Origin of the sequence: Paracoccus bogoriensis, from assembly GCF_019431455.1 — a bacterium.
GTDB lineage: Bacteria > Pseudomonadota > Alphaproteobacteria > Rhodobacterales > Rhodobacteraceae > Paracoccus > Paracoccus bogoriensis.
In genome coordinates, this window is the sequence record NZ_JAHYSR010000010.1 from 1 (window position 1) to 54,883 (window position 54,883).

Annotated in this window: 55 protein-coding genes and 2 tRNA genes (1 of these 57 cut by a window edge); 30 read left to right on the forward strand and 27 right to left on the reverse strand. The window is 66.5% G+C overall.

Annotated elements, in window-relative coordinates:
• Positions 1 to 152 precede the first annotated feature (152 nt).
• Genes KY389_RS06480 through KY389_RS06495 form a run of 4 tightly spaced genes read right to left on the reverse strand, consistent with a single transcriptional unit; the run spans position 153 to position 3,763 of the window.
• The gene (locus KY389_RS06480; RefSeq protein ID WP_219830048.1) at positions 153 to 947 is read right to left on the reverse strand and encodes an ABC transporter permease; all 795 of its coding nucleotides are present in this window, start codon (positions 945 to 947) and stop codon (positions 153 to 155) included.
• A complete protein-coding gene (locus tag KY389_RS06485; RefSeq protein ID WP_219830049.1) occupies positions 944 to 1,663 on the reverse strand; it encodes an ABC transporter ATP-binding protein in 720 nt (239 codons plus the stop codon). Before KY389_RS06485 ends, KY389_RS06480 begins: the two co-directional genes overlap by 4 nt.
• Positions 1,663 to 2,637, reverse strand: a complete 975-nt coding sequence (locus KY389_RS06490) for a PQQ-dependent catabolism-associated beta-propeller protein (protein ID WP_485020557.1) — start codon at positions 2,635 to 2,637, stop codon at positions 1,663 to 1,665. Before KY389_RS06490 ends, KY389_RS06485 begins: the two co-directional genes overlap by 1 nt.
• Positions 2,638 to 2,650: 13 nt before the next feature.
• Positions 2,651 to 3,763 carry an ABC transporter substrate-binding protein gene (locus KY389_RS06495; RefSeq protein ID WP_343222916.1) on the reverse strand — a complete coding sequence of 371 codons (1,113 nt, stop codon included), beginning with the start codon at positions 3,761 to 3,763 and terminating at the stop codon, positions 2,651 to 2,653.
• A 188-nt stretch (positions 3,764 to 3,951) separates the two neighbouring features.
• Between KY389_RS06495 and KY389_RS06500 the strand changes: the two genes are divergently transcribed.
• The 5 genes from KY389_RS06500 to KY389_RS06520 all read left to right on the forward strand — a co-directional run bounded on the left by KY389_RS06500 (position 3,952) and on the right by KY389_RS06520 (position 6,857).
• Positions 3,952 to 4,389 carry a cupredoxin domain-containing protein gene (locus KY389_RS06500; RefSeq protein WP_219830051.1) on the forward strand — a complete coding sequence of 146 codons (438 nt, stop codon included), beginning with the start codon at positions 3,952 to 3,954 and terminating at the stop codon, positions 4,387 to 4,389.
• An 80-nt stretch (positions 4,390 to 4,469) separates the two neighbouring features.
• A complete protein-coding gene (gene pedF / locus KY389_RS06505) occupies positions 4,470 to 5,180 on the forward strand; it encodes a cytochrome c-550 PedF (protein ID WP_219830052.1) in 711 nt (236 codons plus the stop codon).
• A gap of 22 nt (positions 5,181 to 5,202) precedes the next feature.
• The gene (locus KY389_RS06510; protein ID WP_219830053.1) at positions 5,203 to 6,093 is read left to right on the forward strand and encodes a transporter substrate-binding domain-containing protein; all 891 of its coding nucleotides are present in this window, start codon (positions 5,203 to 5,205) and stop codon (positions 6,091 to 6,093) included.
• Between the two features lie 70 nt (positions 6,094 to 6,163).
• Positions 6,164 to 6,240: transfer RNA gene (locus KY389_RS06515), tRNA-Arg, on the forward strand.
• A 149-nt stretch (positions 6,241 to 6,389) separates the two neighbouring features.
• Positions 6,390 to 6,857, forward strand: a complete 468-nt coding sequence (locus tag KY389_RS06520; protein WP_219830054.1) for a hypothetical protein — start codon at positions 6,390 to 6,392, stop codon at positions 6,855 to 6,857.
• A 35-nt stretch (positions 6,858 to 6,892) separates the two neighbouring features.
• Here the strand turns inward: KY389_RS06520 and KY389_RS06525 are convergent.
• A tRNA-Thr gene (locus KY389_RS06525) sits at positions 6,893 to 6,967 on the reverse strand.
• Positions 6,968 to 7,107: 140 nt separating this feature from the next.
• On the opposite strand from KY389_RS06525, the gene KY389_RS06530 reads away from it, so the two are divergent.
• From KY389_RS06530 to KY389_RS06555, 6 genes are all read left to right on the forward strand, one after another.
• Complete coding sequence (locus KY389_RS06530) at positions 7,108 to 7,299, forward strand: hypothetical protein (protein ID WP_219830055.1); 192 nt, start codon at positions 7,108 to 7,110, stop codon at positions 7,297 to 7,299.
• Entirely contained in the window at positions 7,299 to 8,570 is a 1,272-nt protein-coding gene (gene murA / locus KY389_RS06535; protein WP_219830056.1) for a UDP-N-acetylglucosamine 1-carboxyvinyltransferase, read from the forward strand. Before KY389_RS06530 ends, murA begins: the two co-directional genes overlap by 1 nt.
• Before the next feature lie 3 nt (positions 8,571 to 8,573).
• Positions 8,574 to 9,050, forward strand: coding sequence for a DUF2948 family protein (locus KY389_RS06540; protein ID WP_219830057.1), 477 nt, complete (start codon positions 8,574 to 8,576; stop codon positions 9,048 to 9,050).
• Positions 9,051 to 9,158: 108 nt separating this feature from the next.
• Complete coding sequence (gene hisD / locus KY389_RS06545; protein WP_219830058.1) at positions 9,159 to 10,472, forward strand: histidinol dehydrogenase; 1,314 nt, start codon at positions 9,159 to 9,161, stop codon at positions 10,470 to 10,472.
• Positions 10,469 to 10,948, forward strand: coding sequence for a UPF0262 family protein (locus KY389_RS06550; RefSeq protein WP_219830059.1), 480 nt, complete (start codon positions 10,469 to 10,471; stop codon positions 10,946 to 10,948). Before hisD ends, KY389_RS06550 begins: the two co-directional genes overlap by 4 nt.
• Positions 10,949 to 10,952: 4 nt before the next feature.
• Positions 10,953 to 11,423 (forward strand): arsenate-mycothiol transferase ArsC, encoded by a 471-nt coding sequence (locus tag KY389_RS06555; RefSeq protein WP_219830060.1) that lies wholly within the window; start codon positions 10,953 to 10,955, stop codon positions 11,421 to 11,423.
• Here KY389_RS06555 and KY389_RS06560 read toward each other — a convergent pair.
• Positions 11,420 to 11,650, reverse strand: a complete 231-nt coding sequence (locus KY389_RS06560; protein WP_246587997.1) for a DUF1127 domain-containing protein — start codon at positions 11,648 to 11,650, stop codon at positions 11,420 to 11,422. The genes KY389_RS06555 and KY389_RS06560 overlap by 4 nt on opposite strands.
• Before the next feature lie 145 nt (positions 11,651 to 11,795).
• Here KY389_RS06560 and KY389_RS06565 point away from each other — a divergent pair, with 145 nt between their 5' ends.
• The 3 genes from KY389_RS06565 to KY389_RS06575 all read left to right on the forward strand — a co-directional run bounded on the left by KY389_RS06565 (position 11,796) and on the right by KY389_RS06575 (position 14,009).
• A complete protein-coding gene (locus KY389_RS06565; protein ID WP_219830061.1) occupies positions 11,796 to 12,662 on the forward strand; it encodes a LysR family transcriptional regulator in 867 nt (288 codons plus the stop codon).
• A gap of 120 nt (positions 12,663 to 12,782) precedes the next feature.
• Positions 12,783 to 13,133 carry a class I SAM-dependent methyltransferase gene (locus KY389_RS06570; protein WP_219830062.1) on the forward strand — a complete coding sequence of 117 codons (351 nt, stop codon included), beginning with the start codon at positions 12,783 to 12,785 and terminating at the stop codon, positions 13,131 to 13,133.
• 27 nt (positions 13,134 to 13,160) lie between these two features.
• Positions 13,161 to 14,009, forward strand: a complete 849-nt coding sequence (locus KY389_RS06575) for a hypothetical protein (RefSeq protein ID WP_219830063.1) — start codon at positions 13,161 to 13,163, stop codon at positions 14,007 to 14,009.
• Positions 14,010 to 14,271: 262 nt separating this feature from the next.
• On the opposite strand, the gene edd is transcribed toward KY389_RS06575, so the two are convergent.
• Positions 14,272 to 16,074, reverse strand: a complete 1,803-nt coding sequence (gene edd, locus KY389_RS06580) for a phosphogluconate dehydratase (RefSeq protein WP_219830064.1) — start codon at positions 16,072 to 16,074, stop codon at positions 14,272 to 14,274.
• 187 nt (positions 16,075 to 16,261) lie between these two features.
• Here edd and KY389_RS06585 point away from each other — a divergent pair, with 187 nt between their 5' ends.
• From KY389_RS06585 to ftsY, 6 genes are all read left to right on the forward strand, one after another.
• Positions 16,262 to 17,455: an RSP_2647 family RNA methyltransferase gene (locus KY389_RS06585; RefSeq protein WP_219830065.1), complete on the forward strand. Its 1,194-nt coding sequence runs from the start codon at positions 16,262 to 16,264 to the stop codon at positions 17,453 to 17,455.
• On the forward strand, positions 17,455 to 18,003 hold the full coding sequence (locus KY389_RS06590; protein WP_219830066.1) for an RSP_2648 family PIN domain-containing protein: 549 nt from the start codon (positions 17,455 to 17,457) through the stop codon (positions 18,001 to 18,003). Before KY389_RS06585 ends, KY389_RS06590 begins: the two co-directional genes overlap by 1 nt.
• Positions 18,004 to 18,053: 50 nt before the next feature.
• Positions 18,054 to 19,499 (forward strand): glucose-6-phosphate dehydrogenase, encoded by a 1,446-nt coding sequence (zwf, locus tag KY389_RS06595; RefSeq protein ID WP_219830067.1) that lies wholly within the window; start codon positions 18,054 to 18,056, stop codon positions 19,497 to 19,499.
• A 2-nt stretch (positions 19,500 to 19,501) separates the two neighbouring features.
• Entirely contained in the window at positions 19,502 to 20,173 is a 672-nt protein-coding gene (gene pgl, locus KY389_RS06600; RefSeq protein WP_219830173.1) for a 6-phosphogluconolactonase, read from the forward strand.
• 8 nt (positions 20,174 to 20,181) lie between these two features.
• Entirely contained in the window at positions 20,182 to 21,792 is a 1,611-nt protein-coding gene (gene pgi / locus KY389_RS06605) for a glucose-6-phosphate isomerase (RefSeq protein ID WP_219830068.1), read from the forward strand.
• A 146-nt stretch (positions 21,793 to 21,938) separates the two neighbouring features.
• Positions 21,939 to 22,940 (forward strand): signal recognition particle-docking protein FtsY, encoded by a 1,002-nt coding sequence (ftsY, locus tag KY389_RS06610; protein ID WP_219830069.1) that lies wholly within the window; start codon positions 21,939 to 21,941, stop codon positions 22,938 to 22,940.
• Here ftsY and KY389_RS06615 read toward each other — a convergent pair.
• The gene (locus KY389_RS06615; protein WP_219830070.1) at positions 22,937 to 24,112 is read right to left on the reverse strand and encodes a Hint domain-containing protein; all 1,176 of its coding nucleotides are present in this window, start codon (positions 24,110 to 24,112) and stop codon (positions 22,937 to 22,939) included. The genes ftsY and KY389_RS06615 overlap by 4 nt on opposite strands.
• A 60-nt stretch (positions 24,113 to 24,172) precedes the next feature.
• Positions 24,173 to 25,204: a GlxA family transcriptional regulator gene (locus KY389_RS06620; RefSeq protein WP_219830071.1), complete on the reverse strand. Its 1,032-nt coding sequence runs from the start codon at positions 25,202 to 25,204 to the stop codon at positions 24,173 to 24,175.
• Positions 25,205 to 25,372: 168 nt separating this feature from the next.
• Between KY389_RS06620 and KY389_RS06625 the strand changes: the two genes are divergently transcribed.
• Positions 25,373 to 26,782: a class II 3-deoxy-7-phosphoheptulonate synthase gene (locus tag KY389_RS06625; protein WP_219830072.1), complete on the forward strand. Its 1,410-nt coding sequence runs from the start codon at positions 25,373 to 25,375 to the stop codon at positions 26,780 to 26,782.
• Positions 26,783 to 26,842: 60 nt separating this feature from the next.
• Here KY389_RS06625 and KY389_RS06630 read toward each other — a convergent pair whose 3' ends face one another.
• The 7 genes from KY389_RS06630 to KY389_RS06660 form a co-directional block, all read right to left on the reverse strand.
• On the reverse strand, positions 26,843 to 27,712 hold the full coding sequence (locus KY389_RS06630) for a lysophospholipid acyltransferase family protein (protein ID WP_219830073.1): 870 nt from the start codon (positions 27,710 to 27,712) through the stop codon (positions 26,843 to 26,845).
• Positions 27,709 to 28,599 carry a DMT family transporter gene (locus KY389_RS06635; protein ID WP_246587998.1) on the reverse strand — a complete coding sequence of 297 codons (891 nt, stop codon included), beginning with the start codon at positions 28,597 to 28,599 and terminating at the stop codon, positions 27,709 to 27,711. The genes KY389_RS06630 and KY389_RS06635 overlap by 4 nt, the downstream gene beginning before the upstream one ends.
• Positions 28,600 to 28,707: 108 nt before the next feature.
• Positions 28,708 to 30,726, reverse strand: a complete 2,019-nt coding sequence (gene tkt, locus KY389_RS06640; protein ID WP_219830075.1) for a transketolase — start codon at positions 30,724 to 30,726, stop codon at positions 28,708 to 28,710.
• 70 nt (positions 30,727 to 30,796) lie between these two features.
• On the reverse strand, positions 30,797 to 32,125 hold the full coding sequence (locus KY389_RS06645; protein ID WP_219830076.1) for an HlyC/CorC family transporter: 1,329 nt from the start codon (positions 32,123 to 32,125) through the stop codon (positions 30,797 to 30,799).
• Positions 32,126 to 32,140: 15 nt separating this feature from the next.
• Positions 32,141 to 33,094 carry a tyrosine recombinase gene (locus tag KY389_RS06650; protein WP_219830077.1) on the reverse strand — a complete coding sequence of 318 codons (954 nt, stop codon included), beginning with the start codon at positions 33,092 to 33,094 and terminating at the stop codon, positions 32,141 to 32,143.
• Positions 33,091 to 34,572 (reverse strand): hypothetical protein, encoded by a 1,482-nt coding sequence (locus KY389_RS06655; protein WP_219830078.1) that lies wholly within the window; start codon positions 34,570 to 34,572, stop codon positions 33,091 to 33,093. The genes KY389_RS06650 and KY389_RS06655 overlap by 4 nt, the downstream gene beginning before the upstream one ends.
• The gene (locus KY389_RS06660; protein ID WP_219830079.1) at positions 34,565 to 34,702 is read right to left on the reverse strand and encodes a hypothetical protein; all 138 of its coding nucleotides are present in this window, start codon (positions 34,700 to 34,702) and stop codon (positions 34,565 to 34,567) included. Before KY389_RS06660 ends, KY389_RS06655 begins: the two co-directional genes overlap by 8 nt.
• A 134-nt stretch (positions 34,703 to 34,836) precedes the next feature.
• On the opposite strand from KY389_RS06660, the gene KY389_RS06665 reads away from it, so the two are divergent.
• Both KY389_RS06665 and aroB read left to right on the forward strand, forming a co-directional pair.
• Positions 34,837 to 35,403: a shikimate kinase gene (locus tag KY389_RS06665; RefSeq protein WP_219830080.1), complete on the forward strand. Its 567-nt coding sequence runs from the start codon at positions 34,837 to 34,839 to the stop codon at positions 35,401 to 35,403.
• Positions 35,400 to 36,506: a 3-dehydroquinate synthase gene (gene aroB / locus KY389_RS06670; RefSeq protein WP_219830081.1), complete on the forward strand. Its 1,107-nt coding sequence runs from the start codon at positions 35,400 to 35,402 to the stop codon at positions 36,504 to 36,506. Before KY389_RS06665 ends, aroB begins: the two co-directional genes overlap by 4 nt.
• Before the next feature lie 81 nt (positions 36,507 to 36,587).
• On the opposite strand, the gene KY389_RS06675 is transcribed toward aroB, so the two are convergent.
• Positions 36,588 to 37,634, reverse strand: coding sequence for a Leu/Phe/Val dehydrogenase (locus KY389_RS06675; protein WP_219830082.1), 1,047 nt, complete (start codon positions 37,632 to 37,634; stop codon positions 36,588 to 36,590).
• Between the two features lie 218 nt (positions 37,635 to 37,852).
• Positions 37,853 to 38,353, reverse strand: coding sequence for a single-stranded DNA-binding protein (gene ssb, locus KY389_RS06680; protein ID WP_219830083.1), 501 nt, complete (start codon positions 38,351 to 38,353; stop codon positions 37,853 to 37,855).
• A gap of 205 nt (positions 38,354 to 38,558) precedes the next feature.
• Between ssb and KY389_RS06685 the strand changes: the two genes are divergently transcribed.
• On the forward strand, positions 38,559 to 39,182 hold the full coding sequence (locus KY389_RS06685) for a lytic transglycosylase domain-containing protein (protein ID WP_219830084.1): 624 nt from the start codon (positions 38,559 to 38,561) through the stop codon (positions 39,180 to 39,182).
• Positions 39,183 to 39,194: 12 nt separating this feature from the next.
• Here the strand turns inward: KY389_RS06685 and KY389_RS06690 are convergent, their stop codons facing one another.
• The 9 genes from KY389_RS06690 to mdh all read right to left on the reverse strand — a co-directional run bounded on the left by KY389_RS06690 (position 39,195) and on the right by mdh (position 50,260).
• A complete protein-coding gene (locus tag KY389_RS06690) occupies positions 39,195 to 39,737 on the reverse strand; it encodes a transglycosylase SLT domain-containing protein (RefSeq protein ID WP_219830085.1) in 543 nt (180 codons plus the stop codon).
• A gap of 7 nt (positions 39,738 to 39,744) precedes the next feature.
• A complete protein-coding gene (lpdA, locus tag KY389_RS06695) occupies positions 39,745 to 41,133 on the reverse strand; it encodes a dihydrolipoyl dehydrogenase (protein WP_219830086.1) in 1,389 nt (462 codons plus the stop codon).
• 78 nt (positions 41,134 to 41,211) lie between these two features.
• Positions 41,212 to 41,607, reverse strand: coding sequence for an MAPEG family protein (locus KY389_RS06700; protein ID WP_219830175.1), 396 nt, complete (start codon positions 41,605 to 41,607; stop codon positions 41,212 to 41,214).
• Between the two features lie 202 nt (positions 41,608 to 41,809).
• Entirely contained in the window at positions 41,810 to 43,354 is a 1,545-nt protein-coding gene (odhB, locus tag KY389_RS06705; protein WP_219830087.1) for a 2-oxoglutarate dehydrogenase complex dihydrolipoyllysine-residue succinyltransferase, read from the reverse strand.
• 4 nt (positions 43,355 to 43,358) lie between these two features.
• Positions 43,359 to 46,325 carry a 2-oxoglutarate dehydrogenase E1 component gene (locus KY389_RS06710; protein ID WP_219830088.1) on the reverse strand — a complete coding sequence of 989 codons (2,967 nt, stop codon included), beginning with the start codon at positions 46,323 to 46,325 and terminating at the stop codon, positions 43,359 to 43,361.
• A gap of 33 nt (positions 46,326 to 46,358) precedes the next feature.
• Positions 46,359 to 46,748: a hypothetical protein gene (locus tag KY389_RS06715; protein WP_219830089.1), complete on the reverse strand. Its 390-nt coding sequence runs from the start codon at positions 46,746 to 46,748 to the stop codon at positions 46,359 to 46,361.
• A 62-nt stretch (positions 46,749 to 46,810) separates the two neighbouring features.
• Positions 46,811 to 47,695: a succinate--CoA ligase subunit alpha gene (sucD, locus tag KY389_RS06720; protein ID WP_219830090.1), complete on the reverse strand. Its 885-nt coding sequence runs from the start codon at positions 47,693 to 47,695 to the stop codon at positions 46,811 to 46,813.
• A gap of 78 nt (positions 47,696 to 47,773) precedes the next feature.
• Complete coding sequence (gene sucC / locus KY389_RS06725) at positions 47,774 to 48,967, reverse strand: ADP-forming succinate--CoA ligase subunit beta (RefSeq protein ID WP_219830091.1); 1,194 nt, start codon at positions 48,965 to 48,967, stop codon at positions 47,774 to 47,776.
• Positions 48,968 to 49,297: 330 nt separating this feature from the next.
• Positions 49,298 to 50,260 (reverse strand): malate dehydrogenase, encoded by a 963-nt coding sequence (gene mdh / locus KY389_RS06730; RefSeq protein WP_219830092.1) that lies wholly within the window; start codon positions 50,258 to 50,260, stop codon positions 49,298 to 49,300.
• 306 nt (positions 50,261 to 50,566) lie between these two features.
• Here mdh and KY389_RS06735 point away from each other — a divergent pair, with 306 nt between their 5' ends.
• From KY389_RS06735 to sdhA, 6 genes are all read left to right on the forward strand, one after another.
• Complete coding sequence (locus tag KY389_RS06735; RefSeq protein WP_219830093.1) at positions 50,567 to 51,451, forward strand: HpcH/HpaI aldolase/citrate lyase family protein; 885 nt, start codon at positions 50,567 to 50,569, stop codon at positions 51,449 to 51,451.
• Positions 51,448 to 52,002, forward strand: a complete 555-nt coding sequence (locus tag KY389_RS06740) for an NnrU family protein (RefSeq protein ID WP_219830094.1) — start codon at positions 51,448 to 51,450, stop codon at positions 52,000 to 52,002. Before KY389_RS06735 ends, KY389_RS06740 begins: the two co-directional genes overlap by 4 nt.
• Positions 52,002 to 52,208 (forward strand): DUF1737 domain-containing protein, encoded by a 207-nt coding sequence (locus tag KY389_RS06745; RefSeq protein WP_219830095.1) that lies wholly within the window; start codon positions 52,002 to 52,004, stop codon positions 52,206 to 52,208. Before KY389_RS06740 ends, KY389_RS06745 begins: the two co-directional genes overlap by 1 nt.
• Positions 52,209 to 52,486: 278 nt before the next feature.
• Positions 52,487 to 52,876 carry a succinate dehydrogenase, cytochrome b556 subunit gene (gene sdhC / locus KY389_RS06750; RefSeq protein ID WP_219830096.1) on the forward strand — a complete coding sequence of 130 codons (390 nt, stop codon included), beginning with the start codon at positions 52,487 to 52,489 and terminating at the stop codon, positions 52,874 to 52,876.
• Positions 52,877 to 52,892: 16 nt separating this feature from the next.
• Entirely contained in the window at positions 52,893 to 53,279 is a 387-nt protein-coding gene (locus tag KY389_RS06755) for a succinate dehydrogenase, hydrophobic membrane anchor protein (RefSeq protein WP_219830097.1), read from the forward strand.
• A 7-nt stretch (positions 53,280 to 53,286) separates the two neighbouring features.
• A protein-coding gene (sdhA, locus tag KY389_RS06760) for a succinate dehydrogenase flavoprotein subunit (protein WP_219830098.1) crosses the window boundary here: on the forward strand, positions 53,287 to 54,883 show its 5' portion. 206 nt of this gene lie beyond the right edge of the window; 1,597 of the gene's 1,803 nt are visible here — the first part of the coding sequence; it begins with the start codon at positions 53,287 to 53,289; its stop codon lies beyond the right edge, outside the window.

Below are 54,883 nucleotides of genomic sequence, written 5' to 3' on the forward strand. Positions count from 1 at the left end.
CACACCGCAGCGGCCGCCTAACCATGAGCCCGGCAACGCTGCCCCGACCCGATTTCAACATTCATCGGGACATCCCCCATTTACCAATGAATTCAGGATAGACCACTCCCCCTTGCTTCAGGATAGGATCGGGCGCGGGGAAATGGCTGATCTCAGCGGCCCTTTCGTGCCATGATCCCGCGCGCGGGATCAAAGCCCCAGAGCGCAAGCCCCAGAAACAGCATGAAGGTCAGCGCAACCCAGCCAAGGCTTTCCAGGTTCAGCCGAAGGTAAAGCGCAAAGCGGATCAGTTCGACCGCGTGGGTAAAGGGGTTCCAGGCGCAGATGTCGCGCAAAATGCGCGAGGACTCGGCCATGCGCCATAGCGGGTAAAGCGCCGTGGACAGGAAGAAGACCGGGAAGATCACAAAGTTCATCACCGCTGCGAAGTTTTCAAGCTGCCGGATGGTCGAGGCCAGGAACAGCCCCACCGCACCCAGCATCAGCCCCGAGACGACCAGAGCCGGCAGCACCGCCAGATAGCCGAGCGGCGGCAGCCGGACGCCGAAGGCCCAGGCGATGACCAGGAAGGAACAGGCCTGCAGGATCGAGACCAGCACCCCTGCCATGAGCTTGCACAGCAACAGCCACCAGCGCGGCATGGGCGCGGTCAGCAGAAGCCGCATCGAGCCCATCTCGCGGTCATGAACAAGGCTCAGGGCGGATTGCATCGCGTTGAACAGCTGGATCATCGCGACAAGGCCCGGCAGGATGTAGATTTCGTAGGTGATATAGGTTTGATAGGGCGGCGTGATCGACAAGCCAAGCGCCGCACGAAAACCCGCCGCAAAGACCAGAAGCCAGATCAGCGGGCGCACCAATGCGGCCAGGAAGCGGTCGCGCTGCGTCAGGAAGCGCAAGGCTTCGCGCGACATGATCGCGGTCATGACGCGCAGGGCGGATCTCATGCGGCATCCTCTGTCAGGGCCAGGAAATGCGCGGCCAGCCCGCCCGGCGGCGCCAGCGCGTCGGCACGCCCCGCTTGCAGGATTGCGCCGCGATGCAGGATGATCGCGGTGTCGGCGGGGGCGATTTCATCGACCAGATGCGTCGCCCAGAGGACCGCGATACCATCCTCGCGCGCCAGGGCATGGACATGGGCGGTGATCGCGGCGCGAGACCGGGCGTCCAGGCCCACGGTCGGTTCGTCCAGCAGCAGCAGGCGCGGGCGGTGCATCAGGGCGCGCGCGATCTCGAGCCGCCGCCGATGGCCGCCATTCAGGTCGCGGGCGCGTTCGCGGGCGCGTTCGGCCATGTCCAGCCGTTCCAGAGCCTCGGATGCGCGCATTGCGGATTGCCGGGCGGACATGCCGTGCAGCGCCCCGAAATAGGCCAGATTGCGCGCCACGCTGAGATCCAGATCCAAGGTCATCTGCTGGAAGACGACCCCCATCCGCGCCAGCGCCGCGCGGGGATGGGTCTGCAAGTCCTGCCCCATCACCGAAATCCGCCCCTGCCGGGCCACGAAAAGCCGCGTCAGCAGCGCGAAGAGCGTCGATTTTCCCGCCCCGTTCGGCCCCAGAAGCGCGCAGAATTCCCCCGCGCGCACATTGAAAGAGACGCCTTTCAACGCCTCTTTCCGTCCATAGCGGAAGGCCAGGTCCAGAACCTCGAGCGCGTGCATCAACTGCCTGCGGGTCGATAGGCCGCGCCCCAGGGAAAGCGGCCGACCTTGATCGTCTTGACCGGCTCGCCGCGCACAAGGTCGATGACCGTCACATCGCCCGAGACTCCGTTTGTCGTGAACAGCTTCGTCTCGTCATCAGACATGGCCATGTGCCAGACACGCCGCCCGACAAGGTGGTATTCCAGCACCTCGTAGTTCTGCATGTCCACCACGGCAACGCGGTTCGCGGGACCAAGCGCGACATAGGCGCGGGTCATGTCATCGGTCAGGCGAAAGCCCACGGGCTGGATGTCGTGGGCGTGCACGTCGGGAATTTCGAAGCGGATTTCAGCCAATTCCTCGAAGGTCTCGGTGTCGAAGACATGCAGGCCGCCGCCAATCTCGGCGCTGACGACCAGGCGCTTGTCGTCGCTGGTGAATTCGGCATGGCGCGGGCGCGATCCGACCAGCGAGTTGTGAAAGATCTCGTGCGTGGTCGTGTCGATCCAATGCGCCATGTTTGTCGTTTCCGATGTGGTGATGGCGATGGTGCCGGCATGGTTGATGGCCTTGCCCTCGGGTTCGACCCCGACCGGGATCTGTGCCACGATCCGGCGGTCCACGACATCGAGGACCGAGGTGATGTTGTCATCCTCGTTCGAGATGTAGATGTGGCGGTTGTCGGGATGCAGGGCAAAGGTCTCGGGGTTCTCGCCCGAGGGCAGGTTGTGCAGGATCTCGCGCGTGGCCGTGTCGATTACCTGGATCGTGCTGTCATCCGAGGCGCAGAGATAGGCGACCTTGTAATCGTGGCTGAACATCAACCCGCGCGGGCGGGCGCCGACCTGGATCGTCTCGATCACCTCCAGCGACGGCACGTCGATGATGCTGATCGTGTTGTCGCGTTCGTTGGACACCCATACCTCCTGCGCGACAGCGGGCGCGGTCATCAGGGCGGTCAGGGCAATCGCGGATACGGTGCGGGCAAGCATGGGCATTGTCCTTTCAGTCGAAGGCAGTGCATTCGGTTTCGGGGCGGTCGCGCCCCATCGTGTCGAGCGTGCTGACCTGATGCAGAAAGCCCGGCATCGGCGCCATGGCGACCAGCGCGGTGCGGGTGGCGATGGGGATGGGCTGGCGCATCTGGCCGTTCCAGCCGCGATAGGTGATGGCGGCGCCCTTGAAGGCGGCCAGCTCGAATTCGTCCCCCAGGATGTAGTCCCGCAGATCGGCGGGATCGGCGGTGCCGGTGCGGGTCACGGCCTCGCCCACGCTGCGGACCGCTGCCCATGCCGCGTAATCGACCGCGCCCATCGGCCTGTCGGCCAGCCGCTTGAAGCGCAGTTGCAGCTGCGCGGCCCCATAGGCCTCGACCCGGTCCGACCAGGCGTCAGGGCGCGCGCCCGCCGATCCGGCGACGGGGCGGGGCTCCCATGCGTGAAATTCCAGATAGGGGGCGAAATCGTTCGTCTCGTCCGCGGCCAGCATCACGTGATGGCTGGGAAAGTCCTGCGTGAACAATGGAAATTCCTGCCCGATATTGCGCCGCATGTCCGAGGACATGTCCCATTCCTTTTCGGCCCGGATACGCGCGCCGAACTTTGTGGCCGCGTCGCGCAAGGCCTGGGCAAAGGCGCGGTCCGGGTCGCGCTGGCCGGTGATCATCACCAGATCGGTCCAGCGGCGCGACACAAGAAACTGCATCAGCGCATCGGCGCGCATCGCGTAGCTGGGCATCGTGTGCAGCAGGTTTGCCCGGCAATCCGCCTCGCGCAGGGTCTCGTCCTCGGCGCTGGCGTTGAAGATCAGCGCGCCTTGCGCCTCGGGCAGATCGGCCAGGGTCAGGATCGCCTTGGCAGGAGCGTTCACGACCAGGATGCGGCTTTCGGCCAGAACCGCGCGGGCTGCCTCTGACCAGTCGCCCTCCGCCGGCACCACGGTTTCCGTCAGGCTGTAGTCGTGCCCCATGAAGCCGCCGGTTGTCGCATTGTCCGCCAGCCCCAGCACCGCGCCCATGCGGCCCAGATCATCGGGGATCGGGTCAAGGTTCGTCAGGACCGGCGGGCGTTCGACCTGCAATTCCAGATAGGCGATCGCCACGTTGATCGGCTCGGCCACGGCCGCGGCGGCCAATGCGGCAAGGCAGACGGGTAGCGCATGGATGCAGCGGATGGCTTGCCCCCTCCCAAAGGCTGCGTCGAGGCTATCGCGGGGGTTGGGACGATGGAAACTTCTACCATGGTCGTATTTCGTCCCGTCCCGCGCCTTTGTTTCCTTGGGTTCGACCAAGCCGGAGGAGAAATCGCATGACCCGCAGCACCGCTTTCGCGGCCTTGACCGCCATGACGGCCGCCATCGCCCCGCTGACCGCCCATGCCATCGGCGGCGATCTGGCCACCCAGCCCATCGCGCTGGAGGCGCTGGAGATCGGGCAGGGCGACAACGGGTTCGGCGTCAGCGTGGCCGAATACCGGTTGCAGACCGGACAGGCCTACAGCCTGCAGATCAACGCGGTGGGCTGGCACGAATGCAACTGGCAGGCGCCGTCGTTCTTTCGCAACGCCTGGCTGCGCAAGATCGAGGCCGGCGGGATGGAGATCAAGGTTCCATCCCTGAACGAGCTGGAGATGACTTCGGATGGCGAGGCCGAACTGTTTTTCGTGCCGATCCGTCCCGGCACCTATGACTGGGGCTGCCGTGGGCTGGAGGATCGGGGTCTCGCGGGGGTGTTCATCGTCCAATAGTCGTATGGCTTTTGGTCGAATGGCGCCGCCGCCATGCCCTCGATAGCCTGCGACGGAACAGACGGACCAGGAGGAGTGACATGTCCGACAGCCTGAAGAAACTGCCGCTGGCCGTGTTGGCCCTGTGCCTCTCGGCCGGTCTGGCGCTGTCGCATGGCGATGTGGCGCCGCAGCCCGTGAATACCGAGGGGTTGCCCGAACTGGGCGAGGATTTTGCGCTGGAGAATCCGTTCCGCGATCCTTCGGGCGAATACTGGGACCGCGCGGTCCGCATCGGGGACAGCGCCTATAATCAGAACTGCGCGCGCTGCCACGGGCTCGAGGCAATCTCGGGCGGGCTGGCGCCGGATCTGCGCTTTCTTGCCGCCGAGGAACTGGACGACGAATGGTATCTGGAACGGTTGCGCAACGGCGCCGGAGACAGGATGCCTGCCTTCGATGGCGTGATGAACCAGCAGGCCATGTGGGCGATCCGCACCTATATCGAGACGCGCCCCGACCCGGACGGGATTGCCGAATACATGCCACGCCTGCGCGAGATTCGCGACGGTCTGCGCGCCAAGCAGGAAGCGATCGCCGCAGGCACGGCCAGCATGGACGATTATGCCGATGAACTCGCCGCGCTCGAGGCCGAGCTGACCCAGATCGCCGAAGCCGTGCCGACCCTGTCCGGCGCGCCCAAGGCCGACAGCATCGCCCGCCGCGCCGCGATCATCCTTGCGACCAAGGCTGACACGTCCTTGCGTGGCGCCGACGAAACCCTGACCGTCGGGCTGTCGGTTGCGCGCTGAGCGCCTGCCGCAAGGAGACGCGATGCGACATATCTCCCGGATCGCCGCATTCATCGCCGCCATCGTCCTGACCCTTGCCGGGGCGGGGCTTTGGGCGCGGGAATACCCCTCGGACGATTCGGGTCGTGACCGGGTGGGCATCGACATCGACGAAATCCGCGAACGGGGCTTCATCGAGATCGGGGTCTATGAAGATTTTCCCCCCTATTCCTGGCGCGACGAGAAGGGCACGCTGATCGGGGTGGATGTCGATCTGGCCAAGCTCATCGCCCAGGATCTGGGGGTCGAGCTGCGTCTTGTTGACCTGCCCGCCGACGAGGATGTGGACAAGGACTTGCGCAACTACATCTGGCGCGGTCATTACATGGGCCGGCGCATCGTCAATGTGCTGATGCGCGTGCCCTACAACCGCGAGCTGGATCACCGCAACGAACTGGCCGCGCTGACAGGCCGCTATGCGCAGGAACGCCTGTCGATCGCCTATCGGGTTTCGGCCTTTCCCGACGAGCCGCCCTTTCCGGGCAGCTTCCGCATCCATCCGGTCGGCGTCGAGGATCATCGTCTGGCCGATTTCTACCTGACCGGCCTGCCCGGCGTGCTGCCCAACATCACGCGCCGCCGCTCTCTGGACGAGCTTTTCGCCTTGCTGCGCAATGGCGAGGTGGTCGCGGTGATGGGCCTTCGCGCCCAGCTTGAACATCATGTCGGCAGCGATCCCGATCTGGCGGTGGAATCCGGTCCCTTGCCCGGTCTCGGAATCGGCACCTGGCCCATCGGCATCGCCACGGCCTTCTACACCGCGCGGATGCTCGGCTACGAGGTGGACGACATCCTGACCGCCGCAGTCGCCGATGGCCGGGTCCAGGCGATTTATGAGGCCCATGGCCTGACCTGGGAGCCTCCCGGCCGCTGAGGCGCGTCAGTGCCGGAATGCGCCAAACACCCTTGCCGCCCGCGCCGCTGCGCCCTAAGACGAAAAGGGCGGCCCCGTGGCTCAACTGGATAGAGCAGCCCCCTCCTAAGGGGCAGGTTACAGGTTCGAATCCTGTCGGGGTCACCAGAAATTTCTGGATTTTACGTTTATTCGTGGGCTTTCTTTCCGGTTCGTCGAACCGGCTCCGGCTCCGAAAGCTCCGGCGCATCGGCTGCACCGCACCGATATTTCCGCGAGAATCGAGCATCGGTTGATCCTGTGGCCGCCGGATCGGTATGGCCGAGACACTGCGCGATGTCCTCCATCGGCCGCCTCGGCAGGAGCCGATCCGCTGTCCTGCGCTGGTCGTGCAGAGTGCCGTGCTCGATTCCTGCGCGCTTCACCGTCGCGTTGAGGCCAGTCGTGATCAAGCCGACGCGGCCTTCTTATTCGATCGCATTGCGCGAGAGGGCCGCAGCCTGACCGGATCAAAGCGCAGACCCCAGGGTGATGTTGATCGGCGCCTTGGCGCGGCTGTTGCGCGACCCGATGTTGCTGGTCGCCAGTTCGATCAGGCCACCCGTCTGACCGAATGGATGCGTCACGTCAATTCCGCGCTGCAGGAATGTTGCAACAACATCCTGCTGATTGCGAAGATGTGCGGCGCCGTCAGCACGGCCCGCGCGTTAGGCGCCGGGCCAGCACGTCAATATGGGCAAAGGCGTCGGCGCCTGGCCGAAACGACGGAAGGCGGGCCGGGCTAGCCTGTCCGATAAATGCCTGACGCTGAGATGATTTATGGTGCTGCCGGAGAGATTTGAACTCTCGACCTCTCCCTTACCAAGGGAGTGCTCTACCCCTGAGCTACGGCAGCTTTTGTGTAGCGGCGTTTAGCCCCTGCATCAGACCAGTGCAAGGGGGGGGTGTGCGATTTCTGGCATAAAATATGGGCCTTCATTCCGGCGTCGCGTTGCCTTGCTGGACTGTCACGCCAAGCGGCGCTAAGGGCGAGGCATGAGCAAGCGATCCGGAAACGGCACCCCGGCAAGAAGCCGCGACGAGAGACTGCGCGAGGCACTGCGGGCGAATCTGCTGCGGCGCAAGGCGCAGGCGCGCGCGCGAGCGACGGCGGATGACATATCGGACATCACGGGCACGGCCGCAGCACCGGCGGCCGAAGCGGAAACAGGCAGGGACGAAAGCTGATGGATCAGATCATCGTGCGGGGCAATGGCCCTTTGAAGGGTGAAATCCCCATTGCAGGCGCCAAGAATGCCTGTCTGACGCTGATGCCCGCGACGCTTCTGACCGACCAGCCGCTGACGCTGACCAATGCGCCGCGCCTGTCGGACATCCGCACCATGACCGCGTTGCTGCAATCCCTTGGTGCCGAGGTGGCGGGGCTGCAGGAAGGCCAGGTTCTGGCTCTGTCCAGCCATGCGCTGACCAGCCACCGCGCCGATTACGACATCGTGCGCAAGATGCGCGCCTCGATTCTGGTTCTGGGGCCGATGCTGGCGCGGGACGGCGTGGCCGAGGTCTCGCTGCCCGGCGGTTGCGCGATCGGGGCGCGGCCGGTGGACCTGCATCTGCGTGCGCTCGAGGCGATGGGCGCCTCGCTGGACCTGCGCGACGGCTATGTCCATGCCCGCGCGCCGCATGGCGGCCTGCGCGGCGCGGTCTTTGAATTCCCGCTGGTCTCGGTGGGCGCGACCGAAAACGCGCTGATGGCCGCGACCCTGGCGCGCGGCACGACCGTCCTGAAGAACGTCGCGCGCGAGCCCGAGATCGTCGATCTGGCCCGCTGCCTGCGCGCGATGGGCGCCCGGATCGAGGGCGAGGGGACCGGCACGCTGACCATCGAGGGCGTCGATGCCCTGCATGGTGCGACCCATCCCGTCGTCACCGACCGGATCGAGCTGGGCACCTACATGCTGGCGCCGGCCATGTGCGGTGGTGAGGTCGAATGTATCGGCGGACGGATCGAGTTGCTGGAGGCATTCTGCGAAAAGCTGGACGAGGCCGGGCTTGTCGTCGAGGAAACGGCGCGCGGCATCAAGGTCTCGCGCCCCAATGGCCGGGTGCGGGCGGTGAACGTCACGACCGCGCCCTTCCCCGGTTTTCCGACCGATCTTCAGGCGCAGTTCATGGCGCTGATGTGTCTGGCCGACGGCACCAGCATCCTTGAGGAAACGATCTTCGAGAACCGCTTCATGCACGCCCCCGAACTGGCCCGGATGGGCGCAAGGATCGAGGTCCAGGGCGGTCATGCCACCGTCCACGGGGTCGAGACGCTGCGCGGCGCGCCGGTCATGGCCACCGATCTGCGCGCCTCGGTCAGTCTGATTCTGGCCGGAATGGCCGCCGAGGGTCAGACCACGGTGAGCCGCGTCTATCATCTGGATCGCGGCTACGAACATGTCGTGCGCAAGCTCCGCGCCGTCGGAGCTCATATCGAACGTGTCAAGGAGGACTAGCCCATGACCCGCGACGCCCGTTTTGCCGATGCAGACCCGCGCCCCCTGGCCCTGAAGGCCGAGGATGAGGTCGATCTGCGCATCCTGTCCGCGCTGGTGCAGGATGCGGTTCTGGTGGGTTCCGACATCGCCCATGACCCGCGTCGCCGCTGCCTGTCGATGCTGCTGACGCGCTTTCGGTGGGAGGATGCCGAGGCCGCCGAGGCCGAGGGACGTTCCTTCGAGCGCGTCCGCTCGGTGCTGGCGATCGGGGATGTGATGCGCGTTCTCAGCGATGGTGTGGTGCGCGACGCGGATACGGTTCTGGCGCTTCTGGCGATCCGCTGGCAACCGGGCGAGGACGGGACCGGGCGGCTGGTGCTGGATTTCGCGGGCGATGGCACGATAATGGCCGAGGTGGAGTGCATCAACCTGGACTTGCGCGATGTCACCCGCCCGCATCTGGCGCAGTCGCGCCAGGCGCCCAGCCATCCTGATTGAGGCTGGCGGGCAGGGTCGCCGCGTCACCCTGTCCGATGGAAAGTGCTGCGCAAGGCGGGGATGACGTGCCGGGTCGGAGATGCCCGGTTTTCGGCAAGGAGAAAGACGATGCCTGTCTGGCTGAACATGGCGGATGCCGATTTCGAGGCGGGCTTTGGCCGGATGTTGTCGGCCAAGCGCGAGGACTCGACCGATGTAAGCGACGCGGTGGCTGCGATCATCGCCGATGTGCGCGCGCGCGGCGATCTGGCGCTTTGCGAGCTGACGGCGCGTTTCGACCGGCTGTCGCTGACGCCCGCCACACTGCGCTTCACGCCCCAGGAAATCGAGGCTCATATCGCCCGTGTCACGCCCGAGGATCGCGCCGCCCTGGCCCTGGCGGCCGAACGCATCCGTGCCTATCACGCCCGGCAGATGCCCGAGAATGCCAGCTGGACCGATCCCGAGGGCGCGACGCTTGGCTGGCGCTGGTCGGCTGTGTCTGCGGCAGGTCTCTATGTGCCGGGCGGGCAGGCGGCCTATCCCTCCAGTGTGCTGATGAACGCGATCCCGGCGCGGGTGGCGGGGGTCGAACGGCTGGTCATCTGCGTGCCGACGCCGGATGGGGTCGTCAACCCGCTGGTCCTGCTGGCGGCCCAGTTGTCGGGCGTGGACGAGGTCTATCGCATCGGCGGCGCGCAGGCGGTGGCGGCGATGGCCTATGGCACCGACACCATCGCGCCGGTGGACAAGATCACCGGGCCGGGCAATGCCTATGTCGCGGCGGCCAAGCGGCAGGTCTTTGGCCGCGTGGGCATCGACATGATCGCGGGTCCGTCCGAGGTGCTGGTGATCGCGGATGGCGATCAGAACCCTGAATGGCTTGCCTGGGATCTGCTGGCGCAGGCCGAACATGATGCCGATGCGCAATCAATCCTGATCACCACCGATGCGGGCCTGGCCCGCGCCGTGGCCGAGGCGGTGGACCGGATCATCCCGACCTTGGACCGCGCGGCCATCGCGGGCGCAAGCTGGCGCGATTACGGCACGCTGATCGTCGTGGACGACCTCGACCAGGCCGCCGCCCTGTCGAACCGCATCGCGCCCGAGCATCTGGAACTCTGCGTGGCCGACCCCGAGGCCCTGGCCGCGAAATGCGTCCATGCCGGCGCGATCTTTCTGGGCGCCCATACGCCCGAGGCGGTCGGCGATTACGTCAGCGGGCCGAATCACGTCCTGCCTACGGCCCGGTCTGCCCGGTTCAGTTCGGGCCTTTCGGTGATGGATTTCCTCAAGCGCACGACGCTGGCGCGGCTGACACCGGGTGCTTTGGCAGCCATCGGCCCCGCCGCGGTGCGGCTGGCCGCATCCGAGGGCTTGCAGGCGCATGGCGCTTCGGTTCAGGCTCGGCTGGGGACGCTGAACGAAAGGCCTGCCGGATGAGCCGTCTGATCAGGATCGAGATAGACGACAGCGCGGCACCGCCCGCGACCCCCGAGATGGAGCAGGAACGCCGCGTGGCGATCTTCGACCTGATCGAGGAAAACAGCTTCGCCATTCCCGGCCGTGACGGTCAATCCGCCCCCGACGGCCCCTTCGTGCTGGAATTGTGCATCCGCGAAGGTCGTCTTGTTTTCGACGTTCAGCAGGAAAACGGTGGCAAGGTCGCGGAATTCCATCTGTCGCTCGGGCCGTTCCGGCAGGTGGTCAAGGATTATTTCCAGATCTGCCAGAGCTATTTCGACGCCGTCCGCCGCCTGCCTCCGGCCCAGATCGAGGCGATCGACATGGCGCGGCGCGGCATCCACAATGAGGGGGCGCGCACGCTTCAGGAACGTCTGGAAGGCAAGGCTGTTCTGGATGTCTATACGGCCCGGCGCCTGTTCACGCTGATCTGCGCGCTGATTCCGCAGGCGTGACGCGATGGCCCAGGACAAGATCCCCTCGTCGATCCTGTTCTGCTGCGATCACAATGCCATCCGTTCCCCCATGGCCGAGGGGATGATGAAGAAGTTCTACGGCCGTGCCGCCTATGTGCAGTCGGCAGGCGTCAAGAGCGACATGGAGGTGGACGGCTTCGCCATTGCCGTCTGCGACGAAATCGGCGTGTCGCTGGCCCATCATCGCAGCCGCAGCTTTGAAGAGATGCAGGATTGGGGCGATGATCTGGGTCAGTTCGACCTGATCGTGGCCCTGTCGCCTGCCAGCCAGCGCATGGCGCTGGAAATGACGCGCCATGCCCATATCGAAGTCGAATACTGGCCGATCATGGATCCTTCGGGTCTGGCCGAGAGCCGGGACGCGAAGCTGGCGCTCTATCGTCAGGTGCGCGACCAGATCGAGACGCGGATGCGCGAGCGCTTCGGCGCGCCCCGCCCGGCAGAGAACGATTAGCGCCGCCGCCAGTTGGCCGGCACATCCCAGATCGGGCGGTCGATCTCGGCCTCGACCTCTTCGCGAGTCAGGCCGATATCGCGCAGCATCGCATCATCCAGTCGCGACAGGTCGATCCGTGTGCGCCGGACATCGAACATGGTCAGCAGGCGTTCCAGCAGGCGCGGGCGGGGGATCACGCCTTGGCCGGTGACGACGCGCAGCATGGCATTGGGTCGGGTGGTCATGGTTCAACTCCGCTGATTACTATCATCACAATAGATTATTTGCACCATTTCGATATTTCTTATTGATGAATAGACCTGCCAGTGATATTTGTGAAACGAATGATTTTGATCTGTTCCATCAGGGATTCTGAAGGATAAGGCAGGGATGCGAAATCTGGACATAGCCACGCTGCGATCGCTGCAGGCGGTGGCCGAATACGGTGCCGTGACGCGCGCGGCCGAAGCGCTGAACATGACCCAGAGCGCATTGTCGATGCAGATGAAGCGGCTGGAGGAGGTCTTTGGCCGCCCGATGCTGGAACGCTCGGGCCGCGGCGTCGTCCTGTCGGATTTCGCGCAGGATCTCTTGGGCGAAAGCCGCAAGCTGGTGGCGCTGAACGATGCGATCCTGTCCCGCTTCACCGGCGCCCGCCCCGAGATGCGGCTGCGCGTGGGGCTGACCAGCGACTGGCTGTTCGACCGGGTGGCGCAGGCCGTGCGCGCCTTTCGCCGCGAGAACGGGCAGGTCGAACTGATCATCAACGATGCCCGCAGCAAGGATCTGCGCGCGCAGATGAAGCGGGGCGAACATGACGTGATCCTGACCACGGAATTCGACGCGCCCGCCGGCGCGACCCATCTGGCCAAGGTCGATCTGGCCTGGTTCGGCGCGCAACGCGGCAGTGCCTGGCGCGAAAGGCCGGTCCCCATCGCGAATTCCCCCCATTGCGCGTATTACCCGGTGGGCATGGCCGCGCTGGAGGATGCGGGCATCGAGTGGGTCCAGGTCGTGGGCGATGGCGGCAGCGACACCTGGCGGGTGCTGGCGGCGGCCGATCTGGGCATCACGATCCTGCCACGGGGGATCTCGGCCCCAGGACTGGAGGTGGTCGAACATGGCGGCGCCCTGCCGCCTTTGCCGCCGACCTGGCTGAACGTCTATGTCGCCGACGGCCCCGCGAGGCTGGTTGCCTCTGATTTTACGGGCTATCTGCGCCGTGCCGTCTGCGAGGTGGCCGCTGCCGCGGCCTGAGACCGTGTCAAGCGAATCGCGCAAGAGCATCCTGCAGGCGTGTTTTTGAGTTTTCATCGTCGGTCCGCCCACGCGCGGGTGATCATTCACGGCATCGACAAATTCAGAACGTAAGGTTACGTGCCCGTCCATCATGCGCTGCTGGAAGATCGGCGCGACAGGCCGCTGGAGATGCTCGAGCGCGGTATCAGCGGCTATGAAAGCCCGGATGCGGACAGCGAGTCGCTGGCGATGTGGCGCGACGATCTGCCCCAGGCCCATATCGTCGGGCTGGATATTGCGCCCAAGCAGCTTGACCTGGGGCCGCGCGTGACGATGATTCAGGGGAGCCAGATCGACCCGGCGGCGATCGCGCACCTGATCGCGGAACACGGCCCCTTCGACGTGCTGGACGATGGCAGCCATCACAATGCTCATCTCTGGCAGAGCCTTATATTGCTGTTCCCGGCGCTCAGGTGCAGCAGGCTGTAACTGGCCGAGGATATGCAGGCGGCCTTCATGCCGGCTCTTGGCGGCGCGGTCACGATGACGCTGCCAAATACGATCGGCAGTTTCGGCGGGCTGGCGCTGGACCTTGGGCATCGTGACGCCAGGATGCCCAAGGGGCCTCTCATCTCGCGCATTGACCGGATTTACAACATCATCGCTGTTATCGCCGCCGAGGATGGCGCCGTCCCCGAGGCGATGCCTCTGACGCCGGGCGGGGCGGCGCTGGCTGTCGGGCGTGCGGCGCTTTGGGGAATGGACCTGACCGCGCCGCGCGACGAACAGGGCGATTCTGCCCTGTGGGAGGATCATCTGGCCCTGCGAAACCGCCTCGGCCGGATGGCCGATGGCGAGGCACTGGCCATCCCCGGCAGGCCCGCCGCAACCGCGCCGATCCTGAACCTGTTCCAGCAGATCGACCTGATCGAGCAAGCGCGGGTTTTCCCGCATGTCCAGCCGATCGAGACCGCGCCCCTGATCATCAGGATGTCGGCCTTTCGCGATGGGGTGCTGTTGGTCAAGGGGCCGAATGATTACCCGTCGAACGACTGGTTCCATTGCGCATCGAAACGCGCGCGCAGGGCATTCCAGTGGTATTATGACGTGCTTCTGGAGGCCGGGCAGCAGAGCGTCCCGCAGCTGCCGCAATTCGATCGGTTGCTTGAAGTGCTGCACCAGGCGCATCGCCATGCCGTCGCGCCGTCCCCGTTGCGCCGTCTGGTCCAGCAGGATCGCGCCGACAGCACGATTGCCGCGCTGGCGCGATCGCGGCAGCGCGTGCCGGGTGCTGGCACGAGGCCGCCGCTGTCGCCCAGCCTGCGATCCGCAATGGTGGCGATCCGTTGCTGGGCGCGCTGCTGAGCTGGAGCCTGAGGAAGGTCGAGACACATCGCGAGGACGCGCGCGACGTGCTGGGCCTTGATCCAAAGACCGACGACGACATGCTGAACGCAACCCATCCTGGCGCGTTGCGACGCGGCCAGGCCGCCCGAGGGCGTGATGGCCACCGCGATTGCCTATCTGCGCCACGATCTGGGCGCGGGGCCCTCTCTGGTGCAGATCGGCTGAGGCCGGAACGGGGTGCGGCGGGCGCGTCCCGCTCCGGGAATTGGTGCGGGTTGTGTCAGACGACCACGCCCGCGCCCTGATCGGCGGGGCCCGCCACGGCGCGGAAGGCCGCGAAAAGCTCGCGCCCCAAGCCCTCGGAACTGTGGCTGGCATCGTGGATCGCGGCTTCGCGCGCGTCGAAATCGGCCTCCAGGCAATCCAGGGTTCCCGCAACCGCGTCCAGCCGCACCAGATCACCGTCACGCAGCCGCGCCAAGGGGCCGCCGCCCGCCGCCTCGGGGGCAACATGGATCGCCGCCGGCACCTTGCCCGAGGCGCCCGACATCCGCCCGTCCGTCACCAGCGCGACCTTGAGGCCGCGATCCTGCAACACGGCCAGCGTGGGCGTCAGCGAATGAAGCTCGGGCATTCCGTTGGCGCGCGGACCCTGGAAGCGGACGACGACCACGGTATCCTGGGTAAATTCCCCGGCCTTGAAGGCCGTCTTAACCGATTCCTGATCCTCGAAGACGCGGGCGCGAGCCTCGATGATGCGGCGTTCGGGGGCGACGGCGCTGATCTTGATGACGCCGCGGCCCAGATTGCCGGAAAGCTGCTTCAGCCCGCCGGTCCGCGCGAAGGGGGCGCTGATCGGGCGCACGATCCGGTCGTTCAGGCTTTCACGGGCGCCTTCCTCCCACCGGATGCCGGACCCGTCCAGCTTGGGCTCGACGATGTAACCGTCAAGCCCCGTGCCGTTGACGGTCTTGACATCCGCGTGCAGCAGCCCGGCTTCCAGAAGCTGGCGGATCACGAAGCCAAGCCCGCCCGCCGCGTGGAAATGGTTCACATCCGCCAGGCCGTTGGGATAGACCCGCGCCAGAAGCGGCACGGCCTCGGACAGGTCGTTGAAATCCTCGATGTCCAGGATCACGCCCGAGGCGCGCGCCATCGCCGGCAGATGCAGGACAAGGTTGGTCGATCCACCTGTCGCCATCAACCCGACGATTCCGTTGACGAAGGCACGTTCGTCCAGCACTTCGCCTGCGGGCAGGTATTCGTTGCCCAGATTGGTCAGTTGCGCGGCGCGCTGCACGGCGGCGACGGTCAGCGCCTCGCGCAGTGGCGTGCCCGGATTGACGAAGCTGGAGCCGGGCAGGTGCAGGCCCATGAACTCCATCAGCATCTGGTTCGTATTCGCCGTGCCGTAAAAGGTGCAGGTGCCCGCGCTGTGATAGCTGGCCATCTCGGCGGCCATCAACGCCTCGCGTCCGACCTCGCCCGTGGCGAATTGCTGGCGCACCTTGGCCTTTTCGTCATTGGGCAGGCCCGAGGGCATGGGGCCTGCCGGCACGAAAACCGCCGGGATATGGCCGAACGTGCCGGCCGCGATGATCAGCCCCGGCACGATCTTGTCGCAGACCCCCAGATAAAGCGCGGCGTCGAAGCAGTCATGCGACAGCGCCACCCCCGCCGCCAGCGCGATCACGTCGCGCGAAAAGAGCGACAGCTCCATCCCCGGGCGGCCCTGCGTGACGCCGTCGCACATTGCCGGAACGCCGCCCGCGACCTGCACGGTGGCCCCCGCCGCACGGCCTGCGCGCCGGATGATGTCGGGATAGCGCTCATAGGGCTGGTGCGCCGAGAGCATGTCGTTATAGGCGGTCACGATCCCGATATTGGGCTTGCGCGAATTGGCCAGATCGGCCTTGTCCGCCATCGCGGCATAGGCATGGGCCTGATTGCCGCAGGACAGATGGGCGCGCGCCGGACCGTCCTGGGCTGCGCGTGCGATCTTGGCCAGATAGGCGCTGCGCGCCTTGTGCGAGCGTTCGCGGATGCGGTCTGTCACCCGGTCAAGCGTGGCGTGAAGGGTCATCTGGGGCTCCTCTGGCTGTGAAGACGATATACAGCGTTAGCGGTAACGGTTCAACCGGGCTGCCGCCTGGCCGCGGTAAAGGGCCGGGATTTGCCGCCCGCAGGACGGCCATATCCGGGCCTGGCTGCGGCTGCGGCTTGTCTGACGCGGCGGCGCGTGTCAGATCGGCCGGGAAAGGAATCCCGTCATGTCCGACCTGCCCGTCATCCGCCTGCGTCCGAAATCCAAGCCCCAGGCCATCCGCCACGGCTTTCCTTGGGTCTATGCCGACGAGGCGGTGCTGGACCGGCGCACGCGCGGCCTTGCGCCCGGCGCGCTGGCCGTGCTGGAGGATGCCGAGAGGCGTCCCTTGGCGCTGGTGACGGTCAATCCCAACTCGAAGATCGTGGCGCGGGTGATGGACGCCGATCCCGGGGCGCGCATCGACGCGGCTTGGCTGGAGTCGCGCCTGTCGCGCGCGCTGGCCCTGCGCGAGCGACTGCATGATGCGCCCTTCTACCGGCTGGTCCATGCCGAGGCTGACGGGCTGCCCGGTCTGGTCATCGACCGTTTCGGCGATCATGCCGTGATCCAGCCCAACGCCGCTTGGGCGGACGGGATGGCCGATGCCATCGCGGATGCGCTGATCGCCGTCACGGGCGTCAAGACGGTGATCCTGAACGGGCAGGGGCGGGCGCGCGGGCTTGAGGGGCTGGACGAGCGGATGGAGGTTCTGCGTGGCGCTGCCCCCGAACGGCCGGTTCCGGTGACGATGAACGGCGCCGTCTATATGGCCGATCTGATGGGCGGGCAGAAGACCGGGCTGTTCTACGACCAGCGGCCGAACCATGCCTTTGCGCAGCGGCTGGCGGGAGGCGGCGCGGTTCTGGACGTGTTCAGCCATGTCGGCGGCTTCGGGCTGGCGATGCTGGCGGGCGGGGCCTCCAGCGCGCTGTGCGTCGATGGCAGCGCGGCCGCGCTGGAACTGGCGCAGCAGGGCGCGCAGGCCATGGGCGCCGGAGACCGGCTGGAGATCATGCGCGCCGATGCCTTCCATGCGCTTGAGGCGCTGGCCGCCGAGGATCGGCGATTCGAGGTGGTAATCTGCGATCCGCCCGCCTTCGCGCCCTCGAAACCCGCGCTGAATGCGGGCCTTCGCGCCTATGAGCGGGTGGCGAAGCTGGCTGCGCCTCTGGTCGCGCCGGGCGGCTATCTGGGCCTGTGCAGTTGCAGCCACGCCGCCGACCTGACCGCGTTCCGCAATGTCAGCGCGCGCGGGATCGGGCGTGGTGGGCGGCGTGGCGTGCTGATTCATACCGGGCAGGCCGGGCCGGATCATCCGACCCTGCCGCAGCTGGCCGAGACGGGCTATCTCAAGGCCCTGTTCTTCCGGCTGGACTGATGCGCGCCCTGTTGGACGCCAACGTGCTTTACCCCACCATCCTGCGCGAGATCCTGTCGGATCTGGCTTGGGCGGGGCTGTTCCAGCCTTTGTGGTCGGCGCGCATCCTCGCGGAATGGCGCCATGCCGCCGCGCGCCTGGGTGACGAGGCCGCTGCGGTGGCCGGGGCCGAGATCGCGCTGTTGCGGCTGCGGTTTGCGCAGGCGGAATGCGACGGGCAGGGCATTGCCGCGATTGATCTGGATTTTCCCGACCCCTCCGACCGCCATGTGGTCGAGGCCGCGTTGGCAGGTCGCGCCGATCTGATCGTGACCGCCAATCTGCGCGATTTCCCGCCCCGGATCATGGCCGGGCTGGGGCTGCGGGCCATCCATCCCGACGCGTTCCTGCTGGAGCTGCATCGTCGCAATCCGGTTGCCGTGCGCGCCGCGCTGGAGGCCGCGCGCGCACGGGTCTCTGCCCTTGGGGGCGGCATGGACATGGCCGAAATGCTCAAACGCTGCCGCCTGCCGCGGTTGGCGCGTGCCGTGAAGATTGAACCCGGTTGATGTTAACGCTAACAAAAGATAAGGCGAAGCCGATCCACAAGGAGGACAGCATGGTCTCGCGCGTCATTCCGGTCGATGATTTCGATCTGGTGATCTTCGGTGCCACGGGCGATCTGGCCCACCGCAAGATTCTGCCGGGCCTGTTCCGGCGCTTCAAGGCCGGGCAGATCCCGGCGACCAGTCGCATCATCGGCGCCGCCCGCACAGCCCAGGACGACGATGCCTTTCGGGCCGAGGCCGCGGGCGCGATCCGCGAATTCGGCGGCGTGACCGGCGAGGATCCGCAACTGGCCGAATTCCTGTCGCTGCTGGGCTATGTCGCCATCGACGCGCGGGGCGAGGGTGGCTGGCAGGAACTGAAAGCCCGGATGCGCCCCGGCGCGGTCCATGCCTTCTACTTCTCGGTCGCGCCGGCGCTGTTTGGCGATATTGCAGAGCGGCTGGCCGGGCACGGGATCGCGGATGATGACAGCCGTATCGTGGTCGAAAAGCCCTTTGGCCGCGATCTGGCCAGCGCAAGGGCACTGAATGCGACGCTGGCGCAGCATTTCCACGAGCATCAGATTTATCGGATCGACCATTATCTGGGCAAGGAAACCGTCCAGAACCTGATGGCCGTCCGCTTCGCCAACGTGCTGTTTGAGCCGCTGTGGAACGCGCAATTCATCGACCATGTGCAGATCACCGTGGCCGAAACCGTCGGCGTGGCCGGGCGTGGCAGCTATTACGACAAGTCCGGGGCGATCCGCGACATGGTGCAGAATCATCTGATGCAGCTGCTCTGCCTGATCGCGATGGAGCCGCCCTATCATTTCGACCCCGACGCCGTGCGTGATGAAAAGCTCAAGGTGATCCGCGCGCTTGAGGCCGTGCCGCCCCAGGATATCGTGCGCGGTCAGTATCGCGGCCATGATGACGATTACCTCAAGGATGCCGAAAACCCCGAATCGCGCACCGAAAGCTATGTGGCGATGAAGGTCCGCATCGCGAACTGGCGCTGGCAGGGCACGCCTTTCTACCTGCGCACCGGCAAGAAGCTGCGCGCGCGCACCTCGGAAATCGCCATCATCTTCAAGGAACCGCCGCATTCGATCTTTGACGATAGCGGCCAGCCCAAGGCCAACGAGCTTGTCATTCGCCTGCAACCGAATGAGGGCATGAACCTCAAGGTGATGATCAAGGAGCCGGGGCCGGGGGGGATGCGGCTTGTGCAGGTGCCGTTGGACATGTCCTTCGCCGATGCGCTTGGCCCCGACGGGGCGGACATGCCCGATGCCTATGAGCGGCTGATCATGGATGTGATCCGGGGCAACCAGACCCTGTTCATGCGCGGCGACGAGGTCGAGGCTGCCTGGGCCTGGACCGATCCGATCATCAACGCCTGGGAGGACAGCAAGCGCCGCCCCGAACCCTATGACCCCGGATCCTCGGGCCCCGACGAAGCGTTGCGCCTGATGCATCGCGACAATCGCCGCTGGAGGGAGATCAGGTCATGAGCATGGAATTCCGAAACTATCCCGACCGCGAGATGCTGGCCCTGTCGCTGGCGGATTGCATCGCCTCGCAACTGGCGCAGCATCTGCGCAGCAACGAACGCGCCACGCTCTGCGTGCCGGGCGGAACCTCGCCCGCGCCGGTCTTCGAGACGCTGTCGGGCACCGATCTGGACTGGGACCGCGTGACGGTCGTGCTGGGCGATGAACGCTGGGTGGATGGCGATCACAAGCGGTCGAATTCGCGCCTGCTGCGGCGGCATCTGCTGAAGGACAAGGCGGCCGCGGCGCATTACATCGACCTTTACACAGGCGATGCCTCGCCCGATCCGGCGACCGAGGCGCTGGCCGCGCGGCTGGCGCCGCATCTGCCGCTGACGGTGGTGCTGCTGGGCATGGGCAACGACATGCACACCGCAAGCCTCTTTCCCGGCGCCGATCAGCTGGCGGCCGCGATGGCTCTCGACGCGCCCCCGGTCATGGCGATCCGTGCCGAGGGCGCGGAAGAGCCGCGCATCACCCTGACGCGCCCCGTTCTGGCCGAGGCGCTGAACATTCATGTGCTCATCATGGGGCCCGAAAAGCGCGAGGCGCTGGAGCGCGCGCAGAAGCTCGATCCGATCGAGGCGCCGATCCGCGCCTTCCTTGACCAGGCCATCGTCCACTGGGCCGAATGAGGACCGCCATGTCAGATCTCTGGAACCGTCTGCAATCCTATCGTCGGGCGCAGGGAGATAGGCGCATCGAGTCGCTGTTCGCCGCCGATCCTGCCCGCGCCGAGGTGTTTTCGGCCAGCGCCGACGGGCTGGTGCTCGATTATTCCAAGACCACGATCGACGCGGGGGCGCGCGACCTGCTGCTGACGCTGGCGCGCGATGCGGCGGTCGAGGCGCGGCGCGAGGCGATGTTCTCGGGCGAGAAGATCAACGAGACCGAGGGCCGCGCCGTCCTGCACACCGCGTTGCGCAACCTGTCGGGCCGCGTGGTCGTGGATGGTCAGGACGTGATGCCCGCTGTGCGCGAGACCCATGCGCGCATGTCGGCCTTTGCCCGCGCGGTCCGCGAGGGCGGCTTTGCGGGGCAAGGCGGGCGGATCACCGATGTCGTCAATATCGGCATCGGCGGCTCGGATCTGGGGCCGGCCATGGCCGCGCTGGCGCTGGCGCCCTGGCATGACGGGCCGCGCACGCATTTCGTCAGCAACGTGGACGGCGCGGATATCGCCGACACGCTGAAGGGGCTGGACCCGGCCACCACGCTGGTCATCGTTGCCTCGAAGACCTTCACCACGATCGAGACGATGACGAATGCGCAGACCGCCCGGGACTGGATGGCGGCTTCGGTCTCTGACCCTGCCGCGCAATTCGTGGCGCTGTCCTCGGCCACCGCCAGGGCCGCCGATTTCGGCATCCCGGCCGAGCGGGTCTTTGGGTTCGAGGATTGGGTCGGCGGCCGTTATTCGATCTGGGGGCCGATCGGTTTGTCGCTGATGCTGGCCGTAGGGCCAGAGCGGTTCGACGAATTCCTTGCGGGCGGCGCCGCGATGGATGCGCATTTCCGTGCCGCCCCGCTGGAGGCGAACCTGCCGGTTCTGCTGGCGCTGGTGGGCATCTGGCACCATCAGATCTGCGGCTATCCGACCCGTGCGGTTCTGCCCTATGACAACCGCCTGATGCGCCTGCCCGCCTATTTGCAGCAGCTCGAGATGGAATCGAACGGCAAGCGCGTGGCGATGGATGGCAGCGATCTGCCGGTCGTCTCGGGGCCGGTCGTCTGGGGCGAGCCGGGCACGAACGGACAGCACGCCTTCTATCAACTGATTCATCAGGGCACGACGCCCGTGCCTTGCGAATTCATCCTGGCCGCGCGCGGGCATGAGCCTGATCTGGCGCATCATCATATCCTGCTGGCCGCGAATTGCCTGGCGCAGTCCGAGGCGCTGATGCGCGGGCGCAGCCTGGACGAGGCGCGCGCGCTGATGGCGGCCAAGGGGCTTGAAGGCGCCGAGCTTGAACGCCAGGCCCGCCACCGGGTCTTTCCGGGCAACCGGCCTTCGACCACGCTTCTCATCGACCAACTGACACCCCACACGCTTGGGCAGATCGTGGCGCTTTACGAGCATCGCGTCTTTGTCGAGGGCGTGATCCTGGGGATCAACAGTTTTGACCAATGGGGTGTGGAACTGGGCAAGGAGCTGGCGCTGAAGGTCGAACCCTTGCTGAAGGGCCAAGGCGAGCCTGGGCACGATGCCTCGACCCTGCGGCTGGCCGGTCTGATCCGGCGGCTACGCGGCTGAGGCACCCGAAGGTAGGCTGCGGGCTGGGGGCGCTTCCCCCCGTCCTGCGGACTTTCCCAGGGGTATTTGGCCCAAGGCAAAAGCCTGGCGGCTTTTCCTTTGCGCGTGTCCGCGCTAGGGTCCGGGCGCTAGCGAAAGGACTTGATATGGCGTTCTTCTCGAAGTTGCGAGAGCGGCTGACTCGATCCTCCTCGAAGATCGGGGCGGGGCTGGACGAGATCGTGGGCGAGGCCGAGGCCGCGCCGGCCAAAGCCTCCGCGTCTGCGGGTCTGGTGGGGCGGCTGTTCGGGCGGAGCGATGGCGAGACCGCGCCGCGCCGGGTGCTGGACGACGCGATGCTGGAAGAGCTGGAGGACATGCTGGTGCAGGCCGATCTGGGCGTCGAGACCGCCCTGCGCGTCACCGCCAACATCGCCGAGGGGCGGATGGGGCGGCGGCTGTCCTCGGCCGAGTTGCGCGGGCTTCTGGCCGATGAGATCGCCCGGATCATGGCGCCGGTTGCCCGGCCTCTGCCGATCTATGCCAAACGCCCTCAGGTCGTGCTGGTCGTGGGCGTGAACGGCGCGGGCAAGACCACCACCATCGGCAAGCTGGCCAGTCAGTTCCGCGCCGCGGGCAAGTCGGTCGTCATCGCGGCGGGAGACACGTTCCGGGCAGCCGCGGTCGAGCAGCTGCAGGTCTGGGGGCAGCGCGCCGGGGTGCCGGTGATGGTCGCGCCCCAGGGCAGCGACCCGGCCAGCCTGGCCTATGATGCGATGGTGCGGGCCGAGGCCGAGGGCGCCGACCTGCTGATGATCGACACGGCCGGGCGGTTGCAGAATCGCCAGGATCTGATGGCGGAATTGGCCAAGATCGTCCGGGTGATCCGCAAGAAGGATCCAGAGGCGCCGCACAACACCTTGCTGGTCCTGGACGCCACAACTGGCCAGAACGCACTGAGCCAGGTCGAGACCTTCCGCAAGCTGGCCGATGTTTCCGGACTGGTCATGACCAAGTTGGACGGCACCGCGAAAGGCGGGGTTCTGGTCGCCCTTGCCGACCGCTTCGGCCTGCCGATTCATGCCATCGGCGTGGGTGAGCAGATTGACGACCTGGATGCATTCGATGCTCAGGAATTCGCCCGTGCTCTGGTCGGGCTGGACAGCTAGGGAACGGTCTGCGGCGTCGGTTCGACCAGAGCGCGGGCCGGATTGGCAATGTGGCGCTGCACCAGCCGCCGCGTTGCATGACCCGCAGGCACGTGGCGCGCGGGGATCGGCGCGGCGACCAGGGTCGGGGCCTGATCGCGGATCGTCGAGGCCATGCGGGGGCCAAAGGCGCGCAAGGCCTGTGGGCCGGGCAGCAGGCTTTCGGTCCAGGCGCCTTCGGTCAACAGGATCTGGTGTCGCTGCATCAGCAGATGCCAGTATGTGACGGCAGGGGTGCGGCGATCGACAAGGATACCGGGCAGGCCAAGCAGATGGCGCGCCGGGGCCATGATTTCGGCCCTGCCGAACATCCGTTCCGCGATGCGCGAGCGCAACAGGATCCGGTGCTGGGGCGACACGACCAGAGCGCGGGCGGGCTGCCCGGGGCCGAGCGCGCCCGGCTCGATCCGGATCGGTCGGTGCTGCGGAGAAAGGTCCAGCGCAGGCGCATCCAGATGGCGGCTGCCGGTCCAGATCAGGCTCTGCCAGCCGTGATCCAGCGTCATCAACTGCATCCCGGGGCGCAACGATTCGACCGGCAGCAGACCCGTGCGGGTCAGAATCAGCGTGCCCTCGGCCAGACAGGGCGGCGGGTCGCCCGGCAGGCTTTGGGACAGAGGCGGCGCGTAGGCCAGCGCGTTGTCGTTCCCCCCGATCTGGTAAACAGCGACTTGGCGCAGCGGCAGCGATGGGTCGAAGCGCGGAAAGACTTCGACCCCGCTCGGCGTCGCGACGGGCAGAGGAAAGACCAGAACGCTGTGGCGGTCGCCCAGCTCGTCACCGACATCGTTCGCGGCAAAGAGGCGCGGCAGGATCATCGCGAAGCGGTTGCCTTGGCTGTCCTCCATGATCGAGCCGATGAAATTGTTCAGCTGCGTGCCGATTGGCAGCGTGGTCGCGCTGTCGCCGAAACCGATCATGGCGGGACGGGTCAAGGTCTGGCCGGTTTCGTCAGGGGTATAGATACTGTTGTGAAAACGGTCATCGTCATCCAGCAGATAGATGGTCGAGATGACCGGCCCATCAAGCGTGAAGGGCGTGGTTCGCCCATGGAAGGGCGCAAACATCTGTGGAGAGCCGCTGCCGACATTGATCGGCTGACTGACCGTCAGCACGGTAATCTCGCGTTCCATCGGCTGCCCCTGTGCCTGTTGTTACCGACGCGCCGATGCGCGTTTTTCACCGTGCTAGCGTCAACAGGTTAACGTCTGGTTAACAGAGGTTAAGGAATCCTTTCCCCGTGGCGCCTCCTTTCCCCGTGGCGCCGAGGTTCCCCTCTCGCGATAGGGCGTGCTGCCATATTGCGCCCTGTAACATTTCGAGAAATGCGACGGGCTTGAAAAGCCCGAGGCCAGCGCGATCTCGATGATCGACATCTCGGTCTGCATCAGCAGGTTGCGCGCCCGGGCCAGACGGGTTTCCATATAGTAACGCTTGGGGCTGCGGTTCAGATAGCGGCGGAACAGGCGTTCCAGCTGACGGGTGGACATCCCCGCATCCTGCGCCAGTTGTGCCGGGCTGATCGGCTCCTCGAGATTGGCCTCCATCCGGGCGATGACGGCGGCAAGGCGCGGATGACGCACGCCGATTCGAGTGGGGATCGACAGGCGCTGGCGGTCCTGTTCGGTGCGGATCGCGGTATGCAGCATCTGGTCGGCCACGTCTGCGGCGATCTGGTCTCCGTGATCCTCGGCGATCAGGTGCAACATCAGGTCGATGGAACTGGTGCCTCCGGCTGCCGTGAGACGGTTGCCGTCCTGCACGAAAACGGACCGATAGGGATCGACGCCCGGAAAGGCCTCGGCGAAGCCGTCATGGTTTTCCCAATGGATCGTGGCCTTGCGCCCCTCCAGCAACCCGGCCTCGGCCAGGATCCAGGCGCCGGTGCAGACCGCCCCGATCCGGGCGCCGCCGCGCGCCTGGCGGCGAAGCCAGGACAGGACCGGCCGTGTCGCCTCGCGCGCGATGTCGGTGCCGCCGCAGACGATCACGACCTCGTCCCGGCCGGGTGGGGCTTCATCTTCCAAGCCGCCGTCCAGCAGCACCCGCGTCCCGTTTGAACAGGTGGCTACATCGCCAGACGGGCCGACCAGGCGCCATTCATACAGCGTTTGCCCCGAGGCTCGGTTGGCAAGCCGAAGGGGTTCGATCGCTGCCGTGAAGGGCAGCATGGTAAATCGATCCAGTAGCAGGAAGGTGAATCGGCGCGGTCTTTGCGATGGCATGAGGGCTGTCTTGGCTGCGGTTCCTTCCTCACAGAAGCAAGCTTTCCGGTCCGTCACAAGGGTCTGCCTGGCCCTTTGCGCAAAGCGGCTTCAGATGCCGTCAAGCCTTCCCACGACGGTTGTTAGCGACTATACGGACCGCATCGTTTTTCCCAAGGAGCATGGAAGATGTCGCAGGAGCTTCGCAAACCCGCCACCACCCAAAGCTGGGACAAGGCTGGCTGGCGCGCCTATCCGCGCGTCCAGATGCCCGATTATACCGATCCGGTCGCCCTTGCCGCGGTCGAGGAGCAATTGCGCCGCTACCCGCCGCTGGTCTTTGCCGGCGAGGCGCGCCGCCTCAAGGCCCAGCTTGCCGAAGTCGCCGCGGGCCGCAGCTTCCTGCTGCAGGGCGGCGATTGCGCCGAAAGTTTCAGCGAATTCAGCGCCGACAACCTGCGCGACACGTTCAAGGTGCTGTTGCAGATGGCGGTCGTGCTGACCTGGGGCGCGCAGCTTCCGGTCGTCAAGGTCGGCCGGATGGCGGGCCAGTTTGCCAAGCCACGCAGCGCGCCCACCGAGATCGTGAACGGTCAGGAACTGCCCAGCTACCGGGGCGATATCATCAACGGCTTCGACTTCACCCCCGAAGCGCGCGTCCCCGATCCACAGCGGATGCTGGCGGCCTATACGCAGGCCGCGGCCTCGCTGAACCTGCTGCGCGCCTTCTCGACGGGCGGCTTTGCGGACATGCAGCGCGTGCAAAGCTGGATCGCCGATTTCGTGGGCGGCCCGGAAGCCGCAAAATATCGCGACATCGCGGACCGGATCAGCGACGCGATGGCCTTCATGCGCGCGGCGGGCGTGAATTCCGAGACGGCGCACCAGCTGTCCAAGGTGGATTTCTACACCAGCCACGAAGCGCTGCTGCTGGAATACGAAGAGGCGCTGGCACGCATTGATTCGACCACCGGCCTGCCGGTCGCGGGATCGGGCCACATGTTGTGGATCGGCGACCGCACCCGCCAACCCGACGGCGCGCATGTCGAATTCTGCCGCGGCGTGCAGAATCCGATCGGCCTGAAATGCGGCCCGACCACCACGGCCGAAGATCTCAAGGTGCTGATGGCCAAGCTGAACCCCGAAAACGAGCCGGGCCGCCTGACCCTGATCGCGCGTTTCGGCGCGGGCAAGGTCGGCGATCACCTGCCGCGCCTGATCCAGACCGTCCAGGCCGAGGGCGCGCATGTTGTCTGGTCCTGCGATCCGATGCACGGCAACGTCATCAAGTCCTCGACCGGCTACAAGACGCGGGCCTTCGATTCGATCCTGCGCGAGGTGCGCGAGTTCTTCGCGATCCACAAGGCCGAGGGCACGATCCCCGGCGGCGTGCATTTCGAGATGACTGGCAAGGACGTGACCGAATGCACCGGCGGCGTGCGGGCTGTGACCGACGAGGATCTGTCCGACCGCTATCACACTGCCTGCGATCCGCGCCTGAATGCCAGCCAGTCGCTGGAACTGGCCTTCCTGGTGGCCGAGGAACTGCGCGCCCGCCGCGAAGAAGCTGCCCCTGCGCGCGAGGTCGCCCGGGCCTGAACGGCCGGCCGCATGAACGAAACGGCCCCGCCTCGGCGGGGCCTTTCCATGTCGGCCGGTTCATTTCCAGCGGCGATGCACCCAGAACCACTGGTCCATATGCTGGCGCACCAGAACCTCCAGATCGTCGTTCAGCGCCTGCATCATCTCGGCCGGGCTGGCCTTGGCGACCGGTTTGCCCACATGGACGCGAAAGCGCAGACCGTCGGGCAGGCGTATCCCCGCGATGGGCACCAGAACGGCGTCGTAGCGCAGGGCCAACTCGGCAGGCGTCAGCACGGTCCGCGTCGGCAGGTCGAAAAAGCGCAATTCGGCCCCGTCTTGGTCATACTGGTCGAAGCCCAGGGCCAGCCAGCCTCCGCCCTTGAGAAAGCGCAGCATCGCCGCCAGGCCGGCCCGGCCGCGCGGGAAAAGCGGCTCGGCGATGGCGGTGATGGCGGGGACATAGTGACGGTTGAAGGCCTGATTGTTCATCGGCCGGTAAAGCGCACCGACCGGCCAGCCGCGTCCGGCAAGCGCCGCGCGCATCGCGTCGTAATTGCCGAAATGCGCGCAGGCCAGGATCACCGGGCGGCCTTGCGCAAAGGCCTCCTCCAGCACGGGCAGGCCCGGCCCCTCCAATGGGTCCGAGGCATGGATGCGGGCGGTGAACTCCTCGCCCGAATAGATCTCGGCCAGGGACCGCCCGGCATTGTCGGGAACCGCGCGCAGAAGCGCCGCGATCTCGGCCTTGGACAGGTCGGGTCGAGCCATCTCCAGATTGGCGCGGATGCGCCGCCGCCAGCCCGCGACCGGCGCCAGCAGCCGCGAAAAGATCCAGCCCATCGCCGGGATGCGCCGTTCATAAGGCAGAAGGCGCACGGCGCCCATCAGCACCAGAAAGGCCGCGTTGCCCAGGCGGTCGGCAAGGCGGGGGCGGTCCTCGCTCATCCGGCCCTCCGCGCGGCGCGCGCGGCCTGCGCCTCGCGCGACCAGACATAAAGCCCTGCCAGGACGATCACGGCAGCCCCCGCGACCGTCCAGAAATCGGGCAATTGGCCAAAGAACAGCCAGCCCCACAGCCCCGCCCAGACCAGTCCGGTATAGCCGAAGGGCGCCAGCGCCCCGGCCTCGGCCTGAGAGAAGGCGCGCACCAGAAGATACTGGCTGAGCGTGCCCAGGATCGCAAGCAGCCCGAAGGCCCAGAGATCAGCGGCAGCGACCGGTTTCCAGACGAAGGGCAGGGCCAGGCTGGTCAGCGCCGTCCCCACCACCGCCGACCACAGGACCGAGGTCACGACGCTGTCCGCCCGGACCATCCGCGTCAGCAGCGCACCCGCCGCAAAGGTGAAGGCCCCCGCCAGCGGCAGCAGTGCTGCGGGTTGAAACACGCCCAGGCCAGGCCGGATGATCAGCATGGCCCCGAACAGTGCGACGACAATTCCCGCGACCCGGCGCGGGCCGATCTTTTCGCCCAGAAACAGGGCGGCGCCAAGCGTGATCAGGACCGGGTTCAGATCCATGATGGCGGTCGCTTCGGCCAGCCCGATATAGGCCAGCGAGGTGAAGAAAAGCCCGACCGATCCCAGTTGCATCAGCGCGCGCGCGAATTGCAGCCCTGGCTGCCGCGTCCGCATCAGCCGGGGCAGGTGACGGTGGAAGATCAGCGCGAAAATCAGCAGGTTGCCCATGAAGCGCGCCCAGATCACCTGACCTGCGGGATAGGTCTGGGTCAGGTGCTTGGCCGTCGCATCCATCAAGGTAAAGCCCAGGATCGCCGCCAGAAGCAGCCCGATCCCCGCTGACTGGCCCGAAAAGCGGCCCAGCGGCGGGGCCATGTCAAGCACAGGCCGGGGCATCGTCACCCGAGCGCGCAGCCCAAGGCCGCTTGTCGCCAAGAGGGCCAGGAATTGCGCGGTCTTGCGCCGCCAAGGAGGGCTTGTCCCTCACAGAAGCGCCTTGGCACGTTCCGCGACCGCCTCGGCGGTGATGCCGAAATGCTTGTAGAGCGCGGGCGCAGGCCCCGAGGCGCCGAAACCCGTCATTCCCACAAAGGCCGATTTCGCCTCGGAGCCTCCGAGGCCCAGCAGCAGCCGGTCCCAGGGCTGGCCGACCGCCGCTTCGACCGCGACGCGGACGGTGCCGGCGGGCAGGATCTTGGCGCGATAGGCCTCGTCCTGCGCCAAAAACAGTTCGATCGAGGGGACCGAGACGACACGGGTGGAGACGCCATCGGCCTCGAGCGTCTCGCGGGCGGCCACAGCGATCTCGACCTCGGAGCCCGAGGCCATCAGCACGACCTGCGGCGCGGCCGAGGCCTCGCGCAGCACATAGGCGCCCTTGGCCGACAGGTTCCCGTCGATCTCCTCGCGCAGAAGCGGCAGGTTCTGGCGCGACAGCGCCAGCACCGAGGGACGGTCGGTCTGCGACAGCGCGATCTCCCAGGCCTCGGCGGTCTCGATCTGATCGCAGGGGCGCAGCGTCAGCGTGTTGGGCGTGGCGCGGCAAATGGCCAGATGCTCGACCGGTTGATGGGTCGGTCCGTCCTCGCCCAGGCCGATGCTGTCATGGGTCATCACATAGACGACCGGCAGGCCCATCAGCGCCGACAGCCGCATCGCCCCGCGCGCGTAATCGGTAAAGGTCAGGAACGTCCCGCCATAGGGGCGGAAGCCGCCATGCAGCCAGATCCCGTTCATCGCCGCCGCCATGCCGTGTTCGCGGATGCCGTAATGGATGTAGCGGCCCAGTCGGTTTTCGGGGCTGAAGACGCCCTGACCGCCGGTCTTGGTGTTGTTGGAGCCCGTCAGGTCGGCCGAGCCGCCGAAATTCTCGGGCATCGCGGCGTTCAGCACTTCCAGCACGTTTTCGCTGGCCTTGCGGGTCGCGACCTTGGGCTTGCTGCCCAGCGTCTGCTGCTTGAACGCGGCGATGGTCGGCGCAAGGCGCGGGTTCGGATCGGTGCCGATGCGGGCGGCAAAGGCGTCGCGCCGGGTGGCGTCCAGCGCATCGACGCGGGCCTGCCAGGCGGCGCGCGCCTCGGCACCCCGCGCGCCGATCTGGCGCCACTGGGACAGGATCGGCTCGGGGATCTCGAAGGCGCCGGCGGTCCAGCCGTAAACCTCGCGTGTGGCGGCGATCTCGGCCGCGCCAAGGGGCGAACCATGGGCCTTGCTGCTATCGGCCTTGGCGGGCGAGCCGAAGCCGATCACGGTCTTGCAATCGACCAGAACCGGGCGGCCGTCATCCTGTGCGGCCTCGCGCAGCGCCCGGTCGATATCGGCGGCGTCATGGCCGTCGCAGGACAGCACCCGCCAGCCCGAGGCCGCAAAGCGCGCACGCTGGTCGGTCTTGTCCGACAGGCTGACGCGGCCGTCGATGGTGATGTCGTTATTGTCCCACAGAACGATCAGGCGACCCAGCTTCTGGTGGCCGGCCAGGCCGATCGCTTCCTGGCTGATGCCCTCCATCAGGCAACCATCGCCCGCGATGACCCAGGTGCGGTGGTCGCACAGATCGGCCCCGAACTCGGCGCGCATGGCTTCCTCGGCCATGGCGAAGCCGACGGCGGTGGCGATGCCCTGGCCCAGAGGGCCGGTCGTTGTCTCGACCCCCTCGACATGGCCATATTCCGGATGGCCTGCCGTGATCGCATCCAGTTGACGGAAGTTGCGGATCTGGTCCAGCGTCATCTGCCGATAGCCCGTCAGGTAAAGCAGGCTGTAGATCAGCATCGAACCATGGCCCGCCGACAGGATGAAGCGATCGCGGTCGAACCAATGCGGCGCCGAGGCGTCGAATTTCAGGTGATTGCGAAACAGCACCGTCGCCACGTCGGCCATGCCCATCGGCATACCCGGATGGCCGGAATTGGCGGCCTCGACCGCATCCATCGACAGCACGCGGATCGCGGCGGCGAGGTTCCAGTGATCGGGATTGGCAGAGCGGCGGGCGGCGATGTCCATGTCGGATCCCTTGCGGCAATGAGCTTCCGTCACCTGTTAGGTTGGATGAGGTCCGGTTGCAAGCCGGGCGTCAGCTTTCGCCGCTGCGCGATGCTGCCAGCGGTCTGATCTTGAGCCGCGTTATCCGGTTCTCGCGCCGCGTCACGACCTCGAAGCGATAGCCGTGGAAGCTGAAGACCTGACCCTGTTCCGGGATCGACTGCGCCATGTGGATGACCAGCCCCGCGACCGTATTCGCCTCGTCATCGGGAAGGTTCCAGTCCAGCTGGCGGTTCAGGTCGCGGATCGTCATGCCGCCATCGACCAGGTAATCGCCCTGGGGGCCGGGTTTCAGCACCTGTTCGGATTCCGTGTCGTGTTCGTCGGTGATCTCGCCCACGATCTCTTCGATGATGTCCTCCAGCGTCACAAGGCCGCGCAGGCTGCCATATTCGTCCACGACCAGCGCGAAATGCGTGCGGCGCTTGAGAAATTCGCGCATCTGTTCGTCAAGCGCCGTGGTCTCGGGGACGAAATAGGGCGGCATCGCCACGGCCATCAGGTCAATCCGGCGGTCGCCCGCCGGGTCGCGCTGGTCACGAACCGAACGGTTTACTGCGCGCAGCAGATCCTTGGCATGAACCACACCCACGACGTTTTCGCGTTCGCCTTTATAGACGGGCAGGCGGGTATGGGGGCTGGACAGCACGGCTTCCAGAATGCGCTCGGGGGGCATGTCGGCGTCGATCATCTGGATCTCGGAGCGGTGGCGCATGATCTCCTCGACCGTGCGGTTGCCCAGATCCAGCGCGCCCAGAAGGCGGTCGCGATCCTCCTTCTGAACCGCGCCCGAGGCATGACCGATGGACAGGGCGCCCGCGATTTCTTCCTCGATCGAGAACATATGCGCGCTTGCATCGGTCTTGAGCCCGAACAGCGCCAGGATCAGCCGCACGATGGCCCGAACCACGGCAACGACCGGCGACAGCAGGATCGTGACCAGACGGATCGGACGCGCGACCAGGATGGCCACCTTTTCGGGGGCCGAGATGGCATAGGTCTTGGGCATCACCTCGGCAAAGATCAGCACCAGCACCGTCATCACCAGCGTCGCCATGGCCACGCCGCCGCTGCCCAGCACCCGTGTCAGAAGCGCGGTGGCAAGGCTGGCGGACAGGATGTTGACCACGTTGTTGCCCAGAAGGATCGCACCGATCAGCTTTTCGCTGTCCTCGGTCACGCGCAGCGCGGCTTGTGCGCCCGTCTCGCCCTTGTCGGCGCGGGCCTGCAGCTTGGACCGGCTTGAGGCCGTCAGCGCGGTTTCCGAACCCGAAAAGAAGGCCGAGATCGCCAGAAGGCAGGCAATCGCGCCGCAAGTCAGCCAGAACACGCTGTCGAAAATACCTGAAGGATCGTCCATTGTGTTTTGAGAAACCTATGTTTTTCTGTTTTTCGGGGCAGCAAGAGGGTGATGCTTCAGAACCAGTTCCCGCATCCTTGCAGTGACGACATGGGTGTAGATTTCCGTCGTTCCCAGATCGGCATGGCCCAACAGGGTCTGGATCACCCTCAGATCGGCTCCGCCCTCCAGCAGGTGGGTGGCGAAGGCGTGGCGAATGACATGGGGCGTGACCCGCGCGGGGTCCAGCCCCGCCATCAGCGAAAGGCGCTCCAGCAGGCGCGAGATCGCCTGCCGGGACATGTGGCCCGCCTTGCCGGGGGCAGGGAACAGCCAGCGGCCCCCGCGCCCCGCGACCAGCTTCGCAAGGGCGCTGCCTTCGGGCGCATGGTCGCGATGGGCCAGCCATGCGGTCAGGGCGCGTCGTGCGGGGCCGGTCAGGGGAACCAGACGCTCGCGTCCGCCCTTGCCACGGATCAGCAGCAGTTCGGGATCGCCCCGGCAGCCTGCGACGGGCAGTTCGACCAGTTCGCTGACGCGCATCCCGGTTGAATAGAGCAGTTCGACCAGACAGGTCGAGCGCGCGCGGTCGGCCTGGGTCCGGCCGAATCTGGGGGCGGCTTGCAGCAGCAGGGCGATTTCGGACTGGGACAGGCTGCGGGGCAGGCGGTGCGTCCGGCCCGGCCCGCTGATGCGGATGGCGGGATCGTCGGGGCGCCAACCCTCTTCCAGGGCGAAGCGGGTGAATTGCCGGATTGCGGAAAGCCGCCGCGCCCGGGTCGCGCGTGACAGGCCCTGCGCCTCGCAGAAGGTCAGATATTCCTCGATCCGCTCGCGTGTCAGATCGGCCAGGCTCAGCGACTGCCGCGCCAGCCATCCCGCCAGGTCGTTCAGGTCGCGCCCATAGGCCAGAAGCGTGTTGCGCGCCGCTCCGGCCTCGGCGGCCTGGGCGTCCAGAAAGGCGGATATGGCCGCAGAATCGCGGCTCATGGTGTGCCTGTCATCCGGGGCAGCAGGGTGATCTGTTGCTCGGCACGGCGCGCATCTTCGGTCAGGCCAAGCGCGCGCAGCATGGCGATGCCGCGCCCGGCCCGTGCCAGATCGCCTTCCAGCGCGGCGTCGATATCGGCCATGGCCAGCAACAGCGCCTCGCCGCGCGCGCTTTGCGGCGGCTCGGGGGGATCGGCGGCCAGTTCGGGCGCGGGCTCCGGCGGCTCGGTTCCGGTCAGGCCGCGCCATTGTCGCAGCAGGGTGATGATCTCGGCGGTGCGCGTGTCGCCGGGGTAATGGTCGGGCAGATCGGCGCCGACCATCGCGGCCAGCAGATCCGCCATGCCGGCGGCGGCGAATTCGTCAAAGGCACGGGGCAGGGCCTGCGCCAGATCGCCCGATTGCAGCGCCGCCTCCAGCGTACGCATTGCGCTGGCGCGTTCCCAGACCCCGCCCGAGGCCGCAGGACGCTGTTCGCCATAGATTGCCCGCAGCCGCAACGGCCCAAGCGCGCCCGACCGCGCCAAGCGCTCGGCGGCTTCCAGGCGGGCCTTGAAGCCGCTGTTCGGCCGCAGATCGCTTTGGGCGAAGGCCACGGGCAACGTGCTGGTGGGCAGGGGCTGGCCGATCGCTTCGTGGATGCGGAATTCAAGCGGCGTTACCCGATCGGCCGGCACCAGCGTCTCGCCGCCATCGACGAAGGCATCATCGAGGAAATGCGTCAGCAGGATCGCCTGACGTTCGTCGATCAGGCCAAGGCTTTCGGCGCCATGCAGGCTGATCGCCGCGGCTGCCCAATCGCCGGTCTGCGCCAGGCAGAAGATCCGCGCCGGAAAGCTGGGCGCAATGCCGGGCGTGCTGTTCATGATGCGGCAGGCGCGGTGTTCGTCCCCTTCCAGCAGCGCGATGTCGAACAGGCGGCGAAAGATTTCGGGATTGCCGACACCTGCGGCCAGCAACAGCGATTGCGCCTCGTCCAGCGCGCCCATGTCCAGCAACCGGTCCACCCGGGCCATGAACAGCCGCCCCTGCGGATCGGGCGCGCCGTCGATCTGGGGCGGGGCAAGCTGCGCGGTCAGCACACGCCGCATCAGCGCCTGCATGGATTGCAGCCGCGCCGGTGTCTGCAACAGCAGCGCCGATAGCTCTGCCGGGTCGCTGCCTGCCCAGAGATCAGCCGGCAGACCGGCCCGGCGCGGGCTCATCGTGCCCGCCCCGTCGGGATTGCCCTGGTCGAGCCGCGTCACCAGAACCGGCCCGACTTCGCCGCTGGCCGCGACGGGTTGACGCGACATCGTGTCGGGTCCGGGCGGGGGCTCGTCGCCTGGCCGCCAGGCCGAAGTCTCGCGCTGCGGCCCGCGCACGCTGCCCGACAGCCAGTCGCTGGCCGACAGGGGCTGTCCCTGCCCGAATGCCGGCGGCGCGGGGTGAAAGAGGATCAGCGCCAGAAGGGCGGCGAGGGCGTGCCTTTCAATCACCCGGCGTCCCCAGTTGCAGCGGCAGGCGTTTTTCCTGACGTATCGGTTCCATATCGCCGAAATAGGCGTAACCGGCCAGACCGGCCAGAGCCGCCAGAATCACCACCGCCAGAACCTTGATCAGCCGCATTACCCTGCCCTTGCTTGCCCGGTCGAACCGGAGACCTGCCTTGCCCGTGCCCGGTCTGATGCCGGGTCCGGACGGATTATATATGGCAATTCCGGGAAGATCACGCCATTCAGTCGCAAGATGAAGGGATTGCGATGCGACGGCGACTGATCAGGCATATCGTGCTGGTGGGCATGATGGGAGCGGGCAAGACGGCGATCGGTGGCGAATTGGCGCGGCGCCTCGGCGTGCCGTTCCGCGACTCGGATGCCGAGATCGAGACCGCCGCCGCCATGACCATCACCGAGATCTTCGCCCGCGACGGCGAGGCGTTCTTTCGCGCCCGCGAGGCCGAGGTGCTGGGCCGCCTGCTGGCGGGGCCGGTCGGTGTGATCTCGACAGGCGGGGGGGCCTTCATGCAGGAGGGCAACCGCAAGGCCATCGGGCGCACCGGGGTCTCGGTGTGGCTGGACTGCGATATGGAGCTTCTGTGGCAGCGCGTCCGGCAGCGTCCGACCCGCCCCCTGCTGCAGACCGCCGATCCCAAGGGCACGCTGATCCGTCTGATGGCAGAACGCGCTCCGGTTTATGCGCTGGCCGATCTGCGCTTTGCCGCGCAGGCGGGCGATAGCGTCGAGGCCTCGGCCGGGCGCCTGCTGGACACGCTGGAGAATGCGCCCGTCTGCCCTTTTGCCCCCCTGTCAAAGGACCATCCCCGATGACCGAGACCGTCACCGTCCACGTTCCCCTTGGCGCGCGCGCTTATGACGTTCAGATCGGGCCGGGTCTGATCGGCATGGCGGGCGCTTGGATTGCGCCGCTGCTGGCACGGCCCCGCGTCGCAATCGTGACCGAAGAGACCGTCGCCCGGCTGCACCTGCCTGCCCTGGAGACGGCGCTGAAATCCGAAGGGATCGGCTGCCGCGCGCTGATCCTGCCGGCAGGCGAGGGGACGAAAAGCTGGCCGCATCTGATGCGCTGCGTCGAATGGCTGCTGGAACAGCAGATCGAGCGGCGCGATGTCGTCCTGGCCCTGGGCGGCGGGGTGATCGGCGATCTGGTGGGCTTTGCAACGGCGATCCTGCGGCGCGGCGTGCGTTTCGTGCAGATGCCCACCACGCTGCTGGCGCAGGTGGACAGCAGCGTCGGCGGCAAGACCGGGATCAACAGCGCGCATGGCAAGAACCTGATCGGGGCGTTTCACCAGCCCTCGCTGGTGCTGGCCGATACCCTTGTGCTGGATACGCTGAGCCCTCGCGATTTCCTGGCCGGTTACGGCGAGGTTGCGAAATACGGATTGCTGGGGGATGCTGATTTCTTCGCCTGGCTGGAGGAAAACGCCCCCGGCCTGCGCGATGATCCGGCGCTGCGCCTCAAGGCAATAGCGCATTCGGTGGCGATGAAGGCGGGCATTGTCACCCGCGACGAGACCGAACAGGGCGAGCGTGCGCTGCTGAACCTGGGCCACACATTCGGCCATGCGCTGGAGGCCGCGACGGGCTATTCCGACAGGCTGCTGCATGGCGAGGGGGTGGCGATCGGCTGCGCGCTGGCCTTCGACCTGTCGGCGCGGATGGGCCTGTGTTCGCAGGAGGCGCCCAGCCGGGTTCTGGCGCATCTGCGTCAGATGGGCTTGCCCGCCCGCCTGTCCGAGATCGCGGGGAATCTGCCTGACGACCGGGCGCTGATTGCGCTGATGGGACAGGACAAGAAGGTCGTGGATGGCCGCCTGCGTTTCGTGCTGGCGCGCGGTATCGGTGAAGCCTTCGTCAGCGATGCCGTCGATGTCGCCACGCTGGAGGCCGTGCTGCGCGACGCGCGCTAGGTTCTGCCTCCGTCCCGGCCCGGAAAGCCGCGCGCCCCCCCATCGAGGGGGGCCGCACGGCTGGCTGCCGCGCAAGCCCGATCAGGCGGCGCGCTTGCGGTCCAGCATCGCCTCGACCATGGCATCGGCCACGCGCGCGGGGGGCTGGCCGCTGGCGGCGGCGCGCTCCAGCATCTGGGCCACGCAGCCCGCGATGCCGGCCAGACGTTCGAGCCGCCAGGCGTCGTTCTTGCCGTGGATCTCGCTGGCGACGCTGATGATGCCGCCCGCATTCACGACGTAATCGGGCAGATAGGTGATGCCGCGCGCGGCCAGCGTCTCGGTCAGGTCGTCGCTGGCCAGCTGGTTGTTCGCCGCGCCGCAGACCAGCCGCGCGGTCAGATCCGGGATGGTCCGGGCGTTCAGCACGCCGCCAAGCGCGCAGGGCGCGAAGATCTCCATCTCTTGCTGAAAGACCTGATCGGGCGCGCAGATGGTGGCGCCAAGCCGGTCCGCCGCATCCTCAAGCGCCGCCTGATGGATGTCGGTCACGATCAGCCGCGCGCCTGCGGCGGCCAGCTTTTCGGCCAGCGACAGGCCGACATGGCCCAGACCCTGCACCAGAACGCGCCGACCCGTCAGGTCGTCGCTGCCGAAGACATGGGCCGCGCCCACGCGCAGGCAGCGAAACACGCCCTCGGCCGTCCAGGGCGAGGGGTCGCCCGAGGCGCCCGACAGCCCTACGGCGTAACGGGTGACTTCCGCCGCATGGGCCATGTCCTCGGGCGAGATGCCCACATCCTCGGCCGTCCAGTAGCGCCCGCCAAGCGCCTCGACCGCCTCGCCAAAGGCGCGCATCATCGCGGGCGTCTTGTCCTGCCGCGCATCACCGATGATCACCGCCTTGCCGCCGCCCAGCCCCAGATCGGCCATGGCGTTCTTGTAGCTCATGCCGCGCGCCAGCCGCGTCACGTCGTGGATGGCCGCCGCATCATCGGTATAGGGCCACATCCGGCATCCGCCCGCCGCCGGGCCGAGCACCGTCGAATGCAGGCAGATCAGCGCGCGCAGACCCGCTTCGGGGTGCTGGGCCAGCACGAGGCGCTCGAAACCGTCGGGCGGGGTCAGGTCGGTCAGGGTCAGGGGCATGGCTTGCATCCTTTGTCCGGTTCTGCCCTTCAGCAAAACGCCGCCCCGACATGGTTGCAAGCACAGGATCATTCCGAAAGCGGCGGCAGGGGTGCGCGCAATTTGCAAGCCAGCGCCCCGGGGCCGGGGGCAAGATCGCTACGCCGCGGCGCGGCGCGGGTGACGAAAAAGGGCGGCCCGCCGGACCGCCCCAAGGTGATTCGCCTGATGCGTCCCGATCAGAACGGGATCTCGTCGTCGTAATCTGGCCGACCGCCGCCCGAAGGCCCGCCCGAGGGGCCGCCGCGGCTGCTGCCGTAATCGTCATAGCCGCCGCCCATGCTGCCGCCGCCCATGCCGCCGCCGCCCGCACCACCGCCGCCATCACCGCGCCCGTCCAGCATGGTCAGGTTGCCGCCCAGCCCGCGCAGGACGATCTCGGTCGAATAGCGGTCCTGGCCCGACTGGTCCTGCCATTTGCGGGTTTCCAGCGCGCCTTCGATATAGACCTTGCTGCCCTTCTTCAGATAACGCTCGACCACGTTCACGAGGCCCTCGTTGAAGATGGCGACTGTGTGCCATTCGGTCTTTTCGCGGCGTTCGCCGGTGGTGCGATCCTTCCAGGTTTCGGATGTCGCGATCCGCAGATTGGCCACCTTGCCGCCGTTCTGAAAGCTGCGGATCTCGGGGTCGCGCCCAAGATTGCCGATCAGGATGACCTTGTTGACGCTGCCTGCCATGACGGAGTTCCCTTGTTCCAAGCCTTGAAGGCCGGTCTAGCGCAGCCGCGGCCTCAGCCGCAAGCCATCAGGCGATGGGCAGGCCGCCGCCGAGCAGGGCAGGGCGCGATGCTCGGGGCGCAGGCGGCGGGTGGCGAAGCGGGCAAACCGGTGTATAGTGCCGGCGCTGAAGCAGCGACAAGCTGACGAACACGAGGGCAGAGACATGCGGTTCACTCATCTTCTCAGGCTCGCGATCTGCGCGGCTTTGGCCACGGGCGTTGCGGCACCGGTCTCGGCCGAGGGGCTGCGGCTGTCGGGCAGTTCGTCCAAGTCGCGCGCCGAGCAATTCGCCCGCCAGACCCGGCTGATGGATTCGCGGCTCTCGACGCAATACCAGCAATCGGCGCGGCTTCAGCCCGGCCGGATCGAGCAGGCCATGCCGCTGGCCCCCGATGGCGGCAACATTCCCCGCTACACCGGACGGCGCAGCGAATACCTGCCCCATGCCCGCGCGGCGGCGCAGCGCCATGGCATCCCCGAGGATCTGTTCCTGCGCCTCGTCCAGCTGGAATCGGGCTGGAATCCGAACGCACGGTCGCACAAGGGCGCGATGGGGCTGGCGCAGCTGATGCCCGGCACGGCGGCGAAGCTGGGTGTGAACCCGCATGATCCGATGCAGAACCTCGATGGCGGGGCGCGTTATCTGCGGATGATGTATAATCAGTTCGGCAATTGGCGCCTGGCGCTGGCGGCCTATAACGCTGGGCCGGGGGCAGTGCAGAAATATGGTGGCATCCCGCCCTATCGCGAGACTCGCAATTATGTGCGGATCATCGCCGGAGGCTGAAAGGGTCGCGGCCTAGCGCCGCAACCCCGTCTCGCGCAGCAGGCCCCTGCGGCGAGCCTCATAGTAATAGCCGCGCGAATACCACATGATTGCCCGGTCGGGATTGCCGTCCGCGACGATCCAGGCGCCGCGCAGATAGCGCACGCCGTATTTCAGGTTCGTGTCTGCATCCAGCAGCCCCGTATCCGGCCCGCGAAAGCCCATCGTGCGGGCGGTCTGGGGGTGAAGCTGCATCAGCCCGTAATAGGGGCCGTTGCGGGCAACTGGTCGGTGGCCGGATTCGCGCAGCACCACGCGCTGCACCAGGGCGGGCGGCACGTCGTAATGCGAGGCCCAGAAATTGATGCGCTGGCGCAGATAGGGCGTCTCGTTCGGATAGAGGCCAGTATGGGTCAGGCCGGACCGCGACGTGGCGCTGTCGCCGCCACAGGCGGCCAGGGCCAGCGCCCCGAGGACCAGCCCGCGCCGCCCGAGGCGGGAAGCGTGGCCCTTGTCGGACGCGGCGGCGCGGTCGGCGGGGAAAGGCTTCCCCGCCGGGCCGGTCAGGGCGGACATCGCCGCCTCAGGCATGGATCGCCCCGCCGCCGCAGGCCAGCGCCGCCTCGCGCACCGCTTCCGACACGGTCGGATGGGCGTGGCAGGTCAAGGCCAGATCCTCGGCCGAGGCGCCGAATTCCATCGCCACGCAGACCTCGTGAATCAGGTCGCCCGCCGACGGCCCGATGATGTGGCAGCCAAGGATGCGGTCGGTTTCCGCATCCGCGATCAGCTTGACGAAGCCCTCGCCCAGGAATTGCGCCTTGGCGCGGGCATTGCCCATGAAGGGGAACTTGCCGACCTTGATCTTGCGCCCGGCCTCCTTTGCCTGTTCCTCGGTCAGGCCGACATTGGCGACCTCGGGCGTGGTGTAGATGACGCCCGGGATGACACCGTAATTCACATGGCCGTGCTTGCCCGCGATGACCTCGGCCACCGCCATGCCCTCGTCCTCGGCCTTGTGCGCCAGCATCGGGCCGGGGACCGCATCCCCGATGGCATAGATGCCCTTGACGCTGGTGGCCCAGTGCTTGTCCACCTGAATAAAGCCGCGATCGGTCAGCGTCACGCCTAGCGCGTCGAGGCCCAGACCCTCGACATGGGGGCGGCGGCCGGTGGCGACCAACACGACATCAGCGCTGATCTCATGCGCGCTGTCGTCCTGTTTCAGCGCGTAGCTGACCTTGACCTGATCGCCCGCTACCTCGGCCGATTGCACCGAGGCGCCGAGGGTAAATTTCAGCCCCTGCTTGGTCAGCATCTTCTGGAACTGCTTCTGCACCTCGCCGTCAAGGCCGGGGGTGATCACGTCCAGATATTCCAGCACAGTGACCTCGGCGCCCAATCGGGCATAGACCGAGCCCAGTTCCAGCCCGATCACGCCCGCGCCGATCACGATCATGGATTTCGGGATCTGCTTCAGCGCCAGCGCGCCGGTGGAATCGACGATGCGGCCCGCCTCGTTGTCAACCGTCACACCCTTGAGCGGCGCGGGGGTCGAGCCGGTGGCGATCACGATGTTCTTCGTCTCGTGGACCTGATCGCCGACCTTGACCTTGCCCGCTTCGGGAATCGAGGCCCAGCCCTTGAGCCAGTCGATCCTGTTCTTCTTGAAGAGAAACTCGATTCCCTTGGTGTTGCCTGCAACGGTTTCGGCCTTGTAGCCCTGCATCTTCTGCCAATCGACGGTGATTTCTGGCGTGATCAGGCCCATCTTCTCGAAGTTCTCATGGGCTTCGTGCAGCATATGCGTGCCGTGCAGAAGCGCCTTGGAGGGGATGCAGCCCACGTTGAGGCAGGTGCCGCCGAGCGTCTCGCGCCCCTCGACGCAGGCCACCTTGAGGCCCAGCTGGGCCGCGCGGATCGCGCAGACATAGCCGCCGGGTCCGGCGCCGATCACGATCAGGTCATACATGGCAGTTCCTTTCGTCAGGCCGCAGAACCGGGGGCTTCGCGCCCTCGGACCCCCGCGGGATATTTGGTCCAAGGCAAATCACAGCAGGCTTGCCATGATCATGAGGATGGTCGCCACAAAACCCACCGCCCAGATGATCGAGCGGCCCGGCACCCAGCCCAGCAGATAGGCAGGCACATAGAGGATACGGGCGCCGAGATAGGTCCAGGCGAGGATGGCGGTGATGATCGAGCTTTTCTGACCGAGCGTCACCACGACGACAGCAATGGTGAAGAGGATCAGCCCCTCGAAATGATTGTTCAGCGCACGCTGCAGGCGGCCCGCGCCGCCGGTCAGCACGTGGCCGGCCAGTTCGTCGCGCGTGCCCATCGCCGCGCGGCGTCCGATCTGGCGCTGTGCGGCCAGTGAATAGGCGATCATCTGTGCGAATTGCAGCAGGCCCGCCAGCGCCAGCACGGTCAGTTCGGAGGTCATTGTCATGCCGTTTCGCGCCCCTCTGTTCCTGCTTTGCCTTAGCGCGTTCGCACAGGGCGGCGCAATCTGTTTGCCGGGTCAGGGGCAAGGTGCGGGCAGGCGCCGGTGCGGGTGATCGGGGCGGGCTTCGGCATGGGCTGTCCTGGGCCGGGCAGGGCCCGGGCGCGGGGGGGCGCGCCCGGGGCCGAGGGTTTTCCGGCGGTCAGAGATCCATCAGCAGGCGGCGGGGATCTTCCAGCGCCTCCTTGACGCGGACAAGGAAAGTGACCGCGCCCTTGCCGTCAACGATGCGGTGATCGTAGCTGAGCGCCAGATACATCATCGGGCGGATCACGATCTGGCCGCCGACGACCACGGGACGGTCCTGGATCTTGTGCATCCCGAGGATGCCCGATTGAGGGGGGTTCAGGATCGGCGAGGACATCAGCGAGCCATAGACGCCACCATTCGAGATCGTGAAGGTGCCGCCCTGCATCTCGGCCATCGACAGCTTGCCGTCGCGTCCCTTGGCGCCGAGTTCGGCAATTTCCTTCTCGATCGTGGCAAAGGATTTCTGGTCGGCGTCGCGCACCACCGGCACCACAAGCCCAGAGGGCGTGCCCACTGCGACGCCCATATGAACGAAGTTCTTGTAAACGATGTCGGTGCCGTCGATTTCCGCGTTGACCTCGGGGACTTCCTTCAGGGCGTGGCAGCAAGCCTTCACGAAGAAGGACATGAAGCCCAGCTTGACCTTGTGCTTCTTCTCGAAGGCGTCCTTGTATTCGTTACGCAGCGCCATGATGCCGCTCATGTCGGCCTCGTTATAGGTCGTCAGCATCGCGGCCGTATTCTGCGCGTCCTTCAGACGCCGCGCGATGGTCTGGCGCAGGCGGGTCATCTTGACCCGCTCCTCGCGCCGCGCATCGTCGGCGGACGAGGGCGCGCGGGCGGCGGCGGGGGCCGGGGCGGATGCCGGGGCGGGGGCCGAGACAGCGCGGGCCACGTCTTCCTTCATCACGCGGCCGTCGCGGCCCGAGCCCTGAACCTGGTCGCGGTTCAGACCGGCCTCGGCCATGGCCTTCCTGGCGGAAGGGGCGTCCTCGGGGTCGCGGGGGCGCATCTCCTCGGGGCCGGCGTTTTTCAGCACGGTCTCTTGCGCGGCCTGTGCGCCGCTGGCGGCGGCGGATTGCGTGCCGCTGGCGCCCTCGGTGATGATCGCCAGGCGGGCCTTGGCATCGACCGTGGTGCCTTCGCCGGCCAGGATTTCGGCCAGAACGCCCGACGCGGGGGCCGGAACCTCGACCGAGACCTTGTCGGTTTCCAGCTCGCACAGCATCTCGTCGGCGGCGACCTGGTCGCCGGGCTTCTTGAACCAGGTGGCGACGGTCGCTTCCGTCACGCTTTCACCAAGGGCGGGGACCATCACGTCCACGGATTTGCCGCTCATCTTGCCTTGTCCTTCCGGGGTCTTGTCGGCCTGCGATTGGGCCTGCGGTTTCTCGGGCTTGGGTTCGCTGGCGCCGGCATCGGCCAAGCCGATCCGGGCCAGAAGGGCGTCGGGGGCGACGGTCTCGCCCTCGGCTGCAACGATCTCGGACAATATTCCCGCGACGGGGCTTGGCACCTCGACCGTCACCTTGTCGGTTTCCAGCTCGCAAAGCATCTCGTCGGCCGCGACGCGGTCGCCCGGTTTCTTGAACCAGGTGGCGACCGTCGCCTCGGTCACGGATTCGCCCAGAGCGGGAACGTGGACTGGCGTGCTCATCGGCTCAGCCTTCCAGGCCAAGCGCGTCGGCGATCAGGGTCTCCTGCTCGGCCTTGTGGCGCGAGGCGAGACCCGTGGCGACCGAAGCGGCGGCATTGCGGCCCGCATAGCGCGCCCGGGTATGCCTGGCGCCCACACGTTCGAGGCACCATTCCAGATAGGGTTCGACAAAGGTCCAGCCCCCCTGGTTCTTGGGCTCTTCCTGACACCAGACGATCTCGGCCTGCTTGAAACGGCCCAGTTCCTTGACCATCGCCTGAGCAGGGAAGGGATAGAACTGTTCCAGACGCAACAGGTAGATGTCGGTGATCCCGGCCTCGTCGCGCGCCTTGAGCAGGTCGTAATAGACCTTGCCCGAGCAGACGACGACGCGCCTGATCTTGTCGTCCGCGACCAGTTCGGTGGCCGAGCCGCCGCGCTGCGCGTCGTCCCACAGAACCCGGTGGAAGGTGCTGCCGGTCTGGAATTCCTCGGCCCGGCTGATCGCCATCGGATGGCGCAGCAGCGATTTCGGGGTCATCAGGACCAGCGGCTTGCGGAACTTGCGCTTGAGCTGGCGGCGCAGGATGTGGAAGTAGTTTGCCGGCGTCGTGCAGTTGGCAACGATCCAGTTGTCCTCGGCGCACATCTGCAGGAACCGTTCCAGTCGGGCCGAGGAATGTTCCGGCCCCTGACCCTCGAAGCCGTGGGGCAGCAGCATGACCAGACCCGACATGCGCAGCCATTTCTTCTCGCCGGACGAGATGAACTGGTCGAACATGATCTGCGCACCATTGGCGAAATCGCCGAACTGCGCCTCCCACATGACCAGATTGTTCGGTTCGGCCAGCGAATAGCCGTATTCAAAGCCCAGCACCGCATATTCCGAGAGCATCGAATCGATGACCTCGTAATGGGCCTGACCCTCGGCGATATTGTTCAGCGGGTAATAGCGCTCTTCGGTCTGCTGGTCGATGAAGGCCGAATGGCGCTGGCTGAAGGTGCCGCGGGTGCTGTCCTGACCGGCCAGGCGGACACCATGTCCCTCCAGAAGCAGCGAGCCGAAGGCCAGCGCCTCGCCGGTCGCCCAGTCGAAGCCCTCGCCGGTGGCGAACATCTGCTTTTTTGCTTCGAGCAGACGACCCACGGTCTTGTGCAGGTTCATCCCCTCGGGAACGGTGGTCAGCGCGGTGCCGATGCGGGTCATCATCTCGGGCTCGATGCCGGTCTCGCCCGCCACATATTCGTCGCCTTCGCGGTCGAGCCCGGACCACTTGCCGTCAAGCCAGTCGGCCTTGTTCGGCTTGTAGGTCTTGCCCTGCTCGAATTCCTCGTTGAGATGCTTCTGGAAGGCGGCCTTCATCTCCTCGATCTCGCCCTCGGGGATCAGGCCTTCGGCGACCAGACGCTCGGTGTAGAGCTGAAGCGTGGTCTTGTGGCTCTTGATCCTGGTATACATCGCCGGGTTGGTGAACATGGGCTCGTCGCCCTCGTTGTGACCGAAGCGGCGGTAGCAGAAGATGTCGATGACGACATCCTTCTTGAATTTCTGCCGGAATTCGGTCGCCACCTTGGCGGCATGGACCACGGCCTCGGGATCGTCGCCGTTCACGTGGAAGATCGGCGCCTCGACCATCAGCGCGATATCGGTCGGATAGGGCGAGGTGCGGCTGAAATGCGGCGCGGTGGTAAAGCCGATCTGGTTGTTCACCACGATATGAATGCAGCCGCCGGTGCGATGGCCCTTGATGCCCGAAAGCTGAAGACATTCGGCCACGATACCCTGACCGGCAAAGGCTGCGTCGCCATGCAGCAGGATCGGCAGAACCGAAGTCCGGTCGGTGCGGTCGCCAAGCTGATCGCCCTTGGCGCGCGCCTTGCCCAGAACGACCGGGTTCACGGCTTCCAGGTGGCTGGGATTTGCGGTCAGCGACAGGTGGACGCTGTTGCCGTCGAACTCGCGGTCGCTGGATGCGCCCAGGTGATATTTCACGTCGCCCGAGCCATCCACGTCCTCGGGCTTGAAGCTGCCACCCTGGAATTCGTTGAAGATCGCGCGATAGGGCTTGCCCATCACATTGGCCAGCACCGACAGGCGGCCGCGGTGGGGCATCCCGATCACGATGTCCTTCACGCCAAGCGCGCCGCCGCGCTTGATGATCTGTTCCATCGCCGGGATCAGCGCCTCGCCGCCGTCAAGGCCGAACCGCTTGGTGCCCATGTATTTCACATGCAGGAACTTCTCGAAGCCCTCGGCCTCGACCAGCTTGTTCAGGATGGCGCGGCGGCCTTCGCGGGTGAACTGGATCTCCTTGCCGAAGCCCTCGATCCGCTCTTTCAGCCAGGCAGCTTCCTCGGGGTTCGAAATATGCATGAATTGCAGCGCGAAGGTGCCGCAATAGGTGCGCTCCATCAGGTCGCGGATCTGGCGGATCGAGGCGACCTCAAGGCCCAGAACATTGTCGATGAAGATGGGACGGTCCATGTCCTCGGGACCGAAACCGTAGCTTTCGGGGTTCAGCTCGCCATGGTCGGGCACGCTGCGCAGGCCAAGCGGGTCCAGATCGGCGTGCAGATGGCCCCGGATGCGATAGGCGCGAATCAGCATCAGCGCGCGGATGCTGTCCAGCACCGCCTGACGCAGCTGCGCCTCGGACAGGGCGACGCCCTTTTCGGCGGCCTTGGCGGCGATCTTCTGGCCGGCCGCCCTGGCCTCGTCCTTGCTGCCGGCCGGCCATTCGCCGGTCAGCGCGCTGGTCAGTTCATCGGCGGGCGCCGGAGGCCAGTCCTTGCGCGACCAGCTTGCGCCCTGGGCCTCGCGGGCGGCATCGGAGCGATCGTCGCCCAAGCCCCGGAAGAAAGCGTCCCAGGCCTGATCGACCGCAGCCGGGTTCCTTGCCCACTGCCCGTAAAGCTGTTCCACATAGGCCGCGTTATGGCCCTGCAGGAACGAGGAATCGTGAAAATCGGTGTTCTTAGGCTGCTCGGTCATGGTCAGTCCCCGGTTCAGGGCGGAAAGGCGCGCTCAGGCGCAGTGAATATCGAAGATGCGGGCGCCGGGATCGGCGAGGGGGTCCAGCCTCGGCTGCGGCCGGACAAAGGCGGGGGCGCGCCGTTCCAGCCCGCACAAGGCGACGGCCGCGCGGCTTTCGGCATCGGGGGGCGCCAGCGCGGGTAGGTAGATCACCCGCCAACCGAAGTCGCGCCGCGCCACGGTGCGGACCGGGGCGGGCGGAAGCGTCGTTGCCCGATGCAGGTCGGTGCGGGCCGGAACGCCGCCGGGCAGGATGTCGGTCGTCATCCGCTCGCCGCAGGCCGTCAACGCCAGAAAGGCCGCCAGCGACAGGGGCAGGTGGCGCAGCGCCGGGCGTTGCGTCGCGTCTTGCCGGGGCTGATCCGCCCTTGGTCCTGTCACTGTCTGGCCCTTCCCCTGTCATGCCGCCCCCTATGAAAGATGGGGGGCGGGGGGTCAAATCATCAACCCTTGATCGCCTTCAGCACGGCCTCGCCCAGTCCGGCGGGGCTGTCGGCGACCACGATCCCGGCCTTCTTCATGGCCTCGATCTTGCTCTCCGCGTCGCCCTTGCCGCCCGAGACGATCGCGCCGGCATGGCCCATGCGGCGGCCCGGAGGCGCCGTGCGGCCAGCGATGAAGCCCGCGGTGGGCTTCCACTTGCCCTTGCGCTTCTGCTCGGCCAGGAATTCGGCGGCCTCTTCCTCGGCCGAACCGCCGATCTCGCCGATCATGATGATCGACTCGGTTTCGGGATCGTCCAGGAACATCTGCAGCACGTCGATATGCTCCATCCCCTTGATCGGGTCGCCGCCGATGCCGACGGCCGAGGACTGGCCCAGACCCACATCCGAGGTCTGCTTGACCGCCTCATAGGTCAGCGTGCCCGAACGCGACACGACGCCCACGGAACCGCGGCGGAAGATGCTGCCCGGCATGATGCCGATCTTGCATTCGTCCGGCGTCATGATGCCCGGGCAGTTCGGCCCGATCAGGCGCGACTTGCTGTCGGCAAGGGCACGTTTGACTCGCATCATGTCCAGGACCGGGATGCCCTCCGTGATGCAGACGATCAACGGCACCTCGGCGTCGATGGCCTCCAGGATCGAATCCGCCGCAAAGGGGGGCGGCACATAGATCGCAGTCGCATTGGCGCCCGTCCTGGCCACGGCCTCATGGACCGAGTTGAAGACCGGCAGGCCCAGATGGGTGGTGCCGCCCTTGCCCGGTGTCACGCCGCCGACCATCTGCGTGCCATAGGCGATCGCCTGTTCGGTGTGGAAGGTGCCTTGAGACCCCGTGATCCCCTGGCAGATGACTTTGGTATTCTTGTCAACGAGAACGGCCATCATGGCCTCCTTGCGTAAGCGACGCCCATGCGCCGCGATGTTCCAGAGGAGGACGCGCCCCGCGCGCGCCCGGATGGGTCAGCCCTTGACCGCCTTGACGATCTTCTGCGCGGCGTCCGACAGGTCGTCGGCGGCGATCACGTTCAGGCCCGACTTGGCGATGATCTCCTTGCCCAGCTCCACATTCGTGCCCTCCAGGCGCACGACCAGCGGGACCTGCAGGCCGACCTCCTTCACGGCGGCGATGATGCCCTCCGCGATGATGTCGCAGCGCATGATGCCGCCGAAGATGTTGACCAGGATACCCTTCACGTTCGGGTCCGAGGTGATGATCTTGAACGCCTCGGTGACCTTCTCCTTGGTCGCGCCGCCGCCGACATCCAGGAAGTTCGCCGGTTCCGCGCCGTAGAGCTTGATGATGTCCATGGTCGCCATGGCCAGGCCCGCGCCGTTGACCATGCAGCCGATTTCACCGTCCAGCGCGATATAGTTCAGGTCGAACTTCGAGGCGGCCAGTTCCTTCGGGTCTTCCTCGGTCTCGTCGCGCAGCGCCAGGATGTCGGGCTGACGATAGAGCGCGTTGTTGTCGAAGCCCATCTTGGCGTCGAGGCACTTGATCTGGCCCTCGGGGGTCACGATCAGCGGGTTGATCTCCAGCATCTCCATGTCCTTTTCGATGAACATGCGATACAGGTTCTTGACCAGGGCTACGCATTGCTTGACCTGCGCGCCTTCCAGGCCCAGGGCAAAGGCCACGCGGCGGCCGTGGAAGTCCGACAGGCCCGAGGCCGGATCGACCGAGAAGCTGACGATCTTCTCGGGGGTGTGGGCGGCCACTTCCTCGATGTCCATGCCGCCCTCGGTCGAGGCGACGAAACTGACGCGCGAGGTCTGGCGATCCACCAGCAGCGCCAGATACAGCTCGCGCGCGATGTCGCTGCCATCCTCGATATAGACGCGGTTGACCTGCTTGCCGGCGGGGCCGGTCTGATGCGTGACCAGGGTGCGGCCCAGCATCTGACGGGTCAGCTCCTCGGCTTCCTCGACCGACTTGGCCAGGCGGACGCCGCCCTTTTCACCGGCTTCGGCTTCCTTGAAGCTGCCCTTGCCGCGGCCGCCTGCATGGATCTGCGCCTTCACCACCCAGAGCGGGCCATCAAGTTCGCCGGCAGCGGTCTTGGCCTCGTCGGCCTTCATCACGATGCGGCCATCGCTGACGGGCGCGCCATATTGCCGCAGCAGCGCCTTGGCCTGATATTCGTGAATGTTCATCGGGGCCCCCTCGTTCGGTTCCAGGATTTGGCGCCTTGTGCCACAAGCCGAAGGGACCGAGAACTGAAATCGCGGCGAAATCGGGAAAAATGGCGGGAAAGCGACCAATGTGATCACAGCCTGAAATGCTGTGATCACAGCCTGTCGCCTGATAGCGCAAGCAGGTCGATCAAGCAGGTCGATTCGGATTGCGCACGCATGATGGATGCGCGGCTTGCAAGGCCCGTGGTGCGGTATCGCAACGAGAAATCGGGCCGGGCAAGCAAAAGGGGCCCGGCCAGAGGCCGGACCCTTTCGCTGGTCTGACGGATGATCGTGCGACGGGCCGGATCAGGCCAGCGCGCTGTCGATGCCCTTGCAGGCCTCGACCAGGCCCTTGACCGCATTGACCGAATTGTCGAACATCGCCTGTTCGTCCCTGTCCAGCTTGATGTCGATGATCTTCTCGACACCGCCTGCGCCGATCAGGGTCGGCACGCCGACATAAAGACCCTTGAGGCCATAGGCGCCGTCCACATAGGCCGCGCAGGGCAGGACGCGCTTCTGGTCCTTGAGATAGGCCTCGGCCATCTCGATCGCGCTGGTCGCGGGGGCGTAGAAAGCCGAGCCGGTCTTGAGCAGGCCCACGATCTCGGCGCCGCCGTCGCGGGTGCGCTGGACGATGGCGTCCAGCTTTTCCTGCGTGGTCCAGCCCATCTTGACCAGATCCGGCAGCGGGATGCCCGCGACGGTCGAATAGCGCACCAGCGGCACCATCGTATCGCCATGACCGCCCAGAACGAAGGCCGTCACGTCACGCATCGACACACCGAATTCCAGGCTCAGGAAGTGGCGGAAGCGCGCCGAATCCAGCACACCCGCCATGCCGCAGACCTTGTTGTGCGGCAGGCCCGAGAATTCGCGCAGCGCCCAGACCATCGCGTCCAGCGGGTTGGTGATGCAGATGACGAAGGCGTTCGGCGCGTATTTGGCGATGCCTTCGCCCACGGCCTTCATGACCTTGAGGTTGATGCCCAGCAGATCGTCGCGGCTCATGCCCGGCTTGCGCGGCACGCCGGCGGTGACGATGCAGACATCCGCGTCTGCAATATCGGCGTAATCGTTGGTGCCCTTCATCACGGCGTCGAAGCCCTCGGAGGGGCCCGATTGCGCGATGTCCAGGGCCTTGCCCTGCGGCGTGCCCTCGGCGATGTCGAACAGCACAACATCGCCCAGTTCCTTCATCGCGGCCAGATGTGCCAGCGTGCCGCCGATCTGCCCCGCACCGATGAGTGCGATCTTGGGTCGGGCCATGGATTACCTCCGATTGTCCAGGTGAAATGTTGCGCGGTGGTTAGAGGCTCGCGCAACGAATCGCAAGGCCCGTGCGCTGCGGCGCGGCGTTGGTATCCCTAACACCCGTGATTCCCCGCCCCGCCTTTGATGACTCGCCCCGGAACAGGGGGCGCGTAAAGGCTGCCGGTCGAGGGGGGATTGCGCCGCAGCTCGCGGTGATCCGGGTTTGCGCAGGCGCTGGTCCCGGGCCGGTTGGCCCCGCAAGGACTGGCCCGGACGGAACTGGCGGGTTAGGTCTGGGCAGACCGCCCAACCGGAGGCCAGATGATCCGTTCCGCCCTCTATATCCCCGCCGCAAATCCCCGCGCGATGGAAAAGGCCCGTGACCTGCCCGTCGATGCCATCCTGTTCGATCTGGAGGATGCCGTTGCCCCTGATGCCAAGGCCGGGGCGCGTGACCATCTGGCCCGCGCGCTTCAGGCCGATTACGGCCCGCGCCAGCGCATCCTGCGGATCAACGCGCTGACCACGCCCTGGGGCGCCGATGACGCGGCGCTGGCCGCACGGATGGCGGGCCATCTGGATGGGGTGCTGCTGCCCAAGACCGCCGGGCCGCAGGATCTGGACGCCTTGGCGGCTCTGGTGCCCGGTCTGCCGCTCTGGGCGATGATCGAGACGCCGCAGGGCGTTCTGTCGGCCCCGCAGATCGCCGCGCATCCGCGCCTGCACGCCCTGGTCATGGGCACCAACGATCTGGCCCGGGAATTGCGCTGCCGCAACCGGGCCGACCGCCTGCCGCTGCTGCCCGCGCTTGGCGCCTGCCTGCTGGCGGCGCGGGCGCATGACCGGCTGATCCTCGACGGGGTTTATAACGCCTTTCGCGACATCGACGGCCTGCGGGCCGAGGCCGAACAGGGGCGCGACCTGGGCTTTGACGGCAAGACCCTGATCCATCCCGACCAGATCGCCATTGCCAATGCGTGCTTTGGCCCGACCGAGGCCGAGATCGCGCAGGCCCGCCGCGAGATCGCCGCCTACCAGGCCGCGCTGGCGGCAGGGCAAGGTATTGCGGTGCTTGACGGCCGCATCGTCGAGAATCTGCACGTCGAAGCCGCCCGCCACCTGATCGCCCGCGCCGAGGCGATTGCGAAAGGCGCACATCAAGGGCAGTCTGCGGGCAGTCTTGATCCAGCCGGAGACGCCAGATGACGATCCTGATCCTTGGCGTGGCCCTGTGGTGGGCCGCGCATCTTTTCAAGCGCATCGCCCCCGAACGTCGTGCCGCCATGGGCGACCGGGGCAAGGGGCTGGTCGCGCTGGTGCTGCTGCTGTCGGTGCTGCTGATGGTCGTGGGCTATCGCCGGGCCGACGGGGCGTTCTTCTGGGGGCCGCATCCGGCTCTCGTCGGCATCAACAACCTGCTGGTGCTGCTGGCCTTCTATCTCTATGCCGCCGACGGGATGAAGACCCGCGTGACCGCCTGGCTGCGCCATCCGCAGTTGACGGCATTTTCACTCTGGGCTTTTGCGCATCTGCTGGTCAACGGCGACATGCCGTCCTTCATCCTGTTCGGCGGGCTGCTGGTCTGGGCGCTGGTCGAGATCGTGGTGATCAACCGCGCCGTGCCGGTCTGGAACCGCCCCCGCGGCCCGTTCCCCGCCCGCAAGGAGGCGATGGCCGCAGCGGGCGCCGTGATCGTGACGCTGGTTGTCGGTGTCATCCATGGCTGGATCGGCCCCTGGCCCTTCGGAGGCGCGTGATGCCCCTGATCTATCGCATGATCACCGAGGACGACACGTCCCAATTCTGCCATCGCGTCAGCGAGGCGCTGTCGAAGGGCTGGCAGTTGCAGGGCAGCCCGACCATGGCCTTTGATGCGGCGCGCGGGGTAATGCGCTGCGGGCAGGCCGTCACGAAACAGATCGACACGCCCTATCATCCCGACATGAAGCTGGGTCAGCAATGACCGGCGGATTCGCAGCGCCGCCGCCGATTGCGCTAACGCGGCCAAGGGCTTGCGGGGCAGGCCGCCCCCAGCGGCGCGACCTGTGATCACAGGCAGGACGTGCGTGATCACAAAGCCTGCGAATCCGCGCCATTTCCGCGCAGTGTCTGGAATCAGCAAGTGACAGTCGCCACAATACCGGTCAAGAGACCGCAAATCGCCAGCCCGCGCGGCCAGCCCGAACCCAAGGACGGTGGCTGGCGCGGGTTCTGTCAGAACCGATCAAGGAGGGCCGCCTCATGGCCGATGTGAACCGGGGTAACCGGCCGCTTTCCCCCCATCTTCAGGTCTATCGCCTGCCTTTGCCGGCGATCACCTCGATCATGACGCGCATCACCGGCCACGCGCTGGTGGCGGGTATTCTGCTGCTGGTCTGGTGGCTTGTCGCCGCCGTCTCGAGCCCCGGCGCATTCGCCGCCGCCGACTGGGTGCTGCGGTCCTGGATCGGCTTTCTCGTGATGCTGGGATCGACCTGGGCGCTGTGGTTCCACCTGCTTTCGGGCGTGCGCCACCTGTTCTACGACGCGGGCATGGGCCTGGAAATCGAGGACGCCAAGCGGTCCTCGTGGGGCATCATCATCGGTTCGGTCGCGCTGACCGTGCTGAGCCTGATCATCTTCTTCACCTGAGCCAAGGGGGCAGACAATGCGCTACATCACTCCCCGCAAGGCCGCGATCGGCATGGGTTCGGCCCGCACCGGGACACTGCATCACTGGCAGATGACTGTCACTTCGGCCGCGCTGCTGATCCTGACGCCGCTGTTCATGATCGTCGTGGGCGGCGCCATCGGTCTGGAACGCGCGGCGGTCATCGCTCATTTCGGCCGCCCTTTTGCCGGGATCGTCACGGCGCTGTTCATCGTGGTGGGCATGATCCACTTCATCAAGGGCACGCGGATCATGCTGGACGATTACCTGCATGGCACCGCCAACCGCGTGGCGATCATCGTCTCGCACATCTTCGGCTGGGGCGTCATCGCCACGGCGCTGTTTGCGCTGGCCAAGATGGCCTTCACCACTCCCGTGATCTGAGGACGACATGGCTGCTTACGAAACCCAAACGCATGATTATGACGTCGTGGTGGTGGGCGCCGGGGGCGCTGGTCTGCGCGCGACGCTCGGCATGGCCGAACAGGGTCTGCGCACGGCCTGCGTGACCAAGGTCTTTCCGACCCGCAGCCACACGGTGGCCGCCCAGGGGGGCATTGCCGCCAGTCTGGCCAATATGGGCCCCGACAACTGGCAATGGCACATGTATGATACCGTCAAGGGGTCGGATTGGCTGGGCGATACGGACGCCATGGAATACCTGGCGCGCGAGGCTCCCAAGGCGGTCTATGAGCTCGAGCATTACGGTGTGCCCTTCTCGCGGACCGAGGATGGCAAGATCTATCAGCGTCCCTTCGGCGGCCACACGACCGAATTCGGCGAAGGCCCGCCCGTGCAGCGCACCTGCGCTGCGGCCGACCGGACCGGCCACGCGATCCTGCACACGCTCTATGGTCAATCGCTCAAGAACAACGCGGAATTCTTCATCGAATATTTCGCGCTGGACCTGATGATCACCGATGGCCGCTGCACCGGCGTCGTCTGCTGGAAGCTGGATGACGGCACGATCCATGTCTTCAACGCCAAGATGGTCGTGCTGGCCACCGGCGGCTATGGCCGCGCCTATTTCAGTGCGACCTCGGCTCATACCTGCACCGGCGATGGCGGCGGGATGGTGGCGCGTGCGGGCCTGCCTTTGCAGGATATGGAGTTCGTGCAGTTCCACCCGACGGGCATCTATGGCTCGGGCTGCCTGATCACCGAAGGCGCGCGGGGCGAGGGCGGCTATCTGACCAACTCGGAGGGCGAGCGCTTCATGGAGCGTTATGCGCCGACCTACAAGGATCTGGCCAGCCGCGACGTGGTCTCGCGCTGCATGACGCTGGAGATCCGCGAAGGCCGCGGCGTGGGCGAGCACAAGGATCACATCTTCCTGAACCTGATGCATCTGCCGCCCGAGACCCTGGCCGAGCGTCTGCCGGGCATCAGCGAAAGCGCCAGGATCTTTGCCGGCGTCGATGTGACCCGCGCGCCGATCCCGGTCATCCCGACCGTGCATTACAACATGGGCGGTATCCCGACGAATTACTGGGGCGAGGTTCTGGCCCCGACCGAGGATGATCCGGACCGCGTCTTCCCGGGCCTGATGGCGGTGGGCGAGGCAGGTTGCGCCTCGGTTCACGGCGCGAACCGGCTTGGCTCGAACAGCCTGATCGACCTTGTGGTTTTCGGCCGCGCCGCCGCGATTCGCGCCGGTCAGGTCGTGGACCGCGCGGGCGCGGTTCCCGCGACCAACAAGGCCGAACTGGACCGCGCGCTGGACCGCTTCGACGGGCTGCGTCACGCCAATGGCACGGTGCGCACCGCCGAGCTGCGCGACCAGATGCAGCGCACGATGCAGGCCGATGCCGCCGTGTTCCGCACCGACAAGACGCTGGCCGAGGGCTGCCGGAAGATGGAGGCGATCGCCGCCAAGCTGGACGATCTCAAGGTCACGGATCGCGGTCTGATCTGGAACACCGATCTGATGGAAACGCTGGAGCTGACCAACCTGATGCCCAATGCCTTGGCGACCATCGTCGCGGCCG

What these genes read in the sequence shown, in the direction of transcription:
- KY389_RS06480 (WP_219830048.1), bottom strand. Translation starts at nt 947, where the DNA reads ATGAGATCCGCCCTGCGCGTCATGACCGCGATCATGTCGCGCGAAGCC.
- KY389_RS06485 (WP_219830049.1), bottom strand. Translation starts at nt 1,663, where the DNA reads ATGCACGCGCTCGAGGTTCTGGACCTGGCCTTCCGCTATGGACGGAAA.
- KY389_RS06490 (WP_485020557.1), bottom strand. Translation starts at nt 2,637, where the DNA reads ATGCTTGCCCGCACCGTATCCGCGATTGCCCTGACCGCCCTGATGACC.
- KY389_RS06500 (WP_219830051.1), top strand. Translation starts at nt 3,952, where the DNA reads ATGACCCGCAGCACCGCTTTCGCGGCCTTGACCGCCATGACGGCCGCC.
- pedF (WP_219830052.1), top strand. Translation starts at nt 4,470, where the DNA reads ATGTCCGACAGCCTGAAGAAACTGCCGCTGGCCGTGTTGGCCCTGTGC.
- KY389_RS06510 (WP_219830053.1), top strand. Translation starts at nt 5,203, where the DNA reads ATGCGACATATCTCCCGGATCGCCGCATTCATCGCCGCCATCGTCCTG.
- KY389_RS06520 (WP_219830054.1), top strand. Translation starts at nt 6,390, where the DNA reads ATGGCCGAGACACTGCGCGATGTCCTCCATCGGCCGCCTCGGCAGGAG.
- KY389_RS06530 (WP_219830055.1), top strand. Translation starts at nt 7,108, where the DNA reads ATGAGCAAGCGATCCGGAAACGGCACCCCGGCAAGAAGCCGCGACGAG.
- murA (WP_219830056.1), top strand. Translation starts at nt 7,299, where the DNA reads ATGGATCAGATCATCGTGCGGGGCAATGGCCCTTTGAAGGGTGAAATC.
- KY389_RS06540 (WP_219830057.1), top strand. Translation starts at nt 8,574, where the DNA reads ATGACCCGCGACGCCCGTTTTGCCGATGCAGACCCGCGCCCCCTGGCC.
- hisD (WP_219830058.1), top strand. Translation starts at nt 9,159, where the DNA reads ATGCCTGTCTGGCTGAACATGGCGGATGCCGATTTCGAGGCGGGCTTT.
- KY389_RS06550 (WP_219830059.1), top strand. Translation starts at nt 10,469, where the DNA reads ATGAGCCGTCTGATCAGGATCGAGATAGACGACAGCGCGGCACCGCCC.
- KY389_RS06555 (WP_219830060.1), top strand. Translation starts at nt 10,953, where the DNA reads ATGGCCCAGGACAAGATCCCCTCGTCGATCCTGTTCTGCTGCGATCAC.
- KY389_RS06560 (WP_246587997.1), bottom strand. Translation starts at nt 11,650, where the DNA reads ATGACCACCCGACCCAATGCCATGCTGCGCGTCGTCACCGGCCAAGGC.
- KY389_RS06565 (WP_219830061.1), top strand. Translation starts at nt 11,796, where the DNA reads ATGCGAAATCTGGACATAGCCACGCTGCGATCGCTGCAGGCGGTGGCC.
- KY389_RS06575 (WP_219830063.1), top strand. Translation starts at nt 13,161, where the DNA reads ATGCCGGCTCTTGGCGGCGCGGTCACGATGACGCTGCCAAATACGATC.
- edd (WP_219830064.1), bottom strand. Translation starts at nt 16,074, where the DNA reads ATGACCCTTCACGCCACGCTTGACCGGGTGACAGACCGCATCCGCGAA.
- KY389_RS06585 (WP_219830065.1), top strand. Translation starts at nt 16,262, where the DNA reads ATGTCCGACCTGCCCGTCATCCGCCTGCGTCCGAAATCCAAGCCCCAG.
- KY389_RS06590 (WP_219830066.1), top strand. Translation starts at nt 17,455, where the DNA reads ATGCGCGCCCTGTTGGACGCCAACGTGCTTTACCCCACCATCCTGCGC.
- zwf (WP_219830067.1), top strand. Translation starts at nt 18,054, where the DNA reads ATGGTCTCGCGCGTCATTCCGGTCGATGATTTCGATCTGGTGATCTTC.
- pgl (WP_219830173.1), top strand. Translation starts at nt 19,502, where the DNA reads ATGGAATTCCGAAACTATCCCGACCGCGAGATGCTGGCCCTGTCGCTG.
- pgi (WP_219830068.1), top strand. Translation starts at nt 20,182, where the DNA reads ATGTCAGATCTCTGGAACCGTCTGCAATCCTATCGTCGGGCGCAGGGA.
- ftsY (WP_219830069.1), top strand. Translation starts at nt 21,939, where the DNA reads ATGGCGTTCTTCTCGAAGTTGCGAGAGCGGCTGACTCGATCCTCCTCG.
- KY389_RS06615 (WP_219830070.1), bottom strand. Translation starts at nt 24,112, where the DNA reads ATGGAACGCGAGATTACCGTGCTGACGGTCAGTCAGCCGATCAATGTC.
- KY389_RS06620 (WP_219830071.1), bottom strand. Translation starts at nt 25,204, where the DNA reads ATGCCATCGCAAAGACCGCGCCGATTCACCTTCCTGCTACTGGATCGA.
- KY389_RS06625 (WP_219830072.1), top strand. Translation starts at nt 25,373, where the DNA reads ATGTCGCAGGAGCTTCGCAAACCCGCCACCACCCAAAGCTGGGACAAG.
- KY389_RS06630 (WP_219830073.1), bottom strand. Translation starts at nt 27,712, where the DNA reads ATGAGCGAGGACCGCCCCCGCCTTGCCGACCGCCTGGGCAACGCGGCC.
- KY389_RS06635 (WP_246587998.1), bottom strand. Translation starts at nt 28,599, where the DNA reads ATGGCCCCGCCGCTGGGCCGCTTTTCGGGCCAGTCAGCGGGGATCGGG.
- tkt (WP_219830075.1), bottom strand. Translation starts at nt 30,726, where the DNA reads ATGGACATCGCCGCCCGCCGCTCTGCCAATCCCGATCACTGGAACCTC.
- KY389_RS06645 (WP_219830076.1), bottom strand. Translation starts at nt 32,125, where the DNA reads ATGGACGATCCTTCAGGTATTTTCGACAGCGTGTTCTGGCTGACTTGC.
- KY389_RS06650 (WP_219830077.1), bottom strand. Translation starts at nt 33,094, where the DNA reads ATGAGCCGCGATTCTGCGGCCATATCCGCCTTTCTGGACGCCCAGGCC.
- KY389_RS06660 (WP_219830079.1), bottom strand. Translation starts at nt 34,702, where the DNA reads ATGCGGCTGATCAAGGTTCTGGCGGTGGTGATTCTGGCGGCTCTGGCC.
- KY389_RS06665 (WP_219830080.1), top strand. Translation starts at nt 34,837, where the DNA reads ATGCGACGGCGACTGATCAGGCATATCGTGCTGGTGGGCATGATGGGA.
- aroB (WP_219830081.1), top strand. Translation starts at nt 35,400, where the DNA reads ATGACCGAGACCGTCACCGTCCACGTTCCCCTTGGCGCGCGCGCTTAT.
- KY389_RS06675 (WP_219830082.1), bottom strand. Translation starts at nt 37,634, where the DNA reads ATGCCCCTGACCCTGACCGACCTGACCCCGCCCGACGGTTTCGAGCGC.
- ssb (WP_219830083.1), bottom strand. Translation starts at nt 38,353, where the DNA reads ATGGCAGGCAGCGTCAACAAGGTCATCCTGATCGGCAATCTTGGGCGC.
- KY389_RS06685 (WP_219830084.1), top strand. Translation starts at nt 38,559, where the DNA reads ATGCGGTTCACTCATCTTCTCAGGCTCGCGATCTGCGCGGCTTTGGCC.
- KY389_RS06690 (WP_219830085.1), bottom strand. Translation starts at nt 39,737, where the DNA reads ATGTCCGCCCTGACCGGCCCGGCGGGGAAGCCTTTCCCCGCCGACCGC.
- lpdA (WP_219830086.1), bottom strand. Translation starts at nt 41,133, where the DNA reads ATGTATGACCTGATCGTGATCGGCGCCGGACCCGGCGGCTATGTCTGC.
- KY389_RS06700 (WP_219830175.1), bottom strand. Translation starts at nt 41,607, where the DNA reads ATGACCTCCGAACTGACCGTGCTGGCGCTGGCGGGCCTGCTGCAATTC.
- odhB (WP_219830087.1), bottom strand. Translation starts at nt 43,354, where the DNA reads ATGAGCACGCCAGTCCACGTTCCCGCTCTGGGCGAATCCGTGACCGAG.
- KY389_RS06710 (WP_219830088.1), bottom strand. Translation starts at nt 46,325, where the DNA reads ATGACCGAGCAGCCTAAGAACACCGATTTTCACGATTCCTCGTTCCTG.
- sucD (WP_219830090.1), bottom strand. Translation starts at nt 47,695, where the DNA reads ATGGCCGTTCTCGTTGACAAGAATACCAAAGTCATCTGCCAGGGGATC.
- sucC (WP_219830091.1), bottom strand. Translation starts at nt 48,967, where the DNA reads ATGAACATTCACGAATATCAGGCCAAGGCGCTGCTGCGGCAATATGGC.
- mdh (WP_219830092.1), bottom strand. Translation starts at nt 50,260, where the DNA reads ATGGCCCGACCCAAGATCGCACTCATCGGTGCGGGGCAGATCGGCGGC.
- KY389_RS06735 (WP_219830093.1), top strand. Translation starts at nt 50,567, where the DNA reads ATGATCCGTTCCGCCCTCTATATCCCCGCCGCAAATCCCCGCGCGATG.
- KY389_RS06740 (WP_219830094.1), top strand. Translation starts at nt 51,448, where the DNA reads ATGACGATCCTGATCCTTGGCGTGGCCCTGTGGTGGGCCGCGCATCTT.
- KY389_RS06745 (WP_219830095.1), top strand. Translation starts at nt 52,002, where the DNA reads ATGCCCCTGATCTATCGCATGATCACCGAGGACGACACGTCCCAATTC.
- sdhC (WP_219830096.1), top strand. Translation starts at nt 52,487, where the DNA reads ATGGCCGATGTGAACCGGGGTAACCGGCCGCTTTCCCCCCATCTTCAG.
- KY389_RS06755 (WP_219830097.1), top strand. Translation starts at nt 52,893, where the DNA reads ATGCGCTACATCACTCCCCGCAAGGCCGCGATCGGCATGGGTTCGGCC.